General features: G+C 66.1%; 42 protein-coding genes. 15 read left to right on the forward strand and 27 right to left on the reverse strand.

Annotation, left to right across the window (positions count from 1 at the left end):
- The coding region (locus tag TSB10GB4_RS02495) for a helix-turn-helix domain-containing protein (RefSeq protein ID WP_186394428.1) at positions 1-415 on the reverse strand (415 nt) is incomplete at its 3' end.
- 167 nt (positions 416-582) lie between these two features.
- Between TSB10GB4_RS02495 and TSB10GB4_RS02500 the strand changes: the two genes are divergently transcribed.
- Positions 583-1296 carry a carbonic anhydrase gene (locus TSB10GB4_RS02500; RefSeq protein ID WP_186387709.1) on the forward strand — a complete coding sequence of 238 codons (714 nt, stop codon included), beginning with the start codon at positions 583-585 and terminating at the stop codon, positions 1294-1296.
- A 3-nt stretch (positions 1297-1299) separates the two neighbouring features.
- On the opposite strand, the gene TSB10GB4_RS02505 is transcribed toward TSB10GB4_RS02500, so the two are convergent.
- The 8 genes from TSB10GB4_RS02505 to TSB10GB4_RS02540 form a co-directional block, all read right to left on the reverse strand.
- Positions 1300-1848, reverse strand: coding sequence for a methyltransferase domain-containing protein (locus TSB10GB4_RS02505; protein WP_186394429.1), 549 nt, complete (start codon positions 1846-1848; stop codon positions 1300-1302).
- Positions 1845-2825, reverse strand: a complete 981-nt coding sequence (locus TSB10GB4_RS02510; RefSeq protein WP_186394430.1) for a GDP-L-fucose synthase — start codon at positions 2823-2825, stop codon at positions 1845-1847. Before TSB10GB4_RS02510 ends, TSB10GB4_RS02505 begins: the two co-directional genes overlap by 4 nt.
- A gap of 3 nt (positions 2826-2828) precedes the next feature.
- The gene (gmd, locus tag TSB10GB4_RS02515) at positions 2829-3908 is read right to left on the reverse strand and encodes a GDP-mannose 4,6-dehydratase (RefSeq protein WP_186394431.1); all 1080 of its coding nucleotides are present in this window, start codon (positions 3906-3908) and stop codon (positions 2829-2831) included.
- Between the two features lie 149 nt (positions 3909-4057).
- Positions 4058-4927, reverse strand: coding sequence for an RNA polymerase factor sigma-32 (locus TSB10GB4_RS02520; RefSeq protein ID WP_208984372.1), 870 nt, complete (start codon positions 4925-4927; stop codon positions 4058-4060).
- Positions 4928-5282: 355 nt separating this feature from the next.
- A complete protein-coding gene (locus TSB10GB4_RS02525; RefSeq protein WP_186387704.1) occupies positions 5283-5861 on the reverse strand; it encodes a CarD family transcriptional regulator in 579 nt (192 codons plus the stop codon).
- Positions 5862-6251: 390 nt separating this feature from the next.
- A complete protein-coding gene (fdxA, locus tag TSB10GB4_RS02530) occupies positions 6252-6590 on the reverse strand; it encodes a ferredoxin FdxA (protein WP_186387703.1) in 339 nt (112 codons plus the stop codon).
- A 326-nt stretch (positions 6591-6916) separates the two neighbouring features.
- Positions 6917-7363 (reverse strand): RNA-binding S4 domain-containing protein, encoded by a 447-nt coding sequence (locus TSB10GB4_RS02535; protein WP_186394455.1) that lies wholly within the window; start codon positions 7361-7363, stop codon positions 6917-6919.
- A 95-nt stretch (positions 7364-7458) separates the two neighbouring features.
- Positions 7459-10641, reverse strand: coding sequence for a helicase-related protein (locus tag TSB10GB4_RS02540; RefSeq protein ID WP_371328845.1), 3183 nt, complete (start codon positions 10639-10641; stop codon positions 7459-7461).
- Between the two features lie 811 nt (positions 10642-11452).
- Here TSB10GB4_RS02540 and pyc point away from each other — a divergent pair.
- Together pyc and TSB10GB4_RS02550 are read left to right on the forward strand one after the other, a co-directional pair.
- Positions 11453-14917, forward strand: a complete 3465-nt coding sequence (gene pyc, locus TSB10GB4_RS02545; RefSeq protein WP_186394432.1) for a pyruvate carboxylase — start codon at positions 11453-11455, stop codon at positions 14915-14917.
- 7 nt (positions 14918-14924) lie between these two features.
- On the forward strand, positions 14925-16133 hold the full coding sequence (locus TSB10GB4_RS02550) for a winged helix-turn-helix domain-containing protein (protein WP_186394433.1): 1209 nt from the start codon (positions 14925-14927) through the stop codon (positions 16131-16133).
- A gap of 47 nt (positions 16134-16180) precedes the next feature.
- Here the strand turns inward: TSB10GB4_RS02550 and TSB10GB4_RS02555 are convergent, their stop codons facing one another.
- Together TSB10GB4_RS02555 and TSB10GB4_RS02560 are read right to left on the reverse strand one after the other, a co-directional pair.
- Complete coding sequence (locus tag TSB10GB4_RS02555) at positions 16181-16633, reverse strand: host attachment family protein (protein ID WP_186387700.1); 453 nt, start codon at positions 16631-16633, stop codon at positions 16181-16183.
- A 117-nt stretch (positions 16634-16750) separates the two neighbouring features.
- Entirely contained in the window at positions 16751-17200 is a 450-nt protein-coding gene (locus TSB10GB4_RS02560; RefSeq protein ID WP_186394434.1) for a low molecular weight protein-tyrosine-phosphatase, read from the reverse strand.
- Positions 17201-17294: 94 nt separating this feature from the next.
- On the opposite strand from TSB10GB4_RS02560, the gene TSB10GB4_RS23940 reads away from it, so the two are divergent.
- On the forward strand, positions 17295-17648 hold the full coding sequence (locus TSB10GB4_RS23940; RefSeq protein ID WP_371328846.1) for a 4a-hydroxytetrahydrobiopterin dehydratase: 354 nt from the start codon (positions 17295-17297) through the stop codon (positions 17646-17648).
- Between the two features lie 13 nt (positions 17649-17661).
- Here the strand turns inward: TSB10GB4_RS23940 and TSB10GB4_RS23760 are convergent, their stop codons facing one another.
- A complete protein-coding gene (locus tag TSB10GB4_RS23760; protein WP_244296431.1) occupies positions 17662-17895 on the reverse strand; it encodes a sulfurtransferase TusA family protein in 234 nt (77 codons plus the stop codon).
- Between the two features lie 103 nt (positions 17896-17998).
- Between TSB10GB4_RS23760 and TSB10GB4_RS02575 the strand changes: the two genes are divergently transcribed.
- The 5 genes from TSB10GB4_RS02575 (at position 17999) to TSB10GB4_RS02595 (ending at position 21774) form a co-directional block, all read left to right on the forward strand.
- Entirely contained in the window at positions 17999-18559 is a 561-nt protein-coding gene (locus tag TSB10GB4_RS02575; RefSeq protein WP_186394437.1) for a DUF924 family protein, read from the forward strand.
- A gap of 354 nt (positions 18560-18913) precedes the next feature.
- On the forward strand, positions 18914-19252 hold the full coding sequence (locus TSB10GB4_RS02580) for a P-II family nitrogen regulator (RefSeq protein ID WP_067224442.1): 339 nt from the start codon (positions 18914-18916) through the stop codon (positions 19250-19252).
- 23 nt (positions 19253-19275) lie between these two features.
- Positions 19276-20637: an ammonium transporter gene (locus TSB10GB4_RS02585; protein ID WP_186394438.1), complete on the forward strand. Its 1362-nt coding sequence runs from the start codon at positions 19276-19278 to the stop codon at positions 20635-20637.
- Positions 20638-20824: 187 nt separating this feature from the next.
- A complete protein-coding gene (locus TSB10GB4_RS02590) occupies positions 20825-21250 on the forward strand; it encodes a hypothetical protein (RefSeq protein WP_186387694.1) in 426 nt (141 codons plus the stop codon).
- A 182-nt stretch (positions 21251-21432) separates the two neighbouring features.
- Complete coding sequence (locus tag TSB10GB4_RS02595) at positions 21433-21774, forward strand: hypothetical protein (protein ID WP_186387693.1); 342 nt, start codon at positions 21433-21435, stop codon at positions 21772-21774.
- Between the two features lie 39 nt (positions 21775-21813).
- Here TSB10GB4_RS02595 and ggt read toward each other — a convergent pair whose 3' ends face one another.
- Positions 21814-23406 carry a gamma-glutamyltransferase gene (ggt, locus tag TSB10GB4_RS02600; protein WP_186394439.1) on the reverse strand — a complete coding sequence of 531 codons (1593 nt, stop codon included), beginning with the start codon at positions 23404-23406 and terminating at the stop codon, positions 21814-21816.
- 194 nt (positions 23407-23600) lie between these two features.
- Here ggt and TSB10GB4_RS02605 point away from each other — a divergent pair, with 194 nt between their 5' ends.
- Positions 23601-24035 (forward strand): heme-binding protein, encoded by a 435-nt coding sequence (locus tag TSB10GB4_RS02605; RefSeq protein WP_186394440.1) that lies wholly within the window; start codon positions 23601-23603, stop codon positions 24033-24035.
- A 59-nt stretch (positions 24036-24094) separates the two neighbouring features.
- Here TSB10GB4_RS02605 and phaR read toward each other — a convergent pair whose 3' ends face one another.
- Positions 24095-24691, reverse strand: coding sequence for a polyhydroxyalkanoate synthesis repressor PhaR (gene phaR / locus TSB10GB4_RS02610; protein ID WP_186387690.1), 597 nt, complete (start codon positions 24689-24691; stop codon positions 24095-24097).
- A 343-nt stretch (positions 24692-25034) separates the two neighbouring features.
- On the opposite strand from phaR, the gene TSB10GB4_RS02615 reads away from it, so the two are divergent.
- Together TSB10GB4_RS02615 and phbB are read left to right on the forward strand one after the other, a co-directional pair.
- A complete protein-coding gene (locus TSB10GB4_RS02615) occupies positions 25035-26216 on the forward strand; it encodes an acetyl-CoA C-acetyltransferase (protein ID WP_186394441.1) in 1182 nt (393 codons plus the stop codon).
- A 159-nt stretch (positions 26217-26375) separates the two neighbouring features.
- Positions 26376-27104 carry an acetoacetyl-CoA reductase gene (phbB, locus tag TSB10GB4_RS02620; RefSeq protein ID WP_186394442.1) on the forward strand — a complete coding sequence of 243 codons (729 nt, stop codon included), beginning with the start codon at positions 26376-26378 and terminating at the stop codon, positions 27102-27104.
- Positions 27105-27244: 140 nt separating this feature from the next.
- On the opposite strand, the gene TSB10GB4_RS02625 is transcribed toward phbB, so the two are convergent.
- The 4 genes from TSB10GB4_RS02625 to mtgA all read right to left on the reverse strand — a co-directional run bounded on the left by TSB10GB4_RS02625 (position 27245) and on the right by mtgA (position 29864).
- On the reverse strand, positions 27245-27928 hold the full coding sequence (locus tag TSB10GB4_RS02625; RefSeq protein WP_186394443.1) for a hypothetical protein: 684 nt from the start codon (positions 27926-27928) through the stop codon (positions 27245-27247).
- Positions 27925-28458 carry a hypothetical protein gene (locus tag TSB10GB4_RS02630; protein WP_186394444.1) on the reverse strand — a complete coding sequence of 178 codons (534 nt, stop codon included), beginning with the start codon at positions 28456-28458 and terminating at the stop codon, positions 27925-27927. Before TSB10GB4_RS02630 ends, TSB10GB4_RS02625 begins: the two co-directional genes overlap by 4 nt.
- A 335-nt stretch (positions 28459-28793) precedes the next feature.
- On the reverse strand, positions 28794-28979 hold the full coding sequence (rpmF, locus tag TSB10GB4_RS02635) for a 50S ribosomal protein L32 (protein WP_097174322.1): 186 nt from the start codon (positions 28977-28979) through the stop codon (positions 28794-28796).
- 165 nt (positions 28980-29144) lie between these two features.
- Positions 29145-29864 carry a monofunctional biosynthetic peptidoglycan transglycosylase gene (mtgA, locus tag TSB10GB4_RS02640; protein ID WP_186394457.1) on the reverse strand — a complete coding sequence of 240 codons (720 nt, stop codon included), beginning with the start codon at positions 29862-29864 and terminating at the stop codon, positions 29145-29147.
- Positions 29865-30143: 279 nt separating this feature from the next.
- Here mtgA and TSB10GB4_RS02645 point away from each other — a divergent pair, with 279 nt between their 5' ends.
- Entirely contained in the window at positions 30144-30995 is an 852-nt protein-coding gene (locus TSB10GB4_RS02645; RefSeq protein ID WP_208984376.1) for a polyprenyl synthetase family protein, read from the forward strand.
- 19 nt (positions 30996-31014) lie between these two features.
- On the opposite strand, the gene TSB10GB4_RS02650 is transcribed toward TSB10GB4_RS02645, so the two are convergent.
- The 9 genes from TSB10GB4_RS02650 to TSB10GB4_RS02690 form a co-directional block, all read right to left on the reverse strand.
- Complete coding sequence (locus TSB10GB4_RS02650) at positions 31015-31710, reverse strand: hypothetical protein (RefSeq protein ID WP_208984374.1); 696 nt, start codon at positions 31708-31710, stop codon at positions 31015-31017.
- Positions 31707-32927 (reverse strand): argininosuccinate synthase, encoded by a 1221-nt coding sequence (locus TSB10GB4_RS02655; protein WP_186387686.1) that lies wholly within the window; start codon positions 32925-32927, stop codon positions 31707-31709. Before TSB10GB4_RS02655 ends, TSB10GB4_RS02650 begins: the two co-directional genes overlap by 4 nt.
- Before the next feature lie 165 nt (positions 32928-33092).
- On the reverse strand, positions 33093-33539 hold the full coding sequence (locus TSB10GB4_RS02660) for a cupin domain-containing protein (RefSeq protein ID WP_186394446.1): 447 nt from the start codon (positions 33537-33539) through the stop codon (positions 33093-33095).
- 21 nt (positions 33540-33560) lie between these two features.
- Positions 33561-34358 carry a hydroxyacylglutathione hydrolase gene (gene gloB / locus TSB10GB4_RS02665; protein ID WP_186394447.1) on the reverse strand — a complete coding sequence of 266 codons (798 nt, stop codon included), beginning with the start codon at positions 34356-34358 and terminating at the stop codon, positions 33561-33563.
- 112 nt (positions 34359-34470) lie between these two features.
- The gene (locus TSB10GB4_RS02670) at positions 34471-35508 is read right to left on the reverse strand and encodes a LacI family DNA-binding transcriptional regulator (RefSeq protein WP_186394448.1); all 1038 of its coding nucleotides are present in this window, start codon (positions 35506-35508) and stop codon (positions 34471-34473) included.
- Positions 35505-36359 carry an ABC transporter permease gene (locus TSB10GB4_RS02675; RefSeq protein WP_186394449.1) on the reverse strand — a complete coding sequence of 285 codons (855 nt, stop codon included), beginning with the start codon at positions 36357-36359 and terminating at the stop codon, positions 35505-35507. Before TSB10GB4_RS02675 ends, TSB10GB4_RS02670 begins: the two co-directional genes overlap by 4 nt.
- Positions 36356-37177: an ABC transporter permease gene (locus TSB10GB4_RS02680; protein WP_186387681.1), complete on the reverse strand. Its 822-nt coding sequence runs from the start codon at positions 37175-37177 to the stop codon at positions 36356-36358. The genes TSB10GB4_RS02675 and TSB10GB4_RS02680 overlap by 4 nt, the downstream gene beginning before the upstream one ends.
- 63 nt (positions 37178-37240) lie before the next feature.
- The gene (locus TSB10GB4_RS02685) at positions 37241-38377 is read right to left on the reverse strand and encodes an extracellular solute-binding protein (RefSeq protein WP_186394450.1); all 1137 of its coding nucleotides are present in this window, start codon (positions 38375-38377) and stop codon (positions 37241-37243) included.
- Between the two features lie 33 nt (positions 38378-38410).
- Entirely contained in the window at positions 38411-39565 is a 1155-nt protein-coding gene (locus tag TSB10GB4_RS02690; protein WP_186394451.1) for an ABC transporter ATP-binding protein, read from the reverse strand.
- Between the two features lie 445 nt (positions 39566-40010).
- Here TSB10GB4_RS02690 and TSB10GB4_RS02695 point away from each other — a divergent pair, with 445 nt between their 5' ends.
- Entirely contained in the window at positions 40011-42863 is a 2853-nt protein-coding gene (locus TSB10GB4_RS02695; RefSeq protein WP_186394452.1) for an EAL domain-containing protein, read from the forward strand.
- Positions 42864-43413: 550 nt separating this feature from the next.
- Positions 43414-44895 (forward strand): ABC transporter ATP-binding protein, encoded by a 1482-nt coding sequence (locus tag TSB10GB4_RS02700; protein ID WP_186394453.1) that lies wholly within the window; start codon positions 43414-43416, stop codon positions 44893-44895.
- The last annotated feature ends 95 nt before the right edge of the window (positions 44896-44990 follow it).

Consider the following 44990-nt stretch of genomic DNA (forward strand, 5'->3'; position numbering starts at 1 on the left):
GCGACAGCGCCGTGCCCTCGGCCTTGAAGCGCCGCCGCTGACGGGCGCGCTTCACCAGGCCGTGACGGTCGAGCACCGCATGCACCGTCGACCTGGCCGGAATGCGCACGTCGCCCGCCAGCCTGCGAACCAGCAACTCCTTGATCTTGCGCGCGCCCCAGTGCGGCTTGGCCCGCTTGCTCTCCACGATCAGCCGCTCGATCTGGCCGGGCAACTGGTTGGCATAGCGTACCGGCCGGCGTGAGCGGTCGGTGAGCGCCTCCAGCCCCTCCTGCCGGTAGCGATCCCAGATCTTGTAGCCGGTCTTGCGCGAGATGCCGAACTCGCGGCACACATCGCTCATACTCTCGCCGTCCAGAAGACGGCCGACGAAACGTACTCGTTCGTCCATTACCGAACACTCCTTCCACGGCATCAACACCTCCCGCAAAGCGAAAAGTGTTACCCATGTGTCCGGTACGGTCTGTCACCTATGTCTCAGGCCGCACCCCCCACGATCAGGTTGCTGGCGCGGCCACAAGGGCTTAACTAGACAAACGCTCCGGGGCGGCTTTCGGAGGCCGCGAAGCAGAGGAACAGACCATGGCGGATGAGCAGACCGGTGCCGGCAACGGCGCGCCGGAGACCCCTTCCACCTTTCCGCGGGGACTGCTGGCGGGCTATCGCGCCTATCGGGAGCACTCCCACAAGCCGCATCGCACCGATTACGAGCGCCTTGCGATCTACGGGCAGCAGCCGGAAGTGATGGTGATTTCCTGCTGCGACAGCCGGGTGGCGCCCGAAGGCATTTTCGCTGCCGGACCGGGCGAGCTTTTCGTGGTGCGCAACGTCGCCAATCTGGTGCCGCCCTATGAGCCGGACAACGATTACCACTCGACCAGCGCGGCGCTTGAATTCGCCGTGCAGGCGCTGAAGGTGCGCCATATCGTGGTGCTCGGCCACTGCCAGTGCGGCGGCGTCAAGGCGTTCCTCAACCAGGATGCCACGCCGCTGTCGCCGGGCGATTTCATCGGCAAGTGGATGACGCTGCTCGAGCCGGCGGCGGAGTTCCGCTGCCTCAAGGTGGAGCGCGACGAGGATCCGCAACTCGCCATGGAATATGCCGGCATCCGGCAGTCGCTGGTCAACCTGCGCAGCTTTCCCTGCGTACGGATCCTCGAGGAAAAGGGGCGCCTGTCCCTGCACGGGGCCTGGTTCGATATCGGATCGGGCGAGTTGCGCATCCTCGATCCGGCGAGCGAGCGTTTCGTCGCCGCCCCGGCCTTCCTGGCCGCCGGCTTCGTGCCCGGCGGTTGAGGGCTACTTCACGCCTTCCAGGTTGAGGCTGACGAGGCGACCGGTGTCTTTCTCCATATGCGGCAGATAGGCCTGGGAGTAGTCGTCGAGGCCGCTATGCTCGGTCGTGCGCCAGTCCCAGCGGCGCACGGAGGTAAAGCCGACCTCGATCAGCGCGGCCGACAGGGTTTCCTCGTCGAAGACCATCTTGTGATAATCGTACTGATCGCGCTGGCCGCCGACCAGCAAGCCCAACACCTGCGGCAGGGCGATGCCGTTCGAGGGGTCGAGGTAGAGTTCGGCGGCGGCACGGAAATCCGGGACGGCGATCCGCAGCACGCCGCCCGGCGCCAGCACCCGGCACCACTCGGCGAGGACGTCGCGATACTCCTTGCGGCCGAAATGCTCCAGCACGTGGCAGGCATAGATCAGCCCGACGGTGCCGTCGGCGATGAAGGACAGGTCCTCGACCGGGCCGATACGGTCGACATGCGGATAGTCGAGCGCATCGACATGGTAGAAGCCGGGAATGTGCTTCACGCCGCAGCCGAGGTGGAGTTTCTCGATTTTCATTGGGTGCTGCCCGTTCTGCCATCGGCGCCGAGAGCGGCGCGGTTTTCCAGATACCAGCGGATCGTCTGCCGGATGCCGTCCTCCAGCGCCACACGCGGGCGCCAGCCGAGCGCGTGCAGGCGGCTGGACTCCATTAGCTTGCGCGGCGTGCCGTCCGGCTTGCTTGCGTCGAAGCGCAGGGCGCCGGTGAAGCCGGCCTCACGGGCGATCAGCGTCGCGAGATCGCGAATCGAGATTTCCTGGCCAGACCCGACATTGATCGGCTCGTCGCCGTCATAGGTATCGAGCAGGAAGACGATCGCGTCGGCGAGGTCGTCGACATGCATGAACTCGCGCAGCGGCGTGCCGCTGCCCCATATCTCCACCGCTTCGGCGCCGGCCGCCCGCGCCTCGACGAACTTGCGGATCAGGGCCGGCAAGACGTGGCTGGTTGCGAGATCGAAATTGTCGTTCGGCCCGTAAAGGTTGGTCGGCATCGCCGAGACATAGGACAGCCCGTGCTGGCGGCGATAGGCCTGGCAAAGGTAGACGCCGGCAATCTTAGCGATGGCGTACCACTGGTTGGTCGGCTCCAGCGGCCCTGTCATCAGCGCCTCCTCGCGGATCGGCTGCTCTGCAAACTTCGGATAGATGCAGGACGAGCCGAGGAAGACGAGACGGCGGACGCCGTGATCGGCCGCAGCGGCGATCACGTTTGTCTGGATCTGCAGGTTGTCCTGCAGGAAATCCACCGGTTGGCGGTCATTGGCGAGAATGCCGCCGACACGCGCGGCGGCCAGGATCACCGCATCCGGTCGTTCGCTGGCGAAGAACGCTGTCACCGCGTGCTGGTCGGTCAGGTCCAGTTCGGCGCGGGAGCGGGTGATGAGCTCGGCATTCTCGCGCGCCAGACGGCGGCAGATCGCCGAGCCGACCATGCCGCGATGGCCGGCGACGAAGATCCGGCGCGGCGCGACGGCGGTGCTGTCTGCCGTCATCGCCTAGTCCTCGCGGCCATAGGCGCGGCGGGCATGGCGCTCGACGCGCAGCAGCTCTAGATCCGCATCCACCATCTCGTCGACCAGTTCGGCAAAGCCGGTCGTGTGGGTCCAGCCGAGCCGTTCGCGCGCCTTGGTCGGGTCGCCGAGCAGAAGGTCGACCTCGGTCGGGCGGAAATAGGCGGGATCGATGGCGACCAGCGTCTCGCCGCTCGCCCGGTCGCGGCCCGTCTCTTCCACGCCCTCCCCCGACCAGACGATCTCGCGGCCGACGCGGGCGAAGGCGCGCTCGACGAATTCGCGGACCGTATGGGTCTCGCCGGTTGCCAGGACGTAGTCGTCGGGCTCGGGCTGCTGCAGGATGCGCCACATGCCTTCGGCATAGTCCCGGGCATGGCCCCAGTCGCGGCGGGCATCGAGATTGCCGAGATAGAGCTGCTTCTGCAGTCCGAGCTCGATGGCGGCGACCGCGCGGGTGATCTTGCGGGTGACGAAGGTCTCGCCGCGCAGCGGGCTCTCATGGTTGAAGAGGATGCCGTTGCTCGCGTGGATGCCATAGGCCTCGCGGTAGTTCACCGTGATCCAGTAGCCATAGAGCTTCGCTACCGCATAGGGCGAGCGCGGGTAGAAGGGCGTCGTTTCGCTCTGGGGGGTCTCGCGGACCTTGCCGTAAAGCTCCGAGGTCGAAGCCTGGTAGAAGCGGCAGGATTTCTCCATGCCGAGGATGCGCAGGGCCTCCAGCAGGCGCAAAACGCCGGTCGCGTCGGCATTTGCCGTGTATTCCGGCGTCTCGAAGCTGACCATGACATGGCTCTGGGCCGCGAGATTGTAGATCTCGACCGGCTGGATCTCGGAGACGAGGCGGATCAGCGAGGAACTGTCGGTCAGGTCGCCGTAATGGAGAAAGAAACGGCCGCCTTCTTCATGGCGATCCTGGATCAGGGGGTCGATCCGGCCGGTATTGAACGAGGAGGAGCGGCGCTTCAGCCCGTGCACCTCGTAGCCCTTTTCGAGCAGGATACGGGCGAGATAGGCGCCGTCCTGGCCGGTCACGCCGGTGATGAGCGCGCGGGGTGCAGTCATGTTTGTCCCTGTCGGATGCCGGAAGAACGGCCTTGTCGGTCGTTCCTCCTACTGCACGCGACGGACAAGGGCAACCGCCGCCATGTTTCCCGAGAGGATGGGCGACGGCGGGTGCGCTCGGCTGGGGCGTCGCGTCGGACGCGGGGACTTCAACTGCAATAGGCGAGCTTGTCCGGCTGGACCTTGAGCAGCGCGTCGCGGAGCTTGTCGAGTGCGCGGCTCTCGATCTGGCGTACGCGCTCTTTGGAGATGCCGAGCTTCTGCCCGAGCGCCTCCAGCGTCTCGCCTTCCTCGCTCAGACGCCGCTCGCGGACGATGCGCAGCTCCCGCTCGCTCAGCACGCCGAGCGCGGTTTCCAGCCAGCGCGTGCGCCGCTCGGTGTCGATGACGCCGCCGACGGTTTCCTCCGGCAGGGGATCCTCGCTGACGAGGAAGTCCTGCCGATCGGCGCCCGAACCGTCCGATTCCAGAACGGGCGCGTTCAGCGAGGTGTCCGGCCCGGACAGGCGGGCGCTCATCGCCGCCACGTCCTGCACCTTCACGCCCATCGTCTCGGCGATCTTCTCGACCAGCTCGTTCTCGCTGATCTGGGTCGTGCCGCTGGACAGTTTCGCCCGCAGACGGCGCAGGTTGAAGAACAGCGCCTTCTGGGTCGACGAGGTACCACCACGGACGATAGACCAGTTGCGCAGGATATAGTCCTGGATCGAGGCGCGGATCCACCAGGTGGCATAGGTGGAGAAGCGCACCTCCCGTTCCGGCTCGAAGCGCGAGGCGGCCTCCAGCAGGCCGATATGGCCCTCCTGGATCAGGTCGCTCATCGACAGTCCGAAGTTGCGGTATTTCGCCGCCACTGCGATGACAAGGCGCATATGCGCCAGGCTCAGGCGGTCGAGCGCAGCCTGGTCGCTCTTCTCGCGCCATGCGATGGCGAGTTGCTGTTCTTCCTCGCGGCTGAGATAGGGCGCGTTCATCGCGGCCCTGACAATCTGACGCCGGTTGCCCGAAAGATAGCTCACGGTGTGTCCCTCCGCGTCCCGGCCCCCCTCGGGAGGCCCGGCACCGGGTGGGCGGCTGCCGCCACGACCGGTACCTTCGTCTGCATTCGTTTTCGATACGCTGCCAGGGTGTTTTCGGTTCAGTCCGAGGGCCCGCGCGTGTCGCGTCCCGTGTCGGCCGGATGGCAGCACTGCTCAAGGTCGAGCATGACTCCTCCATACGATCAGGACCAATAGGAGTTCATCCAGATCGCAATAAGTTTACCTGATTGATCGGGCGGCACTGTGGCATTCCGTTCAAATCGTTGAGCGAAAAGAAAAACGCCCGGCGCTGGTGGCGCCGGGCGTTGAAGGTCCTGACGGGCCGATGCCGCGTTCATGCGGCTTCGGTCTGTTCCCCGTCCTCGTCTTCGGTCGCGGCGGCCGCCTTTCGGCTGGTCGACTTGGCGAGATTCTGTTCGATCTGGCGGATCGCCTCGGTGTCGGAGCACTTGTTGACGGCGGCGATTTCACGCGACATGCGGTCGAGAGCCGCCTCGTAGAGCTGCCGCTCCGAGTAGGACTGCTCCGGCTGACTCTCGGACCGGTAGAGATCGCGGACCACCTCGGCGATGGCAATCAGGTCGCCGGAATTGATCTTCGCTTCGTATTCCTGCGCGCGGCGGCTCCACATGGTGCGCTTGACACGCGGACGGCCGCGCACGGTCTCCAGCGCCTTCTTTACCGCTGTGGCATCCGCCAGCTTGCGCATGCCGACGGTCGCGATCTTGGCGACCGGAACACGCAGCGTCATCTTATCCTGTTCGAAGTTGATCACCAGAAGCTCAAGCGCATATCCCGCGACGTTCTGTTCCTCGATGGCGGTGATCTGTCCAACGCCATGGGCGGGATAGACAATGAATTCGCCAGTCTTGAAACCTTGTCTCTGCGCGGTTTTCTTCATCGTTGTTGCCATACGCCTATGCTACTCCTGCGCAGTTGCGGCCAGAAGCCGGGGGCGTCGCGCACGGCGGCGCCCGTCCATGGAGAAAACGCACAACCACCGGCTTGTGGCGCACCACAATCCGTCGGAGTTCGTTATTCGATGATCAGCCGACCGAACTTTGGCCTCGATCAGATCTAGGAGGGATGCCGCCCCCCTCCGCATATGGCGAAGGGTTCGCAACCATAAAAAAACCTCCGCGTGGAGGGGGAGACCACTGGTTCGGTTACTGAGGAAAAGACTATAGCACAAAACTTGTGGATTTCAAAACGTGACGCTTCGCCCCTTGAATTTCGCTACAGGGCATCACTGCAGCGCCGCCAACAACGGCGCGGCCGGTAGCTGTGGTCGATCGCGTCGGGCTCAGTCTCCAGAGCCCGGTTCCGGGGAGAAATAGGCGTCGAACTTGTTCGGCTTGCCGTCGAAGTCCTCGGCCTCGGGCAGCGGGTCCTTCTTGACCGTCAGGTTCGGCCACTTGGCGGCATATTCGGTGTTGAGCTCCAGCCACTTCTCCAGGCCCGGCTCGGTATCCGGCTTGATCGCATCCGCCGGGCATTCCGGCTCGCAGACGCCGCAGTCGATGCATTCGTCGGGGTGGATGACGAGCATGTTCTCGCCTTCGTAGAAGCAGTCGACCGGACAGACTTCAACACAATCGGTGTACTTGCACTTGATGCAATTGTCCGTGACGATATAGGTCATCGCAATCCTCTCGCGGCGCCAGTCATGCCGTCGCCATGTCGCGGCTCTTCGATCGAGGCCCGATCTCCGTTCCGCAGTTGCGGTTCGAAGGTGCAGTCCGATACGGGGTTCCGGGTCCGGCCAGGCCGGGAGACCAGAGCGTGCCGGCCAGTATGCGGGCGGGTCTTGCTGCCTGCGTACCGGGTTTGGCGATGGGCTTCAAGTTCGGAATATGTTGCCGATGATAGCTGGCGGGAAAGATTTTTCTCCGCTTCGCCGGCCTCGCGCGAGCGGGCGATATGTCGCAGCCTTGCCGGCGCAAGATCACCGCAGTTCAGCCCCGTCGTTCAATTCGTGTCGGTGAGGCGATCGATCTGGCGTCGCTGGCGCTTGGTCGGCCGGCCGCTGCCCCGGTCGCGCCGTCCGGGTGCCGGGCCGTCCTGGCCGAAAACGCTCGGTTTGCCGGCGGCGGCAGCGTTCTCGCCCTCGCCAGCGTCCTGCGCATCCTCCTCGGAAAGCGATGGGGCGCCGGGAGGCGGCGCCAGATCCTCGTAAAGAAGGCGGGCTTCCGGCGCCGGCCCCCTGCGAGCGCCAGGTGCCAGCACCTTCAGCACCAGCACCCGGTTCGCGACCGCGATCGTCAGGACATCGCCGTGGCGGATCGCCTTTGCCGGGGCCGAGGCCTTGTCACGATTGACCCTGACGTGGCCGCCGGTCACCAGCTTCTGGGCGAGGCTGCGCGACTTGACGATGCGGGCGAACCACAGCCACTTGTCGAGCCGCTGCGGCGTCATGTCCGCGGGCGGCGCGGCTGGTCCGGTGGAGGTGGTCTCGCTCACCTGTGCGGCAACCCTGCATCATCCCGGCCCGCTGCCCGTGTCGCGACGGGTCAGGAGCGCGGCTTCTTCTCCAGATCGGCCTTGAGCGCGGCCAGTTTCGCGAAGGGCGAGTCGGGATCGATCTCGCGCGCAGGGCGTTCCGGTCGGCCGCCACGCGGACGTTGGCCTTCCGCGCGCGGGCCCTCGGGCCGGCCTTTGCCACCGGCCCTTGCCTGGTCAGATCGGGCCTGGTCTGAGCGGGGCCCGTCGGGCCGCCCTTGCTGGCGGTTGCCGCCCTTGCCGAAGCCGCGCCCCTTGGTCCGCTGCTTGTGATCCTGTCCGTCCGCGCTCTGCTGGCCGTCCTGTTCGTGGCGGCGGCCTCCGCGTTGGCCCTCGCGCTGGCCGCCGGCGCGCTGACCGCCCTGCGGCCGACGGTCGCGGCGGCCGGGGCGCCAGACCTCGATGGTGACCGTTTCCTTTGCGCCATCGGCCGCGTCTGTGGCGGCAGAGGCGTCCTGTGCCGGTTCGGCCGTTGCCGTCGCGGTTTCGGTTGCGCTCGGCTCTGCCGGTGCGGCGATCGGGGCGTCTTCCGGCAGGCGTGCCGACTTGTCTGCTTCGGCGGGCGCCGGCGTCGGCTGGTTCTCCGCCCGCTCTTCCGACTGAGTTTCCGTCGGAGCGTCGGTTGCGACCGCCTCGGCGGCGGGAGGCGACGCGGCTTCCGGCTTCTGCGTCGCTGGCCGGGCGATTTCGCGGGTCTCGGAGCGATAGCTGAGAGATTTCAGGACGGCGGCAAAGTCCTCGCCGGCGCAGCCGAGCAGCGACGTCATCGCCACGGTCACGGTGAAGCCGCCGCCTTCGGCAACGGCACCGTCCGGTGGCGACACATCCGCATCGAGCGGCTTCCAGGCCAGAAGCGGACGGATCAGGTCGGCGAGGCGCTCGAGAATGTCGATGCGCACGGCGCGGGGTCCGCAGACGCGGAAGCCGACGACCTTGTACAGAGCCTTCGAGATCTGTGGGTCGACGGTAATCGACGTGCGGCCCGAGGCCGAGAGCTGAGGCAGTTCGGCAAGACCCGGCATGTCGGGCTCGCCATGTTTCAACGCCCAAAGCTGGGCAATCAGCCGGCTCGGGGCCGGCTTCAGCAGGGCTGGCACGAAAATATGATAGGCGCCGAAGCGCACACCGAGGCGGCGCAGGCCCGCGCGCATGGACTGGTCGAGCTGGCGGACGTCTTCGGCGATCTCCGAGCGGTCGAGAATGCCGAGCGCTTCGACGAGGCGGAAGGCGATGCCGCGGCCGAGACCCTCCAGGCCCTCGCCGATCTCGAGATCGCGCAAGGGCTTGAGCACCGTGTCGATATGCGCACGCAGCCACAGGACGAGGCGTGCCTCGACCTTGTCGCGGTCGGCCGCCTCCAGGGTCTCCTCGCACAGGACGATCAGGCCCGGGGTGAGCACCGTTTCGCCGGAGATGACCCGGGCGACGATCTCGCCCTGCCAGCGCAGGATGCCATCGGAGGCGAGCGCGAAATCCTCGTTGGCGCCGCGCGACAGGCGGTCGGCGCGCTGGGTGAGTTCGCTGGCCAGCGCCTTCTGGGCCGCAGCGCGCAGCGCCTTGACGTCCGGCCCATCGGCGGAGGGGTCTGGCGCAAAGCGGAAGCCCTGCAGTTGTCCGACGTGCTGTCCCTCGACAAGCACATCCCCTGCCGATGTAATTTCCGCTTCAAGCATGGCGTTCTCTCTCAGCCGTCGCATCAATACGCTCGTCCGCCGATCGACGAAGCGCTGGGTAAGCCTCTCGTGCAAGGCGTCGGACAGACGGTCTTCTACGCCGCGCGTCACGCCTTGCCAATGGGCGGGATCCGCAAGCCAGTCACCACGGTTGGCGACAAAGGTCCAGGTGCGGATGTGGGCAATGCGGTTTGCCAGCGTGTCGATGTCGCCGTCGACGCGATCGGCGAAGGCGACCTGGCGGGCGAACCAGTCGTCGGGAACCACCCCGTCGCGGGTCAGATGGGCATAGAGCCCGGCGATCAGGTCGGCGTGGTTGGCCGGCGCGATCTTGCGGTAATCCGGCACCTGGCACACGTCCCAGAGCAGGCGCACCCGCTCCGGCGACGAGGCGACACGGCGGATCGCCTCGTCGCGCAGGGCATGATCGAAGGCGGTCTCGTCGGCCGAGGGCGGCGCGCGGGTCAGACCCTGCTCCCGCGGTGGCTCGTCGAGCGTGCGGCGCAGGCTTTCGACGCTGTCGTAGTCGAGCGCGCGATTGCGCCACTGAAAGACCTTGAGGGCGTCGAAACGGTGGCTCTCGAGGGCTGCGACCAGTTCCTCGTCGAAGGGATCGACCCGGCCGGTGACGCCGAAGGTGCCGTCACGGGTGTGACGGCCGGCGCGGCCGCCGATCTGGCCCATCTCGGCAGGTGTCAGCATCCGGTACTGGTAGCCGTCGAACTTGCGGATGCCGGCGAAGGCGATGTGATCGACATCGAGATTGAGGCCCATGCCGATCGCGTCGGTGGCGATCAGGTGCTGCACGTCGCCGTTCTGGAACAGCTCCACCTGAGCGTTGCGGGTGCGCGGGCTGAGCGAGCCGAGCACCACGGCCGCGCCGCCGTGCTGGCGACGAATCAGCTCGGCGATCGCGTAGACCTCGGAGGAGGAGAACGCGACCGCGGCGGAGCGTGGCGGCAGGCGGGTGATCTTCTTCTGGCCCGAATAGGCCAGCACCGACATGCGCGGCCGGGTGATGACGTTCAGGCCGGGCAGCAAACGCTCCAGCAACGGGCGCGCCGTGGCCGACCCGAGCAGCAAAGTCTCCAGCGTGCCGCGCATGTTGAGGATGCGGTCGGTGAAGACGTGGCCCCGCTCGAGATCCCCTGCGAGCTGCACCTCGTCGATGGCGACGAAGTCGGCGACAAGATCGAGCGGCATTGCTTCCACGGTCGATACCCAGTAGCGGGTCCCGGCGGGGATGATCTTCTCCTCGCCGGTGACCAGAGCCACCTTGTCCTCGCCGACCCTTTGAGCGATGCGGCCATAGACCTCGCGCGCCAGCAGGCGCAGCGGCAGGCCGATGATGCCGGTCTCGCGGGCGATCATCCGTTCGATGGCGAGATGGGTCTTGCCGGTGTTGGTGGGGCCGAGGACGGCGGTCACGGTACGCGCGCGGGCGACCGGCGGCAGCGTTGTCCATGTGGGGCCTGTGGTGCCCCCGGCCGAAGACGGCCTCGATTGTCCGGAATGAAGCATTGGCTGGAGCTGTGCTGTGCGATCCGTGCCACGGCGGAGCCCGCCACGATCCGTTGCGAAATAGAACCGCGCGACGGGATGGCGCCGGGGTCCGGATAGGTTTGTCGGCGGAAGCGTCAGGCGACCGCAAACCCGTTGGCTCGACAGGTAGCACAGACGGTCGCGGGCTGTCGCCTGCTGTTTTCCACAAGCGGGGAGGGGCGACGACCGCCGGGCGGGACGCCCCGCTTCGGTCCGTTCCGGCAGCGCGAAAACCGACCTGCGTCAGGGTGAACAGAACGAGTCCGGAACAAAGCCGGACCGAATCGATGACTCGCACGGATTCAGGTTTCGTTCTCTACGACATGTTGTGGAGGCAGAGGATCACGGGGCGAAATCGTGAATCTGCTCAAGGATTTGAGTCGACCGATTCGGATCCGGTCGAATTTCTTGGCGCTGCGAAACAGATTTCCATCCCGTTAACCAGCTCGATAAAATTCGAACTGCAAAATTCACGTTTGTCGAAACCGCGAACGAAGCCTGTCCGAATCGCTGACAGACAGTTGTTCCTGATATGTTCATTCGATATGTTGTGCCCGGCCGAAGCGGGCATAGCGGATGATGAGGGCGGGGTCGCGGGCGGTCGGCGGGTCTCGCGAAACGGGTTTACCCGATCGTTTCATTCCGGGACGATTTGCCGGCAGACATTTGCGGGGCCTATCGGTCCTCTCGTGCCTGCCATCTTCCCTTGTTGCGGTGCAACAGCTAGAACGCGGTGACGCTAAGGCACTGGCGCCCTCTTGCGGGGTGCTTGTCAGGAGGAGGGGCTGACTTGGCAATTCGGAAGATTCTCGTCGCCAACCGTTCGGAGATCGCAATCCGCATCTTCCGCGCGGCCACCGAACTCGGCATGCGCACCGTGGCTGTCTATGCGGAGCAGGACAAGCTGGCGCTGCACCGGTTCAAGGCCGACGAAGCCTATCAGATCGGCCGAGGCGCGCATCTGGCGGAGCCGCTCGGACCGATCGAGGCCTATCTGTCGATCCCCGAGATCCTGAGAGTGGCGAAGGCGGCGGGCGTCGACGCGATCCATCCCGGCTACGGGTTCCTGTCGGAAAGCCCCGAATTCGCGGAAGCCTGCGCGGCGGCGGGCATCGTCTTCATCGGTCCTTCGCCGGAGACCATGCGCCGGCTCGGCAACAAGGTGGCGGCTCGCAATTTGGCCGTGGAAGCAGGTGTTCCGGTGATGCCGGCGACCGATCCGCTGCCCGACGACATGGACGAGATCCGCAGGCTCGCCGCGGAGATCGGCTATCCGGTGATGCTCAAGGCGTCCTGGGGCGGGGGCGGGCGCGGCATGCGCGTCATCCGCGACGAGGAAGCGCTGTTGCGCGATGTGGCGGCGGCCAAGCGCGAGGCCAAGGCAGCCTTTGGCAAGGACGAGATCTATCTGGAGAAGCTGGTCGAGCGGGCGCGGCACGTGGAAGTGCAGATTCTCGGCGATGGGCATGGCAACCTGGTGCATCTGTTCGAGCGCGACTGCTCGATCCAGCGCCGCCACCAGAAGGTCGTCGAGCGAGCGCCTGCTCCCTATCTCGGCGCCGACCAGCGCGCGGAACTATGCGAGTACGGCCTCAGGATCGGCCGCGCCGCGGACTATCGTGGCGCGGGAACCGTCGAGTTCCTGATGGATGCGGACAGCGGTCGCTTCTACTTCATCGAGGTCAACCCGCGCGTCCAGGTCGAGCATACGGTGACGGAGGAGGTCACCGGCATCGACATCGTCAAGGCGCAGATCCGCATCGCCGCCGGTGCGATGATCGGCGAGCCGGCCTCCGGCGTGCCGGCGCAGGAGGCGATCCGGCTGAACGGCCATGCCCTGCAATGCCGCATCACCACCGAGGATCCCGAGCAGAACTTCATTCCCGATTATGGCCGGATCACCGCCTATCGCGGCGCCACCGGATTCGGCATCCGGCTCGATGGCGGCACGGCCTATTCAGGCGCGGTGATCACCCGCTACTATGACCCGCTGCTGGAGAAGGTGACGGCCTGGGCGCCGACGGCGGAAGAAGCGGCGCAGCGCATGGACCGGGCCTTGCGCGAGTTCCGCATCCGCGGCGTTGCCACCAACCTGGTGTTCCTGGAGAATGTCATCGGCCACCCGGATTTCCGGGCCAACGCCTACACGACCCGCTTCATCGACGAGACGCCGGCGCTGTTCCGCCAGGTCACCCGGCGCGACCGGGCGACCAAGCTGCTGACCTATATCGCCGACGTCACCGTCAACGGCCATCCGGAGACCCGAAACCGGCCGCGCCCGTCCGGCGATGCGCCCGCACCGGTCGCCCCGCTCTATAACGGCGAGATCCGCATGGGGACGCGGCAGCTTCTCGACGACCTGGGGCCGGAGGGCTTCGCCGACTGGATGAAGGCGGAGCGGCGGGCATTGATCACCGACACGACCATGCGCGATGCCCACCAGTCGCTGCTGGCGACGCGGATGCGCAGCTTCGACATCGTCGCGGTGGCCGATGCCTATGCCCGCGGCCTGCCGCAGTTGTTCTCGCTGGAATGCTGGGGCGGCGCCACATTCGACGTCGCCATGCGCTTCCTGACGGAAGATCCCTGGGAGCGGCTGCGGGCGGTACGTCAGCGCGTTCCCAACATTCTGCTGCAGATGCTGCTGCGCGGGGCCAACGGCGTCGGCTACGCCAATTATCCCGACAATGTGGTTCGCGACTTCGTTGCCCGCGCGGCGGAAACCGGCATCGACCTGTTCCGCGTCTTCGACTGCCTCAACTGGGTCGAGAACATGCGTGTCTCGCTCGATGCGGTGATCGAGGCGGAGAAGCTGTGCGAGGGCACGATCTGCTACACCGGCGACCTGCTGGATGCGGCGCGGCCGAAATACGACCTTGCCTACTACGTCAAGCTGGCGAAGGAGTTGGAGCGTGCCGGCTGCCATATCCTGGGCGTCAAGGACATGGCCGGGCTGATGAAGCCGGAGGCGGCGCGGCGACTGTTCGCTGCGCTGAAGCAGGAAGTCGGCCTGCCGATCCACTTTCACACCCACGACACCTCCGGCATTTCCGCCGCCACCGTGCTGGCCGCGGTCGAGGCGGGCGTTGACGCGGTCGATGCCGCGATGGACGCCTTTTCCGGGCTGACCTCGCAGCCGGCGCTGGGCTCGCTGGTCGCGGCCCTGCGCGACGGGCCGCGCGACACCGGGCTCGACGCGAAGGCGATTCGCGAGATCTCCTTCTACTGGGAGGCGGTGCGGGCCCAGTACCGCGCTTTCGAGAGCGATCTCAAGGCGCCGGCCTCCGAGGTCTATCTGCACGAGATGCCTGGCGGCCAGTTCACCAACCTGAAGGAACAGGCCCGCTCGCTCGGCCTCGAGACCCGCTGGCACGAGGTGGCGCAGGCCTATCACGACGTCAACATGATGTTTGGCGACATTGTCAAGGTGACCCCCTCGTCCAAGGTGGTCGGCGACATGGCGCTGATGATGGTGGCGCAGGGACTGACGGTCGCCGACGTGCTGTCGCCGACCAAGGAGGTCGCCTTTCCCGAAAGCGTCGTGCAGATGATGCGCGGCGATCTCGGCCAGTCTCCCGGCGGGTGGCCGACGGACATTCAGACAAAGGTGCTGAAGGGCGAGGCGCCGATCACCGTGCGTCCCGGCTCGCTGCTGGCGGCCGACGACCTGGTAGCCCGGCGCAAGGAACTGGAAGAAAAGACGGGCGACGTCTCCGACACGGACCTTGCCTCCTATCTCATGTATCCGAAGGTCTTCACCGACTTTGCCGTGGCGCGCGATCGCTACGGTCCGGTCGATGTGCTGCCGACGCCGGTCTATTTCTACGGGTTGCCGGCGGGCGAGGAGATGATGATCGACCTGGAGCCCGGCAAGACGCTGGTCGTGCGAACCCAGGCGGTCGGCGAGACCGACGAGACCGGCGAGCGCAAGGTGTTCTTCGAACTCAACGGCCAGCCCCGCATCATCAAGGTGCCGGATCGGGCGCATGGGGCCGCCGGCGCGGCGGTGCGGCGCAAGGTCGAGGCCGGCAATGCGGCGCATGTCGGCGCGCCGATGCCGGGCGTCATCTCCACCGTCGCGGTGAAGCCGGGTCAGAGCGTGTCGCCGGGCGATGTGCTTGTTTCCATCGAAGCCATGAAGATGGAAACGGCGCTGCACGCCGACCGCGCCGGTACGGTGGCGGAGGTGCTGGCGAGCCCCGGTCAGCAGGTGGATGCGAAGGACCTGCTGGTGGTCTTCGAGGCGGAGGGCTGACGGGTCGATGGTGCTGAGGATCGCCGCCGCCGACCTGCGCCGCGTGTTCCTGCACCTGCAGGGTCTGTCCGATGTGCCGTCGCGGCGCCTCGGGCAGGCGGAGCTGTGCGACATCATCGACCGCCTCGGCTTCGTCCAGGTCGACAGCATCAACACGGTGACGCGGGCCCATCATCAGATCCTGTTCTCGCGCAACCAGACCTATCGCGAGACGCAACTGACGGGTCTGCTGGAGCGCGACCGGGCGGTGTTCGAGAACTGGACCCATGACGCGGCGGTGATCCCCTCCAGCGCCTATCCCTACTGGCGCCATCGCTTCGCCCGCCAGAGGGACCGGCTCAAGGCGCGCTGGACGAACTGGCACGGGCACGACTTCCACGGCGAGATCGACCGGGTGCGCGAGCATGTGCGGGCCAATGGCCCGTCGCGCGGCCGCGATTTCGACGGCGAACGTGCCCGCAAGGAACCGGGCTGGTGGAACTGGCAGCCGGGCAAGACGGCGCTGGAGTATCTGTGGCGAACCGGCGAGATCGCCGTGACCGCGCGGGACAATTTCGCCAAGGTTTACGATCTCTCCGAGCGGGTGATCCCGCGCGAGCACTTCGAGCAGGACGTCAGCCACGAGGCCTTTGTCGACTGGACCTGCCGCGAGGCGTTGCAGCGGCTGGGCGTTGCGACATCGGGCGAGATCGCGGCCTTCTACGATCTTGTTTCGCCGGAGGAGGCGAAAGCCTGGTGCTCGGAGCAGGTGGGCGTGACCATCCTGCCGGTGGAGATCGACTTCGGGCCGGGTCAGCCGAAGCGCGCCAGCGTTGCGCGACCGGATATCGAGACCTTGTTGAGCGAGGCGCCTGAGGCGCCGGCGCGGGTGCGGACGCTGAGCCCGTTCGATCCGGTGCTGCGCGACCGCAAGCGGGCGGAGCGCCTGTTCGGTTTCTCCTATCGCATCGAGGTCTTCGTGCCAGCGGAGAAACGCAGCTACGGCTACTATGTCTATCCGATCATGGAAAAGGACCGGATGATCGGCCGGGCCGACATGATCTGCCGGCGGGCCGAGGGTGAGCTGCTCGTCACCGCCTTCTGGCCGGAGCGCGGCGTGCGGCTCGGCGAAGGCCGGTTGGCGCGACTGGAGGCCGAATTCGCCCGCATGGCCCGGTTCACCGGCATGGAACGGGTCGTGTTCGCGGAGGGCTGGCGGCGCGAGCCCGTCGGCTGACGCGCCGCGCCGGATAACCCGACGGATCTGCGAGGACGGATCGGCTTTCAGTCCTTCGTGGCGAGGATGCGCTCGATCTGGCTCGGCGGATGCCCGGTCAGCGTCTTGTCGACCTCGGCGACGATACGGCTCGCCACCTCCTTGTGAAAGGCCTTGCGCAGGTCGCCCAGCGTCATCGGCGGAGCGACGACGACGAGTTTCGAAAAACGGCCCTTGTGGGCTTCGCGGTAGAGCGTTTCGGCGATGAGCTTGGCAAAGCGATGCTTCTCGATCATGTGCCAGTCGGTCGGCTCCATGGCGCTGCGGTGCGGACCGGGGCCATCGTTGCGCCGACCGGGGGCGTCTGTGCCTTGTTGCGACGTCGGCGGATTGTCCTGTTGCAACACCTGCAGGACCTCGAAATTCGGGTAGTCGGCATCTCCCTGATTGCGGAAGAACAGCGCTTTCTCGCCGTCTCCGACCAGAATCCAGCTATCGTGCTCGATGCGCAGCCCGCTCATGTGAGGTCTCCCTTCTTACGTGCCGAGCCCGCTCGTGACCGGTTCCGCCGGCCTGGAGCAGGCATCCAGACCTGAAGGACACGTAGGTACGATCGCAGCCCGTTTGAATGGCCTGCGTCAGAGTTTCGCCGTCTCCCGGGCAATGAGGTCGTGGCATCCCTGGTCGAGCATGCGGAAGACCGCGTCGAAGCCGTTCGGACCGCCATAATAGGGATCGGGCACATCGTGAGGGAGAAAGCGCCGGATTTCGGCACGGCAGCCGGTCGGTGCGCGGGCCTGAAGATCGGCGAGATTGTCGGAATCCATCGCCAGGATGAGGTTGAATCTCGTGTAGTCCGCGTCACTCACCTGGCGGGCGCGCAGGCGCGACAGATCGATGCCGTTGCGGGCGGCGACCGCCACCGAGCGCGGATCGGGTGCCTTGCCGATATGCCAAGAGGCGGTGCCGGCGCTGTCGACGGTGACGGAGCCGCCGAGACCGGCGGCTTCGATCCGCTGCCGCAGGATGCCCTCTGCCAGCGGCGAGCGGCAGATATTGCCAAGACAGACGAACAGGATTGCGGTCACGAATCCCTCGCTGGTTGGTTGGTCTGGTCGCGCCCGGCCACGCCGAGGCCCGACATCGCGATGGGGTTGCAGCCCTTGTCAGGCCGCGCCTGTCGTGGTCCGCTTTCCGGGTTGGGTCGCCGCCGTCGGCGTCCGTTTCCAGGAGGAGGTCGCCATGACCGAAAAGCTGTCGCCCGCCGCCCGCTCCGACGCGCTTGCTTCCCTGCCCGGCTGGCGGGAGGTGGAGGGACGCGACGCGATCACCCGGACATTCACGTTCAAGGACTTCAACGCGGCCTTCGGTTTCATGACGCGGGTGGCGCTCGTTGCCGAGAAAATGAACCACCATCCCGAATGGTTCAATGTCTATCGGACCGTCGAGGTTGTTCTGACGACCCACGATGCCGGAGGGCTGAGCGAACTGGACATCCGGCTGGCCCAGAAAATGGATATGCTGGCGGACAACTGATGGCGCGCCGAGGTCAGCCTCGTTCGAGGAGGAAGATGTGGACGTCGTTCTCCCCGGTCTGTCGCGACACCAGCCTGTGTCCCGCCTCCTGGCAGAAATGCGGGATGTCGATCACCGACATCGGGTCGGTCGAAAGCACGCGGATCAGGGCTCCCGCCTCGAGGCGAGTCATGGCCTTGCGAGTCTTGAGAACCGGGAGAGGGCATTTCAGGCCCTTCAGATCCAGCTCCAGATCGACCTTGTCCACTGCGCGCTCTCCACCGATATGAGAGGCAGTCCGGCCCCTCGGATCGACCTCCGCCAGCCGTTCCGGCTGGGCACTCCCGACCCTGAAGACAAGACAGGAGAATATGTCCGTGACCAGCAGTGGCAAGCCCGATGCGTTCGACATACTGGATTTCTGGTGGATGGCCGGACCGCAGAGGTGGTTCGTCCGCAACGAGGCCTTCGATGCGGAGATCCAGGCGCGGTTTGGGGATCTTGTCGAGCCGGCGCGGGACGGGGCCCTGGATGCCTGGGCGGACACTCCGCATGGGGCGCTCGCCCTGCTGCTGCTGCTCGACCAGTTCCCGCGCAATCTGTTCCGCGGCAATGCACTTGCCTTCGCTTCCGACGAGCGCGCGCGCCGTATTGCCGGAGGGGCTCTTGCCGCCGGGTTCGACCGGGCGTTTCCGAAGGAGGCGCGCCCCTTCTTCTATCTGCCCTTCGAACATTCCGAGGACATGGCGGATCAGGAGCGAAGCGTGGATCTGTTCCGCCGCCATGGCGATGAACAGGGATATCTCTATGCCCTGATCCATCTCGACGTGATCCGCCGGTTCGGCCGTTTCCCCCACCGCAATGCCGCGCTGGGAAGGGAGACGACGCCGGCTGAAGCGGCCTATCTTGCCGATGGTGGCTTCAGCGCCTGAGTGGAGCGCACAAAATTTGTGCACATAATTTAGCCGCATCCACCTGTCGGATATGGCTATTTTTTGTGCAGACGAAGGTGCTTCGAGAGGGCGGCCCCGAAGCCGGAAAGGTGACCTGCAGACTTTTCATATCTTATTGTTTTACATTTGTTTTTCTTCACGATCTGCCCGTCTGTCCGGCCATATTTTGCGCCGCAGCACGAACTGGCACGCTCCTTGATAACTGAGAACCGGCGTCAAACGGATCGCCCGGCTACCAGGCTGTGGTGGCGGCCGCGATCCGCCAGATCAAGCCGAGACGCGCCTGCCGCAATGGGCCGGGGAAGCGAAGCAGGGAAAGGAACGGAAGCAAGCATGAAAATCGTGATGGCCATCATCAAGCCGTTCAAGCTCGACGAGGTGCGCGACGCCCTCACGAGCATCGGCGTTCAGGGACTGACGGTGACCGAGGTCAAGGGCTACGGACGGCAGAAGGGGCACACGGAGATCTATCGCGGTACGGAATATGCCGTGAGCTTCCTGCCCAAGCTGAAGATCGAGGTCGCGGTGACCTCCGAGCTTGCCGACAAGGTCGTCGAGGCAATCGCCAGCGCCGCCAAGACCGGCCAGATCGGCGACGGCAAGATCTTCGTCTACGCGCTCGACCAGGTTCAGCGCATCCGCACCGGCGAAACCGACGCCACCGCGCTTTGACCCATCCGAGCAGGGGAATTTCAATGAAAACAACCTTCAAGACCGCCGGGCTGGCTTCGCTTGCGCTTCTTGCGGCGACCGGCGCCGTTCTCGCCCAGGACGCGACCGTTGCCACCGAGGCAGTCGAGGCCGCAGCCGAGGCGCCGCAATACGCGCTCGCCAGCGAGACCGCGTATATCTTCAACACGCTGCTGTTCCTTCTCGGCGGCTTCCTGGTCATGTGGATGGCGGCCGGCTTCGCCATGCTCGAGGCCGGCATGGTGCGCGCCAAGAACGTCTCCATGCAGTGCCTGAAGAACATCACGCTCTACTCGACGGCCGGCCTGATGTTCTGGATCACCGGCTACAACCTCATGTATACGGGCGTCGATGGCGGCTATATCGGCTCCTTCGGTCCGTATGCCTTCGATCCGGTCGGCGGCAACGATCTCGGGACGGGCTATTCCGTCGCCTCCGACTGGTTCTTCCAGATGGTGTTCTGCGCCACCACCGCCTCGATCGTCTCGGGCACGCTGGCCGAGCGCATCAAGCTGTGGCCCTTCCTGGCCTTCACCGTGCTGCTGACCGGCTTCATCTATCCGATCGCCGGCTCGTGGCAGTGGGGTGCCGGCTGGCTCGACGGCATGGGCTTCTCGGACTTCGCCGGCTCGACGCTCGTCCACTCGGTCGGTGGCTGGGCCGCGCTCGCCGGCGCCCTGGTGCTCGGCGCCCGCACTGGCAAGTACACCGCCAACGGGGTGCACCCGATGCCGGGCTCGTCCATGCCGCTGGCAACGCTTGGCACCTTCATCCTGTGGCTCGGCTGGTTCGGCTTCAACGGCGCCTCGCAGCTTGCCATGGGCACGATCGCCGATGTCACCGACATCTCCCGGATCTTCGCCAACACCAACATGGCGGCGGCTGCCGGCGTGGTTGTGGCGGTGATCCTGACCCAGGTCCTGTACAAGAAGGTCGACGTCACCATGGCCCTGAACGGCGCGCTCGCCGGTCTGGTGTCGATCACCGCCGAGCCGCTGGCTCCGTCCGTTTGGCAGGCCGTGTTCATCGGCGGCGTCGGCGGCGTGATCGTCGTCTTCACCGTGCCGCTGCTCGACAAGCTGAAGATCGATGACGTGGTCGGCGCCATCCCGGTGCACCTCGTTGCCGGCATCTGGGGCACGCTGATCGTACCGCTGTCCAACGGCGATGCCTCTTACTCGGTCCAGCTCATCGGAATTGTCGCCTATGGCGTGTTCACCTTCGGCGCCAGCCTGATCATCTGGCTGGCTCTCAAGGGCACCATCGGCATCCGCGCCTCGGCCGAGGAAGAGGCGCTCGGTCTCGACAAGATCGAGGTCGGTGTCGAGGCCTATCCGGAATTCGGTCAGGGCAGCCAGCGCGTCTGAGCCCAGCCGGTTCTTCTCCCGAAGCAACCGGCGTGACCGGCGGTTGCACCTTGAAGCCCGGGGCTCCGTGCCCCGGGCTTTTTTCGTCTGGCTGCGGTTGCTGCGGGCCGGAAGGCCGATCATCCTGAGCCGTGCCGCGGCCTTGCGATTCGCAAGACACCGGTTTCGGCTGCAACGAGGACCCGCCATGCCGCTCCTGGCTTCCATCCCGCTTACCGTGGTGCCGCTGATTGTCTACAACCTGCTCGCCTTCGGCCTGCTCGGCGATGGCGGCGGCCCTTGGCTCTCCTCGGTTCTGACGCTCGATCTGGTTTCCGGTGCGAGCTTTTCGCTGCTGGTTGCGGATCTGACGATCCTGTGTGCGCTGGCGATGCTGTTCATCGAATTGCTCAAGGCCACCCGTACCGGTGCGGTGGCGCTTGTCGACCACATCCTCTCGACCCTGGTTCTGGTCGCCTATCTGGTCGAGTTCCTGACCGTCCGCGAAGCTGCAACGTCGGTGTTTTTCATTCTGACCTGCGTTGCGCTGGTCGATGTGCTGGCGGGGTTTTCCATCACCATAACCGGCGCTCGCCGCGATTTCGGAGTTCCCAGCGGCGACCAGTTCCGCTGAGCGGTCGCCGGAGTTTCGCCGCCGCTCTCATGCTCCGGAGCGCTGAAAAGCGGGGACAAGGCTTCGCCGACGGAAGCCGCTACGTCAAAAGTTAACAAAACATTATCGCTTGGCATGGCATTTGCGCTAAATTCCTCGGTAACAACGCCAATGTCTCAAATTGGCACGCCGGGGAGGCGGAAATGCGGATCGAGCAGGGCGGACGTCCAGCAACAGCACCAGGCGTGGGCCGGCGTGCCGCCGAGACGGCGGCGTCGACGTCCGTCGGCGGGGCTACGTTCGCCTCTGCGGCGCGCTCGGTCGTGCCGGTCGCGCCGGTCAGCGAGCCGCGTGGCGACCGCTTTTCCCGCCTCTATCGCCCCAGTGCGGCTTTCCTTGCCCAACTGATCGCCATGCGGGAGCATGTGCCGCAGATGCGGGCAAGGCGGAGGGCCGCTCCCGAACAGGCGGTCGAGGCCTACCGGTTGGCGGAGCGCCAGCCGCGCGTGTCTTCGCCCGGCCGGATTCTGGCCGTCAGCCGCTGACGGGCTGCGCCTCGGCAGCTCAGTAGCCCCGGTGGTGTCTCAGTAGCCGATGGCGCAGCCGTCCTTGCGGGGATCGGAACCACCGACAAGCACGCCGCGCGCGCGGTCGATCAGGATCGACTGGCCGCCGCCGATGGGCTCCGCGACGATTTCCACCTGGTGACCGAGGTCGCGCAGGCCGACGAGGGTCTCATGCGGCACATGGCGCTCGGCCTGCAGCACATGGGTCGTCTCGTCGAAGAACATGCGCGGGGCATCGATCGCCTCCTGCGGATCCATGCCGAAGTCGACGATGTTGCTCAGCACATGGGCATGGCCACAAGGCTGGTAGCCGCCCCCCATTACCCCGAAGGAGAGATACGGCCGGCCATCCTTCAGCGCCATCGCCGGGATGATGGTATGCAACGGGCGCTTACCGCCGTCGATGCAGTTCGGTTGTCCCGGCTCCAGGCGGAAACAGGCGCCGCGGTTCTGCAGCATGACACCGCTTTTCGGGGCGCAGATGCCGGAGCCGAAGCTCTTGTAGACGGAGTTGATGAAGGAGACGGCCATGCCTTCGCGGTCGACCACCGTGAGGTAGATCGTGTCCGACGAGGGGCCGAGCAGGGCGGGGGGGATCTCCGAAATACGGGTCGTCAGGGAGATCCGGGCCGCCAGCTTGTCGAGATAGTCGGATGACAGGAAGGCATCCGGCCCGTGCCGCATGTGGTCCGGATCGGCGAGGTACAGGTCGCGTACCGAATAGGCGAGGCGGCCGGCCTCGAGCTCGAGATGGAAGCGAGTGGTGCCGAGCGGATCGAGCGAGGCGAGATCGAAGCGCTCGAGCAGCCCGAGCATGACGAGGGCGATGAAGCCCTGGCCGTTGGGCGGAAGCTCGGCAACATCGATGCCGCGATAGGACCGGATCACCGGCGGCATCGGCAGAGTGGTCATGCCGGCGAGATCGTCGAGGCTCATGAGCCCGCCGCGCGCAGCCAGCGTATCGACGATGTCGCGGGCGACCTCGCCTTCATAGAAGCCGGACGGCCCCTCGGCGGCGATCTTCTGCAGCGTGCGTGCGAGCGCGGGATGGCGGACGACATCGCCCGCCTTCGGGGCCGCTCCACCGAAGAGATAGCTGTCGCGCGCGCCCGGATCGGCAGCAAGCTTGGGCACCGCCAGCGCCCAGTCATGGGCGACACGGGGCGCGACCGGATAGCCGTCCCTGGCGTAGGAAATAGCGCGCTTGAGCAGTTCGGCGAAGCCGCGGCGACCGTGGGCGGCCAGGAGATCGTGCCAGGCACGAACGGCACCGGGAACGGTGACCGAATGAGGGCCCTGCGCGTCGATATTCGTTACGCCGAGTTCGGCAAGCCGTGCCGGCGTTGCCGCCTTCGGTGCCGGGCCGGACCCGTTGATGCCGTGGATCGAGCCATCGGGCCGGGCGACGATGGCGAAACAGTCACCGCCGATGCCGGTCATCTGCGGCTCGACGACGGCCAGCACGGCTGAGGCGGCCACTGCAGCATCGACCGCATTGCCTCCGGCCTGCAGGACTTCCAGTGCGGCCGCGCTCGCCAGCGGATGCGAGGTCGCCGCCATCGCGGTGGTGGCATGGACGCTCGAGCGTCCCGGGGCATGGAAATCGCGCATGACGATCCTTGTTCTGCTGTGTTTTGCTGGATCCGGAGCGGGGGCTGTCGCGCCCGCCGAGCCACCGGGGGAGGAGGGGATTTTCACCTTCAGGGAATGAGTGCTTGTCGTTCTTGTCCGTTGGTGGCAGGCAGTTGCCCTGTTAGCCATGGATCGGTGAAGACTATCGGATGCCGGCACGGAGGCCATAGGAAATGAGCAAACTGACCCTTTCCAGTGCGGAAAAGATCATCGATACGGCCCTTGCCAAGGGAGCCGAACTCGGCGTGAAGCCGCTGACCGTTGCCGTTCTGGACGCAGGCGGCCATCTGGTTGCGCTCAAGCGGCAGGACGGCGCCTCGATCCTGCGGCCGCAAGTGGCCAGCGGCAAGGCCTACGGGGCGATCGCTGTAGGGGCCGGCTCGCGCTGGCTCGACGAGAACGCCCGGACGCGACCGCATTTCGTGCAGGCATTGAACGGGGTGGCGGGCGGCGCCATCGTGCCTGTGCCGGGCGGCGTGCTGATTCGCGATGGCAAGGGCGGGGCGATCCTTGGTGCGGTCGGCATCAGCGGCGATACATCGGACAACGACGAGATCTGTGCGGTCGCCGGGATTGAGGCGACCGCCTTCTCCGCAGACTGCGGCTGAAGCAGGCCGGACGGATCGTCCGGCCACATGTCTGCCAGGTGTGGTCGGGCGGCCGCGATCTACTCGCGGCTGCCCCCGGCGAGGGAATCGATCTTCTTCTGCATGTCGGAGAGCTGCTTCTTCAGCGCGTCGAGATCGTCGGCGCTGGCCGGGCTCCGGGGGGCCTCGGCTGGCCGGGTCGCCTGTCCTTCCGCCTCCTTGCCCGGACCGAAGGGCAGGAACATCCGCATGGCCCGGTCGAAGATCTCGGCATTGCGCTTCACCTGGTCCTCGATTGCGTCGAAAGCGGTGGAGCCGAAGGCATTCGCCATCTGCTCGCGCAACCGGTCCTGCTCCCTGGTGAGCGAGGACATGGAGAAGTCGAGATAGGACGGCACCACGTTCTGCATGCTGTCGCCGTAGAAGCGGATCAGTTGTCGCAGGAACGTGATGGGCAGCAGATTCTGGCCCTTGTTCTCCTGTTCGAAGATGATCTGGGTCAGAACGGAACGGGTGATGTCATCGCCCGTCTTGGCGTCGTAGACGACAAAATCCTCCTCGTCCTTCACCATCAGGGCGAGGTCTTCGAGCGTCACATAGGTGCTGGTGCCTGTGTTGTAGAGACGTCGGTTGGCGTATTTCTTGATGATTGTCGGATCGGTGGTCTTTGTAGCCATGTCGGTTTTCGGATCCCGGCTTCGCGCCCCGGCCCGCAAGCCGTTGCGGCATTCCTCCCTGGTCCACGGTCGTCGGATCACCCTGCACGTCCGCGACTTCGTCCTGACGCACGATAAGCCAATCGTGGGCGGGCGCACCACCGTTTTGTCATATCATGCGGATCGGCGCCGGTTGCGCCGAAAGGATGACGCGACGAAGACGGAAATCGCCAACAGCTAAGGGGTGTTCCGGTTGACACTTGGCGGGCGGGCGTCTCTAGTTTGCGGGAAACGCGCAGGCAGCCGGACAACAACCAGGGGAATGCCCGCGCCAGGGGAGGTCCGGTTTTCGGGAGATCATGAAATGAGTGCATCCACCGACGTCGTCATCGTCAGCGCCGCACGCACCGCCGTCGGCTCCTTTAACGGCGCCTTTGCCAACACGCCGGCCCATGAGCTCGGAGCGGTGGCGATCCGCTCGGCGCTTGAGCGCGCCTCCGTTGCGGCCGCCGATGTCGATGAGGTCGTGTTCGGCCAGGTTCTGACCGCGGGCCAGGGCCAGAACCCGGCGCGCCAGGCAGCCATCCTTGCCGGCATTCCCGACAGCGCGACGGCCTGGGTACTAAACCAGGTCTGCGGCTCGGGCCTGCGCACCGTCGCCATCGCCATGCAGCAGATCGCGGCGGGCGATGCCTCCATCATCGTCGCCGGAGGCCAGGAGAACATGTCGCTGTCGCCGCACTGCGCCCATATGCGCGCCGGCTACAAGATGGGCGACTACAAGATGATCGATACGATGATCAAGGACGGCCTGTGGGATGCCTTCAACGGCTACCACATGGGCCAGACGGCCGAAAACGTCGCGCAGAAGTGGCAGATCTCCCGCGAACAGCAGGACGAGTTTGCCGTCGCCTCGCAGAACAAGGCGGAAGCGGCCCAGAAGGCCGGCCGGTTCAAGGACGAGATCACGCCGGTGACGATCAAGGAGCGCAAGGGCGACCGGATCGTCGAGGAGGACGAGTATATCCGCCACGGTGCCAGCCTCGACAGCATGACCAAGCTGCGTCCGGCCTTCACGAAGGATGGGTCGGTGACCGCGGGCAACGCCTCCGGCATCAACGATGGCGCCGCCGCTCTCGTGGTGATGAGCGCTGCCGAGGCGGCGCGCCGCGGCCTGACCCCGCTCGCCCGCGTGGCCTCCTGGGCGACCGCCGGCGTCGATCCGACGATCATGGGCTCCGGCCCGATCCCGGCTTCCCGCAAGGCGCTGGCCAAGGCCGGCTGGAAGGTCGAGGATCTCGACCTCGTCGAGGCCAACGAGGCCTTTGCCGCCCAGGCCTGCGCGGTGAACAAGGACATGGGCTGGAACCCGGACATCGTCAACGTCAATGGCGGGGCGATCGCCATCGGTCATCCGATCGGCGCCTCGGGTGCCCGTGTGCTGGTGACGCTGCTGCACGAGATGGCGCGCCGGGACGCGAAGAAGGGTCTGGCGACGCTGTGCATCGGCGGCGGCATGGGCGTGGCGCTCTGCGTGGAGCGTTGATCGAAGCTCGATGGCGGGCGCTTGATGCCGGTCAAGGCATGGGCGGCCGCCATCGGCTGGAATGCGGGTGAAAGCCGGATGGCCTTCTGCCCGCAACCGGCAGACCGGGCCAGTCAGCGGCGGCAGGCACGGCAGCGCAAGCTGAACGGGAGGACGTGAATGAGCAATGTGGCAATCGTGACGGGCGGGACGCGGGGCATCGGCGCCGCCATCTCCAAGGGACTTAAGGCGGCCGGCTACACGGTGGCGGCGACCTATGCCGGCAACACCGGAAAGGCGGAAGCCTTCAAGGCGGAGACCGGCATCCATGTCTACAAATGGGATGTGGCCGATGCCGAGGCCTGCAACGAGGGCGTCGGGCAGGTGGTCTCCGACCTGGGGGCGGTGGAAGTCCTCGTCAACAATGCCGGCATTACCCGTGACGGCTGGTTCCACAAGATGGATTTCGAGCAGTGGTCGGCGGTGATCCGCACCAATCTCGATTCCATGTTCACGATGACCCGCCCGGTCATCGACGGCATGCGCGAGCGCGGCCACGGCCGCATCATCAACATCTCGTCCATAAACGGACAGAAGGGTCAGCTCGGCCAGACCAACTACTCGGCCGCCAAGGCCGGCGTGATCGGGTTCACCAAGGCGCTCGCGGCGGAAAACGCCCGCAAGGGCATCACCGTCAACGCCATCTGCCCCGGCTATATCGACACCGACATGGTGGCGGCGGTGCCGGAAAAGGTTCTGGAAGGAATCATCGCCGGCATTCCGGTCGGCCGGCTCGGCCAGGCGGAGGAGATCGCCGCGGCGGTCGCCTATCTCGCTTCCAAGGAGGCGGCCTTCATGACCGGTGCCGTGCTGACCATCAACGGCGGCCAGTACTACGCCAACGGCTGACGCCGGCGCATGACAACCACGGCCGCACCGGTGCGGGCTTCGGGGCTTCCGGCATGCCGGAAGCCCCTTTTCATGTGCCAGCGGTCACAGACAAAGTCGGCGTTCCGCCCTGAAAGCCCGCCGGCACGGGGCCCACGTTCTCAGGGAAGCGATTTTTCCCAGCGTTCGAGTTGCCGGGCCACGGGCAACGGTCCGAGCGTAAGCCGGTAGAAGTCAAAGAGGTCCGCTCGCTCGGAGGCGAGGAAATAGCAGAAATGCAGCTTGAAGAAGCGGAACCGAAGATGGCGATAGAGCTCGGCGGTCATCCGGTCCGGCACCCTCACGCTGAAACGTCTCGGCTCCTGGACATGTCGCGCCAGCCAAGGCGCATAGGTCGCTACCGGCGTGGTCTTTCCGCAGCAAAGGATATCGTGGGGGGCATAGACATCGGTCCAGTCGAGATGCCGTGCCTGGGCAAGGCTCGCGACAGCGGCGCCGAAGCCTCTCTGCGCGCCGAAGCCGCCGGCATAGGCGAATGCCGACCCCATCGTCAGAACGGTGAACCGGCCCTGCGCCGCGCCGAAATCCGGCACGCGCTTCAGCACCTCCCGCAGCGTGTAGAGCAGAACAAAGGTTCCGGAACTGTGGGCGACAAGGACAAACTCCTCGTCCGACTCGCATTCGGTGGCCATCCCGATGATCCGTTCGGCGAACTCGGCGATGCGCGCCGTCATCCGCGGGTCTTCATTGCGCGCCAGACGTCCGATGGAATACCAGTCATGGATCAGGTACCAGACATAGGTCAAGCGTTCCAAGAGACGGGTCACCTGGTAAAGCGAGATCATCCAGGCCAGGCCAGGCCTGCCGCAACGCTCAAGGCCGCATGGACAGGACCGGTTCCGGGGACAATGAAGGGAAAAAGCAGCGCCGGCACGATCGAGGCGACCAGAAACACGAGAATCGCAAGCATCGGGTAAAGAAAGAAAAGGCCGTTCATCCAGTTGGCACGCAGGCGCTCGCTGTAGCCGCCGGCCATCGCGAATAGGACGAATGTGCGCACAGCCCCCGCAATGACCGCCCAGAGGAGGCGTCGAAAGTCGCGTTTGCTCAGATCCCGCCAACCCAGCAGGGAGAATCGCGTCGTCACCACGCCTTCCGGCCAGGCGATTTCACCGGTCCAGTCGACAGAAGATCCCCCGGATCCGGCGCCTGGCCTCAAACCGGAGAACGACCCCGACACCGACCGGAGTCTCAGGAAATGGGCCAATTCTTCCGTGAGCTGGCTGAAGACTGTCTCGGGCCGGCGCAGGTCGTAGCCCGGTATGTAGATGACCCGTCGTTTCCGGACCTTAGACGTCCCGCTGTTGTCGTTCATGCGGCCCCGGCAAACTGCGCTGATCGTGCCTTTGCGCACCGCCCCTGCGCGTATAGCCGCCTTGGTAACCGGAGTTGCGTTTCTCCTGCAAGGTTGCCTCGCCACGGTCCTGGAACAACCCTGCACAGGGTTTCCAAGTTACGGATGCGGGAACCCGGCGGATCAGCCGGTGGAGACGGCCTCGCAAACCTGAGACGGCAGGCGCAACGCAAAAAAAGGATCGAAGCACGGGCTTCGATCCTTTTCTAAAACGCGCAAACCCCGGCCGGTTGGCCGGGGTGAAGGTCTTACCGATACGACGCGACGACGGACGCCGCGCCTGCCGGAAGCTCCGATCACACGTCTTCCTTCACCGCCAGGATCTGGCGGCCCCGGTACATGCCCGTCTTCAGGTCGACGTGATGCGGGCGGCGAAGTTCGCCCGAATCCTTGTCCTCGACATAGGTCGGCTGCTTCAGGGCGTCCGCGGAGCGACGCGCGCCGCGCTTCATGCGCGTGGTTTTTCTCTTCGGAACGGCCATTGTCGTACTCTCCGTCGTGCAATATCCCGCGAAACCCGGACCGGGTCAGCCCGGGGCGTGGGTCTACACGGTGTGCAGGAATGGCGGGCTTATACCGGACCTTTTGCCGCTTTGCCAGCCCGAATCTCGAGAATTTTCGCCCTGCGGCGATTCTTTGCGCAGCGCTCAGCGACCGAAGCCGGGTAGGCATTCCAGGTGTGGGTCGATCGCCGTTGCGCGGCGCTGATTGATGCGCGCCAGACGGTCGTGGCCGGGGCGCGGGCGGGCCGGATTTCGCGCCAGCGGATTGGGCAGTGCGGTGGCGAGCCGGGCCGCTTCGGTGCGACTGAGATCCGCCGCGGGTTTGCCGAACCACGCCTGGGCTGCCGCCTCGGCACCGAATACGCCTTCTCCCCATTCGGCGATGTTGAGATAAATCTCCAGGATCCTCCGCTTGCTCAGCATGGCATCGATCATGAGAGCGAGCGGCAGTTCCATCATCTTGCGGACATAGCTGCGGTCGTTCCAGAGGAACAGGTTCTTGGCGACCTGCATGGTGATGGTCGAGGCGCCGCGCGCCGAGCCTCCTTCGTTGAAGGTCGTGATCTGGCTCTGCAGCGCCTCCCAGTCGATGCCCCCATGCTGGCAGAACCGGGCATCCTCGGAGGCGACCACCGATCGCACAAGATGCGGAGAGATCTGATCGAGCGGGACATAGTCGCGGGCCACCCAAAGTCCCTGCACGTAGCGGGCGAGCATCAAGGTGCTGACGGGGGGCACGACGGCGTAGAGCAGCGTCAGGAACGGCGGCAGGAGCAGCAGCGCAATGAGCGTGCGCAGCAGGATGCGGCGCAAGCGCCACCGGCGCGGCTGTCGCGTCTGGCTGCTGACCTCTTCCTCGCTCATCCGTTCCGCTGCTCGCCCCGCCCGTCTCAACTGACCTATCGATCCGCACGGTGCCACACCGCGCTGCCGGAATACAGGCTGGCGGCGCTCCAGACAACAAACGCCTGTGCGGACCGGCATGGCGCCATGCAGGCTGTTGACCTCGGCCCGGATTTTCGACACTGAGGCAGGATGCTGGCGGTCGGTCGCCAGCCGCTGTCCCTCAAGGCCATCAGGAGCCGTTTCGTGACCGCCGATGCCGCAGATCAGCTTGCCGCCGACGCCGGGCGGTTCGAAGCCATGCTGGATCGTCTGCTCCTCGGCCAGACGGAAGAGGGAGAGTTGGCGCGCCCGCCGCGTCTCGTTGAAGCCATGCGCTATGCGGCGCTCAGCGGCGGCAAGCGGCTGCGCCCGGGTCTGATGCTTGCCGCCGCGCGGCTGTTCGGCCGCGATGACGATGGCGTCCTGGTCGCGGCCGCGGCCCTCGAATGCATCCACTGCTATTCGCTGGTCCATGACGACCTGCCGGCAATGGACGACGACGACCTGCGGCGCGGCCGGCCGACCGTGCATCGCGCCTTCGACGAGGCGACGGCGATTCTCGCCGGCGATGCGCTGCTGACGCTGGCCTTCGATCTCGTGGCGGATCCGCGCGTGCATGCGGAGGCGTGCGTGCGGCTTGCGGCCTCCCGCGATCTGGCGCGCGCCGCCGGCATCGGCGGGATGGCCGGAGGGCAGATGCTGGATCTTGCGGCCGAGCACAGCACCCTCGGCGAGACCGAGATTCGGCTGCTGCAGTCGATGAAGACGGGGGCGCTGATCCGCTATGCGGCCCGAACGGGCGCCCGGCTCGCCGATGCCTCAGTCGAGGATATCGCGCGGCTGACCCGGTTCGGAGAAGTGATCGGCCTAGCATTCCAACTCGCCGACGACCTGCTCGATGTCGAGGGCGATGCGGCGGCGCTCGGCAAGGCGGCCGGCAAGGACGCGGCGGCCGGCAAGGCCACTCTGGTCGCGCTGAAGGGGACGGCGTGGACGCGCGCGGAGCTCGGCCGGCTGGTGGCGGAAGCGGAAACGTTGCTTGCCGCTTTTGGCGAGCGGGCGGCATCGCTTGCCGCTCTTGCCCGGTTCGTTGCCGCCAGAGACCGCTGAAGCCGCTGCCTGCCGGATTTCACCCGACAAAGCTGCGCATGTGAAAGCTGCCTGCCTCGGCCGACTGTGCATGAGGCCGGCCGAAAGGGCAGGCATGCCGTGCCAGGCAGCCGTCATGGCAGGGTGCAGCAGGATCTGCCCGCAGATAGGCCAGACAGCGCGGCACGTCGTAGCCGGCCTGTGACAGGGCGCCGGCCGGGCAGGCGGAGAGACAGGGTTTTTCAAGACAGGTCGGGCAGGGGCCATCCGCTCCCGCATCCGAGGATGCGGTCAGTGGCTCTGCCGACAGCAGGGCCCCGCGCAGACCCGCCCAGGGGCCGAACGCGCGATGCGCCAGAACGCCCATCGGCGAGCGCGAGAAGCTGCCTGCCCTCAGCGTCCAGCGCTGGAACGGGTGGTAGGGAGGCCCCTTGAAGGGGAAGACGATGCCGAGACCCTCGCTCGCCGCCAAATCGCTCAGGATCCGGCGCGTGAAGCGATCCAGCGGATCTGGCTGGTCGTCGGCTGCCTCAGGGCTCGTTGCGAAGATCTCAAAGAGCGCGTTGGAGAGACTACCGACGACAAGGACCGCGCGCGTCTCGCGGCCCGGCCGGATGTCCGGCACCGCGTCGTCGGGGACGGGTTCGAAGCGGCCGAGCAGGCAAAACCCGGCGCGAGCGAGCCTGTCGCCGACAAGGGCGATCCAGGCCGCATCCCGCGCCGGGTGCGAGTTCACTTCAGCCGGTCGCGCTTGGCCAGGGTGCGCAGGCGCAGGGCGTTCAGACGGATGAAGCCGGCTGCGTCCTTCTGGTCATAGGCGCCGCGATCGTCCTCGAAGGTCACCAGTTCCTCGGAATAGAGCGAGTAGGGCGACTGGCGGCCGACGACGATGACGTTGCCCTTGTAGAGTTTGAGGCGGACCTCGCCGGCGACCTTCTCCTGGCTCTTGTCGATGGCGGCCTGCAGCATTTCGCGCTCGGGCGAGAACCAGAAGCCGTTGTAGATGAGCTCCGCGTAACGCGGCATCAGCTCGTCCTTCAGGTGGCCGGCGCCGCGGTCGAGGGTGATCGACTCGATCGCCCGGTGGGCGGTGAGAAGGATGGTACCGCCCGGCGTCTCGTAGACACCGCGCGACTTCATGCCGACGAAGCGGTTCTCGACGAGGTCGATGCGGCCGATGCCGTTCTCGCGGCCGTACTCGTTCAGCTTGGCGAACAGCGTGGCCGGCGACAACGTCTCACCGTTGAGCGACACGGCATCGCCCTTCTCGAAGCCGATGGTGATCTCGGTCGGGACGTCCGGCGCCTCCATCGGGTCGACGGTGCGCTGGTAGACATATGCCGGCGGCTCCTCCCACGGGTCCTCAAGGACCTTCCCCTCGGACGAGGAGTGCAGCATGTTGGCGTCGACCGAGAACGGCGCCTCGCCGCGCTTGTCCTTCGGCACCGGGATCTGGTGCTGTTCGGCGAATTCGATGAGATCGGTCCGGGACTTGAAGGTCCAGTCGCGCCAGGGGGCGATGACCTTGATATCCGGGTCGAGCGCATAGGCGGACAGCTCGAAGCGGACCTGGTCGTTGCCCTTGCCGGTGGCGCCGTGGGCGATCGCGTCGGCGCCGGTCTCGTGGGCGATCTCGATCAGCCGCTTGGAGATCAGCGGACGGGCGATGGAGGTGCCGAGCAGGTAGACACCCTCGTAGAGCGCATTGGCACGGAACATCGGGAAGACGAAGTCGCGGATGAACTCCTCGCGCAAATCGTCGATGTGGATTTCCTTGATGCCGAGCATCTCGGCTTTCTTGCGCGCCGGCTCCAGTTCCTCGCCCTGGCCGAGATCGGCGGTGAAGGTCACCACCTCGCAGCCATATTCGGTCTGCAGCCATTTCAGGATGATCGAGGTATCGAGGCCGCCGGAATAGGCGAGCACCACCTTCTTGATGTCTTTCTGTGCCATGGGGTCGGTAGTCCAGTCCTGGGCAGGTGAGGCGGGTTGCGGCGATCCGCGCGCCGGGTTGGTCCGGCGACGCACGCCGACCGGTGAAATTCGCGCGCACTGTAGCCTTTGGGCGCCGGAGCGCAAGCCGGGAAACCCGGCGGTCCCGCGGTTCCGCGCCGAAATTCAGCGGCGCGGAACGGGTCGCCAGCCGGGAGGTGCCATCTCGAAGCCGGCAAACTCGAAACCCGGCGCGACGGTGCAGCCGACCAGCGTCCAGCGACCGAGGCTTTCCGCCGTCTGCCAGGCGCCGGCCGGCACGATCCCCTGCGGTCGCTGACCTGCTGCGAGATCGTGGCCCAGATGCAGCGTACGGGCGTCGTGGCCGTTCTCCGAGATGGTGAGGGCGAGCGGCCCGCCGGCATGCCAGTGCCAGATCTCGACCGCGTCGACCCGGTGCCAGGCCGACAGTTCGCCGGCCTCCAGCAGATAGTAGATGGCGGTGGAGCGGGCGCGGCCGGCGGCATCCGTCCTGCTGTCGCGGAAGGTTTCGCGGTAGTGTCCGCCCTCGGGATGCGGCACCAGGTCGAGCATCGAAATGATCTCGGCGGCGGTCAGGTCGGCAGCGAACATCGAGCAGGCTCTCCGGCGGGGTCAGAATGTGTCCTTGCGGCGGCGAATCTCGGCGAAGACCTCAGCATCGCTTGCATCCTCAAGATGGAGACGCGAGCGGATCGCGGCGTCGCCGGCGCGCAGGAACGGGTTGGTGGCGCGCTCCCTCGCCATCGTCGTCGGCAGCGTCGGCAACCCCTGCTCCCGCAGGCTCTCGACCTCGGCAACGCGTTCTTTCAGAGCGGCGTTGTCCGGGTCGACGGTCCGCGCGAAACGGGCATTGGACAGCGTGTATTCGTGGCCGCAATAGATGTCCGTTGCCGGTGGCAGCAGGCGCATGAGCTTTTCAAGCGAGGTCCACATCATGGTCGGGTCGCCCTCGAAGATGCGGCCGCAGCCGAGCGAGAACAGCGTGTCGCCGGTATGGGCGAAGGACAATTCCGGCGCCCACCACGAGATCTGGTCGAGCGTGTGGCCGGGTGTGCCGATCGCCTTGAACGCGATCCCCGCGGCGGTGACCTCGTCACCGTCCTCGACGACAGCGTCGAGCCCGCCGATCCTGTCGCGCGAGAGGGCGGGGCCGGTGACGCGGGCGCCGGTGTCGGCCTTGAGCTTTTCCAGCCCCTGGACGTGGTCCCAATGGTGATGCGTGACGAGGATGTCCGTCAGCGTCCAGCCGGTCTCCTTCAGCACCTGCTTGTAGGGATCCGCGTCGGGGACATCGAAGGCGATGGTTCCGCCGGGCCCGGATGTGCTTTCCGGCACATGGACAAGGACGCCGAAATTGTCGTCGAGACAGGGGAACTGGCGGATCACCGCCGGCCGTGTGTCAGCGCTCATGATGTCGTCCTCCGTATGGTGAAACATGCTTCCGCCGAGGCGTGGTCTCTGCAGGTAGCATCTTTCCGCCTTCGGCGGCAGACCCGGCCGGCCGGGACGGCGGGCTGACGGGTCAACGCGTCGGTGTCGTCGAGCGTTCCACGAAGATGGCGTCCAACCTCAGGGTAGAGGGCGGCGCCTCCGGGTCGGCCAGGCGGCGTTCCAGATGGCCGACGGCGCCCTCGGCCATCTTTTCGGGATCCTGCCGGAAGGTGCTGAGCCGGTAGGCGTCCCAGGAGGCTTCGGGGATATCGTCGAAGCCGATCACCGCCAGGTCGCGTGGGATGTCGAGACCGAAGCGACCGCGTGCCCGGTCCATCAGACCGATGGCGACGAGATCGTTGACGCAGAAGACCGCTTCGGGCCGCCCGTCCGGGCGATTTCCGGCAAACAGCGCGTCGGCTGCGTCCTGACCGCCGGCATAGTCCGCCTCCTGGCCATGCGCGCGGATAACGCTGGCGCCGAGGCTCCGTGCCTCGTTGGTGAAGGCGTTCTCGCGTTCCACCAGGCTTGGCGTGGCGGAGGTGACGCCAGCCAGCGCCAGCCGGGTGAAGCCGCGCTCGACGAAGAGCCGGGCAGCCGTGCGGGCGGCTCCGGAATTGTCGATGCGGACATGATCGCAGTCCGGCTCGGAGCGGCCGATCATGATCAGCGGCTGGCCGTTGCGCCGGGCAAGGTCGACGAAAGATGCGGGCGGCGAGCCCGACAGGATGATGGTCGCGGCCGCGCGATAGCCGAAGAGGGCGTTCTGGGCTGCCTGCAATTCCTGCTCCAGACTGCCGGTGTTGATGATCAACGGCACGCTGCCGCGCAGGATCAGCGCCCGGGTGAGGGCGGAAACGAGGTGGGCACGAAAGCCCACTTCGGGCCGGGTGACGATCAGCCCGACGAGGCGGCTGCGGTTGGCGAGCAGGCCGCGGGCCAGATCGTTGACCTGGTAGCCGAGTTCGGCCGCCGCCTGCATGACCTTTTCTCGGGTCTCGGGTGCGATGCTGGCGCCGGGCGTGAACGCGCGAGAGACGGCCGAGCGGGAGACGCCGGCCTTCTCTGCCACCTGCTGCGCGCTGATAAAGCGCCGCGCGGGGGTCTTGTCACCCTGATCCTGTTTCAATGGCCAACCTTCGACAGCACGTCGGATCTGAGGAATCGCTCGACGACGAGCATGAAAGCAATGGACGGGATCAGGAGCAACAGCGCCGTGATCGATGCCACCTGATAGTTGCCGCCGGCCCCGGCAGTGTACAGCAGCAGGGGCAGCAGATTGACGTCGGGAGCGCCGACGAAATAGCTGCCGGTGAATTCGTCGAGCGATTCCAGGAACACGAAGATCGCGCTGGCCAGCAGCCCGGGGGCGGCGAGCGGCAGGGTCACGTCCCGAAACGCGCGGAAGGCGCCGGCGCCGAGCGAGCGGGCCGCCTGTTCCAATTCCCGGTCTACGGCGGAGAAGGCGGCAGTGGCGATCCACACCGCATAGACCAGCCCATGGGTGACATGCACCAGCACAACGCCGGCGACCGTACCGTTGAGGCCGATCTGGTAGAAGAGCCGGGCGATGTTGACGTAGACCGGCAGGTTGGGAAAGGCCTGCGGAATCAGGAAGGCGAGCAGGATCAGGGCCCGGAAGGGCAGGCGCAGACGGGCCAGCGCATAACCGGCAGGCACTGCCAGCGCGAGGGCCAGCACCACGGTGAGGCTTGCCACCAGCACGCTGTTGGCGAGCGACTCCATGGCGTTGCCGCGCGGCGAGAACACCCGTTGCCAGTAGCTGAAGCCGTATTCCAGCGGCAGCGCATGCGGGAAGTACCAGCGTTCGGCGACGGTCCACAGGACGAGGTTGGTCAGCGGACCGAAGATGATGAAGGCCAGCAGGCCGAGCACGACGGCGCGCGGCACCCACCACAGATCGAGGCGGATACCCGCGGGGCGGAGCGGCGCACGGGGTGTGGTCGACGGGGCGGTCATCCGCGCTCCCTCATGCTCTGGCGCAGATAGAACCAGGCGACGCAGGCCGTCGCGGCGAGCGAGATCAGGCCGAGCGCATTGGCCACGCCATAGTCGCCATAGGCATTGATGCGGAAGGCAATGTCGGCGGTCAGCATGGTCGGCGACTGGGCGTTGATCATCAGCGGCACGGAGAGCACGGACATCATGGTGACGAAGGACAGGACCAGTCCGACCATCAAGGTGGTGGCGACCTGCGGCACGAGAATCTCGATCAGGATGCGGAGCCGCGATGCGCCGAGATTGCGAGCCGCCTCGATGGTGCCGCGGTCGACCGAGGCCATGGCCCCGGCGAGCAGCAGGGTCACGAAGGGCGTCTGCTTCCAGACGAAGGCGATGACGATGCCGCGCCAGTCGAGGAAGCTCACCGCCTGCAGCGGCGTGATGAGGCCAGCACCGACGAGAATATTGTTCATCAACCCGTTCTTGGCGAGGAAGGTGCGCAGCACCTGACCGACGACGATGAAAGGAATGAACAGCGGCCAGCGATACAGCCAGCGCAGGATCGCGACGGCGCGCGGATTCTCGCCGAGCGTCAGGTAGCCGCCAATGGCGATGGAGAAGAGCCCGATCAGACAGGTGGACAGGCTGACGATCACCACCGTGAAGAGGATGTCGGAACTGTAGAGCGCAAAGGACTTCGTGAAATTGCCCAGCCCGTAGCCTGCTTCGGTCTCGAAGGCGCCGACCACCGAGAGGGTGAGCGGCAGCACGAACAGGAACAGGATCACCGTCAGGGCGGGCAGGACGAGAAGCAGTCCGAGCAGGCGTCTTGGCATGGCGGCGTCGGTCCGGTGGCGGCCGTCCGGAGGGTCCGGACGGCCTTTGCGGTCAGGTCGGTATCAGTTCGCGGCCTTGGCCTCGTAGGCTTCCAGGATCGCGTTGTTGTAGGGCGCGATCGGGAAGGGCTTGCCGTAGCTGGCGAGCTCTTCCGGCGTCACATCGGTGAACAGCTTGCTCCAGGTCTCGGCATCCAGTTCGGCCTGCACATGCTGGGCGTCGATGCCCGGATACCAGTTGAAGCGCTTGACGATGCCTTCGGCCTGGACCTTGGGGCTGGTGGCGAGTTCGACGAACTTCTCCGCCAGTTCCTTGTTCGGGGCCTTGGCCGGGATCACGTAGTGCATCGGCTGGCCGGGCATGCCGGGCGCCGGCAGGAGCAGCTTGAACTCGGGCGGCAACTGGCCGTTGGCCTGCCAGGAGTAGAACATGTCGACCCAGACCGGGCCGATGGCGATCTCGCCGCGCGACAGCAAATCCAGCGTGCCGGCGTTGCCCGGGGTCAAAGTGGCGTTCCGGGTGAACGCCTTCAGGCTGTCGAAGGCGGCATCCCACTTCTTGGTCTCGGCCTCCTCGAACGGACCGTTCATCAGCTTGTCGGCATCGCCGTCGCCGAAGGCGTAGATCCAGCCCATGACGAAACTGACGCCTGAGGCGCCGCCCTTGATGCCGTTGTAGCCGAATTGCTTCGGGTTCTCTTTTACCCAGGCCGCGAGCTCCTCGTAGCTCTTCGGCGGGTTGGGCAGCAGCGCCGGGTTGTAAGCCAGCGCGGTCTGGCTGTTGAACATCGGCATGACGTAGCCCTTGACGCTCGCGCCGAGCGCCATGTCGGCGTTCGCCCGTGTCACCAGCTTGCCGGTGGAGATGGTGTCGCGATAGGCCTCGAGATAACCGCCGGAGACCATCGGGCCCGCGAACTTCTCGTGCACGACGGCAACATCCGTGTCCCAGACCGTGCTGCCGGCCTGCTTCTGGGCTTCAAAGCGCTCCAGAATCTTCTGCGAGCCGGCGTCGCCGGGTCCGGTGCCGACGGCGCGTACGGTGTGGCCCGGGTTCTGCTCCTCGAAGAGCGGCCCGAGATACTCGTTGATGTAGTCGACCATGTTCTGGTCGCCGGCCGTGATCACGGTGAGCTCGGCCGCCGTCACCGGCGTGGACGCAAGGCCCAGCACCAGCGTCGCCGAAAGAAGTTTCCTCATGTCGCTACTCCGCTTTCTAGACATCATGGACGTTCAAGTCTCGGATGCTTCCAGGACGCGGCCCGTGGTGCCGTCGCTCAAGGAGCCTTCGGGGTCGGCAGGATTGCTCTGCCGGACGAAGAGGAAGAGCGCTTCGGCCGGGATGCGGATGCGCACCGCTGCGCCGAGCGCGAAGGGGGTCGGGCTGTCGACGAGCAGCACTTCGTCGCCGACCCGTACGGAGTGGCGCCAGGCGCCGCCGGGATAGCTTGCCGCCTCGATCCGGCCGGGCAGGTCCAGCGCGTCTCGGGCCGGGTTGCCGTCGCTCTCGCCCGCCACGATGGCTGCGGCTTCGGCGCGGAACCGCGCTTCCAGAGGGCCATCGGCGAGCGGGCGCCCATCCCGTGGCAGATCGGCTGGTGCATTGTTCGGGCCGGCCGCGATCTCCACCCGGTCGCCGATGATCCGCCCGGTCAGGTCGATCCGGTTTTCCGCGCCCATGAAGGCGGCGACGAAGGGTGAGGCGGGGCGGTTGTAGAGCGCCTGCGGGGTGCCCTGCTGGGCGATGCGGCCACGGTCGAGAATGACGATGCGGTCGGCCATCACCATGGCCTCCTCGCGGTCGTGGGTGACATGCACTGCGGTGATGCCGAGACGCTTCTGCAGCGCGCTGATGTCGTGGCGCACCTTGAGGCGGATGCGGGCGTCGAGATTGGACAGCGGCTCGTCGAGCAGCAGGATCTGCGGGTCGATCGCCAGCGCCCGGCCGAGCGCAACGCGCTGGCGCTGGCCGCCCGACAGGGCTCCGGGCTTGCGCTGGCCCAGGCCCGCCAGACCAAGAAGGTCTTCCAGCTCGCCGACCTGCCGGGCGATCTCGGCCTTCGACCGACCGCGCAGTTTGAGCCCATAGCCGATGTTCTGCGCCACGGTCATATGCGGCCACAAGGCATAGGACTGGAAGACCAGCGCCATGCCGCGCTTGTCCGGCGGCTGGCGCGTCACGTCCGTACCGTTGACGGAAATGCTGCCGGCGGAGGGCTTCACGAAGCCGGCGATGGCGCGCAGCAATGTGGTCTTGCCACATCCCGACGAGCCGAGCAGCGCGACGAACTCGCCCTTGACGATCGCCAGGTCGAGGCGGTCGAGCACGCGCGTGGTGCCATAGCCCGCGGAGAGGTCGGTGATGGTCAGAAACCCCTGCGGCGTCATTTTCTGCTCATTGCACAGGTGTGCAACGTAGGGCGCGAGCCGGGTGCTGTTGTCCGCTGGAACGGGTTTCGCATTTTCTAGCCTCGGGTCGTGGGCCGCGTGACGCTGCAACGCGCATCGGCGTTTGCAAGGCGACTGATACGGGGGCTGTGTAACGGCGAGATGACGCTCAGCGATCGATCGGGGTTGATCGCGGGCTCGACGGCACCAGGTTCGGATCTGCGCGGTCGCGATGTCAGTTGAGGCTTTGAGAATCCGCGACGTCATGCAACCTTCGAACGGGAGCGATTCGCAGCATGGGTTGCCGCGCCGGAACGGCTGGCGGGCCTTGGCGGTGGGGGTCGAGAGCGTGGTTGTGCCGGGGAGGGCTTTCCGCGAGGCCGGCCCGCAGGGTTGATCTGAGGCGAAGGCCCGTTTCGGTTGCCCTCGCTGGACGGAACGGGTGATGGATCGGAGCAGCTCCTCTTCCGATCCGGCCTCGTTGAGAGAGGTCGGGATCCTTGACAGCACGCGCGGTCTGACCGCCGTGCTCGACTGTCTTCCTCATCCGGCATGGATCTTCGATCGCAGCGGGCGTTACATCTTCCAGAACCGGATCGATCGGGAGACCCATGGGGTCGCCATCGGCCTGCTGCCGAGCGAGGCCGGGCTCGGCCCCGAAGAAGGCAAGGCCTGGACCGAACTCCACCTGAAGGTGATCGCCGGCGAACGCATCCATTACAGCCGCGAGATGCAGACCCCGTTGGGCCGCATCGCCTCCGAGACCTCCATCGAGCCGGTTCTGGTCGACGGGGTGATCGTCGGCGGTGTCGGCGTGTCGGTGGACCAGACCGCCCGCACGGATGCGGTGCGCCGGCTCAACGAGGCGCACGAACGGCTGGCGGAATTCGTTGCCGTGTCCTCGGACTGGGTCTGGGAGACCGATGAGGAGCATCGCTTCACCAGCGTGATGGGGGACGGCGGCAGGCTCGGTCTCGACTTCCAGGACTGGATCGGCCGCACCCGTTGGGAGGTCGCCGACGCGGATCCCGCCACCGATGCTCTCTGGCGCAGCTATGTCGAAACGGTCGCGCGCCGCGAACCGATCGCCAGTTTCGTGTTCCGCACCTTTCGTGGCGACGGGCGGCCTCTCTGGGCCGAGGTCAGCGGCCGGCCGAGATTTCTGCCCGACGGCCGGTTCCTCGGTTATCGCGGTGTCACGCGCGACGTCACCCGGCGCGAGCGGCTGGCGGAGCAGTTGCGGCGCTCGGACATCGTGATCAAGGCGACCAACAACGCCGTGGTGGTGTGTGACCGGTTCGGCCGGGTTCTGTGGGTCAATCCGGCCTTCGAGCGGCTCACTGGATATACCGAGGCGGAGGTTCTGGGGCGCAAGCCCGGCGAGCTTCTGCACTGCCCCGAGACCGACCCTGCGACCGTGCGCGAGATGGGCGCGGCGGTTCGAGAAGGGCGTGCCGTGCGCGTGCAGGTGCTCAACCAGGCGAAAACCGGGCGTCGCTACTGGCTCGACCTCGACATCCGCCCGATCAATGGGCAGGGAGCCGAGCCGGAGGGCTTTGTCGGGGTTCAGACGGATGTGACCGAACTGGTCGAGGCGCGGGCGCTGCTGCACGATGTCATCGAGACCATTCCCGACGCCATTGCCGCCTTCGATGCGGATGACCGGCTGATCCTGTTCAATCGGTCCTATCGCGACTACTACGCGATGTCGGCGAAGCTGATCCGGGAGGGGGCGCGGTTCGAGGATATCCTGCGCCACGGCGTCATGGCCGGCCAGTATATGGATCCGGGGGCGACAGAGGAGCAGCGGGAAGCGTGGATCCGCAACCGCATCGCCCTGCATCGCGATCCGCCCAGCGAGCCGAGCATCCAGCTGCTGTCGGACGGGCGTTGGCTGCAGGTGAGCGAGCGGCGCTCGTCGAGCGGCGCCATCGTCGGGGTACGCACCGACATCACCGCCCTGAAGCAGGCGGAGCTGGCGATCCGTCGTACGGCCGAAACCGACGGGCTGACCCAGCTCGCCAATCGCTCGGTGATGATGCGCGAGCTCGACACGGCCCTGCAGGGCAATCGGCCGCGCGATCGGGTCGGTGCCTTCATCATCATCGATCTCGACCATTTCAAGTCGGTCAACGACACGCTCGGCCATGATGCGGGCGATGCCCTGCTGCGGGCGGTGGCGCAGCGGCTGCGGCGTCATGTGCGGCGCGGCGATGTTGTCGCAAGGCTTGGCGGCGACGAATTCGCCGTGTTGCTGACGGGGCTTGCGGACGAGCTTGCCGCCGAGCGCATGGCGCAGAAGCTGCACAAGGCGCTGACCGCTCGGGTTCGACTCGGGGAGCGGATGATGCGGCCGGGCATCTCGATGGGCGTAACGCTGTTTCCGGCCGATGGCCGCACTCCGGCCGATATCGTCAAGAACGCGGATATCGCGCTTTACCAATCCAAGGCACAGGGACGGAACGGCTGGACCTTGTTCAATCCGCAATTGCGCCGACGGCTGGAGCGGCGGCACGAGTTGGGCGAGGCGCTGCGCGGAGCCATTGCGGCGGATGAGATCGAGGTGGCGTTCCAGCCGCAGCTCGACCTTGGCAGCCGCAGCATCGTCGGCTTCGAAGTGCTGGCGCGCTGGCGGCATGCCGGCCAGGCGGTCAGCCCGCTGGAGTTCATCGGCATTGCCGAGGATTTCGGCCTCGGCGGCGTGCTTGGCCGGGCGATCATGGAGCGGGCCTTTGCCGTTTTCGCCGCGGTTGCCAGCACGCGACCGGAGCCGGGTCACCTCGCTGTCAACCTGGCGACATCCCAGCTCAAGGATCCGCATTTTCCGGACTATGTCGCCGAGGCGCTGACGCGTCACGGGCTGAGCCCGCACCAACTGGAATTCGAGGTGACGGAGACCGTCCTGCTCGACCGCTCGGTGGAGAGGATCGCCGAGACCCTGGCCGAGCTCAGGCGCGTCGGTGTCAGCCTGGCGCTCGATGATTTCGGGACCGGCTACGCCTCGCTCACGCATCTCAAGCGGTTTCCGGTATCGCGGCTCAAGATCGATCAGTCCTTCGTGCGAAATATCGGCCTGTCGGAGGACGATGCGACCATCGTGCGCACCATCGCCAGCCTTGCCCACAGCCTCGGAATGACCACTGTCGCGGAGGGCGTCGAGACACTGGCTCAATTGCAGTTTCTCGAGGATCTCGGCTGCGACATCGTGCAGGGCTATCTCATCGGTCGCCCTGCACCGCGTCCATCCTGGACGCTGGAACTCGCCGCGCCAGCACAACGGGGCAGCCAGTTGCCGTAAGCGGCGTTCTGGCGAAGGCCCGTCCGGCATGAGGTCGTGGCCGGGGTTCCAGGTCTGCCGGATGCTGCGACAGATCGCGCTGGGCCGAGGCGCCGGGAGATGAGCCGGCGCTGTCGTGTCGTGGGCTTTCTGCCCTCTCGGCGTCGCACCCGAAGAGCCGCAGTTCCTGGGAAAGGAACGAGCTGTCCGGCCCTGCGCTGCGCTGCAATCAGTTCTTCTTCCGCAATGCCCCTGGACAAAAACTGAGCAGCCGGTCGCGCCAGGCGCAGAATTAAATGCCTGTCCTGTTCGGAACAACAGTTGATCGTGCTGTCGGATCATCGGGTTTCGGCAATTCTCCTGCTCGCGACAGGTCAGACTTACTGAAGCGGTGGCGTGGGCTGGGTTTCCTGGTCCACGCCGGAGGGGGATCCAACGACATGTGCACGGTTCGTGAACAGAAGGCAGCGACGGACATCAGCCCACTCGCCGCGCATTGCTGTTTGGGCTTCGACATTGCCGGCGGATCTGCCGCGCCCCGCACCGCTGCGCCAGAAACCGGGGCGAGCCGATGAGCGCACATATCCACGCCGTATCCGCGCCCGAGGTGGCGCTGTCGGTGCGCGGGCTGACGATCAGCCTGCCGAAGGGCATGGAACGTGCGCATGCGGTCGAGAACATCTCCTTCGATCTGCCCCGCGGTCAGATCCTGTGCGTCATCGGGGAATCCGGCTCCGGCAAGTCGGTAACGGCCAACACCATCATGGGGCTTCTGCCGAAAGCGATCGGAATCACCGCCGGGTCGATCCAGTTGGACGGACGAGAGATCGTCGGTATGGGGCCCGAGGCCTTGCGCAGTCTGCGCGGCCGGGTGGTGTCGATGATCTTTCAGGATCCGTTATCGGCGCTGAACCCGCTGATGACCGTCGGGGCGCAGATCGACGAGGCGATGCTGGCCCATGGCGTCGGCACCCCGACCTCCCGGCGCGAGCGTGCCATCGAGCTGCTGACCGAGGTCGGCCTGCCCGATCCGGAAGTGATGTATCACCAGTATCCGTTCCGGCTGTCGGGCGGCCAGCGGCAGCGGGTGATGATCGCCATGGCCCTGGCGCTCGAACCCGCCATGCTGATCGCCGACGAACCGACAACGGCGCTCGACGTGACCACCCAGGCGCAGATCCTGAAACTGATCCGCGACATCCAGCATCGCAAGGGGATGAGCGTGATGTTCATCACCCATGATTTCGGTGTCGTCGCAGAGATCGCCGACAGCGTCGTGGTCATGGAGAAGGGACGGGTTGTCGAACAAGGGAGCGCCAGCAAGGTTCTGAGGACGCCGGAGCACCCCTATACCAAGCGGCTGATCGCCGCGGTCCCGCATTTGACCGGCGAGGACCGCAAGCCGATACCGGCCAAGGATGCCGGGCCGATCCTGAAGGTGGAAAATCTGGTCAAGACCTATCGCAGCGGCAGCGCATTGTTTCGAACATTGCGCGTTGTGCCCGCTGTGAAGGGTGTCTCCTTCGAGGTCGCGGCGGGCCGCACCCTGGGTGTCGTCGGCGAGAGCGGCTCCGGCAAGTCGTCCCTGGGCCGGCTGCTGATCAAGCTGATGGACTGCGACGGCGGGCGCATCCTGTTCGACGGGGTCGACATAGCACCCCTGTCGGAACCCGCGTTCCGCAGCTCGCGGCAGAAGATCCAGATGATCTTTCAGGATCCGTTTGCCTCGCTCAATCCCCGCACGACGATCGGCCGCATCCTGACGGTCGGACCGCTGGCGCATGGCATGGCCTATGCCAAGGCACGGGAAGAGGCGCGGGCGCTTCTCGATCATGTCGGGCTCGATGCCGGGGCGTTCGATCGCTACCCGCACGAGTTCTCGGGCGGCCAGCGGCAGCGCATCGGCATCGCGCGGGCGCTGATGTTCAAACCGAAGCTGTTGATCGCGGATGAAGCTGTCTCGGCGCTCGATGTGTCGATCCAGGCGCAGATCCTGCAACTGCTGGACCGGGTCCAGCGCGAGACCGGCAACTGTGTTCATGCGATGCGATAGGGGACGTTGTCGCGCAGCATGGCGTTGAGGCGGATGAGGAGTTTTCGTGCGGTGGCGATGAGGGCGATCTTGCGGGCTTTCGCGGTTTGGGTGAT

This window comes from Stappia sp. TSB10GB4 (assembly GCF_900185745.1).
Lineage (GTDB): Bacteria > Pseudomonadota > Alphaproteobacteria > Rhizobiales > Stappiaceae > Stappia.

Coding starts and splice junctions, on each gene's coding strand:
- TSB10GB4_RS02590 (WP_186387694.1), top strand. CDS start 20,825: ATGCCGCTCCTGGCTTCCATCCCGCTTACCGTGGTGCCGCTGATTGTC.
- TSB10GB4_RS02690 (WP_186394451.1), bottom strand. CDS start 39,565: ATGACGCCGCAGGGGTTTCTGACCATCACCGACCTCTCCGCGGGCTAT.
- TSB10GB4_RS02585 (WP_186394438.1), top strand. CDS start 19,276: ATGAAAACAACCTTCAAGACCGCCGGGCTGGCTTCGCTTGCGCTTCTT.
- phaR (WP_186387690.1), bottom strand. CDS start 24,691: ATGGCTACAAAGACCACCGATCCGACAATCATCAAGAAATACGCCAAC.
- TSB10GB4_RS02535 (WP_186394455.1), bottom strand. CDS start 7,363: ATGACGCCGCAGCGGCTCGACAAGTGGCTGTGGTTCGCCCGCATCGTC.
- TSB10GB4_RS02605 (WP_186394440.1), top strand. CDS start 23,601: ATGAGCAAACTGACCCTTTCCAGTGCGGAAAAGATCATCGATACGGCC.
- TSB10GB4_RS02680 (WP_186387681.1), bottom strand. CDS start 37,177: ATGCCAAGACGCCTGCTCGGACTGCTTCTCGTCCTGCCCGCCCTGACG.
- TSB10GB4_RS02695 (WP_186394452.1), top strand. CDS start 40,011: ATGGATCGGAGCAGCTCCTCTTCCGATCCGGCCTCGTTGAGAGAGGTC.
- TSB10GB4_RS02675 (WP_186394449.1), bottom strand. CDS start 36,359: ATGACCGCCCCGTCGACCACACCCCGTGCGCCGCTCCGCCCCGCGGGT.
- TSB10GB4_RS02500 (WP_186387709.1), top strand. CDS start 583: ATGGCGGATGAGCAGACCGGTGCCGGCAACGGCGCGCCGGAGACCCCT.
- gloB (WP_186394447.1), bottom strand. CDS start 34,358: ATGAGCGCTGACACACGGCCGGCGGTGATCCGCCAGTTCCCCTGTCTC.
- TSB10GB4_RS02700 (WP_186394453.1), top strand. CDS start 43,414: ATGAGCGCACATATCCACGCCGTATCCGCGCCCGAGGTGGCGCTGTCG.
- TSB10GB4_RS02510 (WP_186394430.1), bottom strand. CDS start 2,825: ATGACGGCAGACAGCACCGCCGTCGCGCCGCGCCGGATCTTCGTCGCC.
- mtgA (WP_186394457.1), bottom strand. CDS start 29,864: ATGAGCGAGGAAGAGGTCAGCAGCCAGACGCGACAGCCGCGCCGGTGG.
- TSB10GB4_RS02555 (WP_186387700.1), bottom strand. CDS start 16,633: ATGAGCGGGCTGCGCATCGAGCACGATAGCTGGATTCTGGTCGGAGAC.
- phbB (WP_186394442.1), top strand. CDS start 26,376: ATGAGCAATGTGGCAATCGTGACGGGCGGGACGCGGGGCATCGGCGCC.
- TSB10GB4_RS02660 (WP_186394446.1), bottom strand. CDS start 33,539: ATGTTCGCTGCCGACCTGACCGCCGCCGAGATCATTTCGATGCTCGAC.
- gmd (WP_186394431.1), bottom strand. CDS start 3,908: ATGACTGCACCCCGCGCGCTCATCACCGGCGTGACCGGCCAGGACGGC.
- TSB10GB4_RS02685 (WP_186394450.1), bottom strand. CDS start 38,377: ATGAGGAAACTTCTTTCGGCGACGCTGGTGCTGGGCCTTGCGTCCACG.
- TSB10GB4_RS02595 (WP_186387693.1), top strand. CDS start 21,433: ATGCGGATCGAGCAGGGCGGACGTCCAGCAACAGCACCAGGCGTGGGC.
- TSB10GB4_RS02550 (WP_186394433.1), top strand. CDS start 14,925: ATGGTGCTGAGGATCGCCGCCGCCGACCTGCGCCGCGTGTTCCTGCAC.
- TSB10GB4_RS02575 (WP_186394437.1), top strand. CDS start 17,999: ATGTCCGTGACCAGCAGTGGCAAGCCCGATGCGTTCGACATACTGGAT.
- TSB10GB4_RS02645 (WP_208984376.1), top strand. CDS start 30,144: ATGCTGGATCGTCTGCTCCTCGGCCAGACGGAAGAGGGAGAGTTGGCG.
- TSB10GB4_RS02615 (WP_186394441.1), top strand. CDS start 25,035: ATGAGTGCATCCACCGACGTCGTCATCGTCAGCGCCGCACGCACCGCC.
- TSB10GB4_RS02540 (WP_371328845.1), bottom strand. CDS start 10,641: ATGCTTCATTCCGGACAATCGAGGCCGTCTTCGGCCGGGGGCACCACA.
- TSB10GB4_RS02655 (WP_186387686.1), bottom strand. CDS start 32,927: ATGGCACAGAAAGACATCAAGAAGGTGGTGCTCGCCTATTCCGGCGGC.
- rpmF (WP_097174322.1), bottom strand. CDS start 28,979: ATGGCCGTTCCGAAGAGAAAAACCACGCGCATGAAGCGCGGCGCGCGT.
- fdxA (WP_186387703.1), bottom strand. CDS start 6,590: ATGACCTATATCGTCACGGACAATTGCATCAAGTGCAAGTACACCGAT.
- TSB10GB4_RS02580 (WP_067224442.1), top strand. CDS start 18,914: ATGAAAATCGTGATGGCCATCATCAAGCCGTTCAAGCTCGACGAGGTG.
- TSB10GB4_RS02505 (WP_186394429.1), bottom strand. CDS start 1,848: ATGAAAATCGAGAAACTCCACCTCGGCTGCGGCGTGAAGCACATTCCC.
- TSB10GB4_RS02525 (WP_186387704.1), bottom strand. CDS start 5,861: ATGGCAACAACGATGAAGAAAACCGCGCAGAGACAAGGTTTCAAGACT.
- TSB10GB4_RS02625 (WP_186394443.1), bottom strand. CDS start 27,928: ATGATCTCGCTTTACCAGGTGACCCGTCTCTTGGAACGCTTGACCTAT.
- ggt (WP_186394439.1), bottom strand. CDS start 23,406: ATGCGCGATTTCCATGCCCCGGGACGCTCGAGCGTCCATGCCACCACC.
- TSB10GB4_RS02630 (WP_186394444.1), bottom strand. CDS start 28,458: ATGAACGACAACAGCGGGACGTCTAAGGTCCGGAAACGACGGGTCATC.